Here is a 57,671-nt window from a genome sequence, read left to right on the forward strand (position 1 = left end):
GGTGACCGGGGCCGGGCGCGAGTTGGTCGTCGAGTGCGGGTTGCGTGCGGTGGACATGCCGCGAGAATCCGACACGGAGGAGTTCGACGCGCTGTCGGAAGCCTCGGCCGATCAAGCGGCGTACGTACTGTTCACTGCGGGATCGACCGGGGCGCCCAAGGGTGTGGTGGTGTGCGGTCTGGCGCTGTGCAACCGCCTGGAATGGATGCGCGACACCTATGGCGTCGGCGCCGGTGATCGAATCCTGCAGAAGACTCCGGTTACCGCCGACGTGTCCGGCTGGGAACTGTTGCTGCCGCTGATCGCCGGTGCTCGATGCGTCTTCCTCGCCTCGGAGGAACATCGCGACCCGGTGTCGGTCGCCCAGGCCATCGTCCGGCACCAGATCACCATCTGTCATTTCGTGCCGACCATGCTGCGGGAATTCCTACGCTGGCCGGACGCGGCCCGGTGCACTTCGCTACGGCACGTGTTCTGCAGCGGTGAGCCGCTGCCGGTTCCGGTGGCACGGGAATTCGTGGCGAAACTGCCTGCGGCGCTGCACAATCTGTACGGTCCGGCCGAAGCCGCGCTCGACGTGACCGCATGGACCTGTCCGGACCGGCCGGAGGACATCCGTCAGGTGTATATCGGCCGTCCGATCGATAATTGCGTGCTGAGTGTTCTCGGCGAGGACGGCAGTCCGGTGCGTCCCGGTGACGAGGGTGAGCTGCACATCGGCGGTGTCCCGTTGGCGATGGGGTATTTGAACCGGCCCGATCTCACCATGCGGGTGTTCGTCACGGCCCCTGAAGGCTCGTCGGTACCCAGGCTCTATCGCACCGGTGACCGGGTACGGCTGGTCGACGGCGAGCTGGAGTACCTGGGCCGCGTCGATGACCAGGTGACGATCGACGGCGAGCGAATCGAACCGGGAGAGATCGAACGCCATCTGCTCGCGGATCCCGAAGTCGCCGCCGCAGTGGTGGTTTCGGTCGACGTCGACGACGAGACCACCATGGTCGCCTGGATCCAGCCTGCCGATCCCGAGTGTGCGCCGGAGGGTCTGTTCCGGCGGCTGCGCGCCACCCTCGGCGAGCAGCTGTCTCCGTCGTCGGTACCGAGCCGTTTCGTGCGCACACGCCGAATTCCATTGACCTGCAATGGAAAACAGGACCGCGCCCAGCTACGTCGCCGCGCGATCGAGCAAGTGCGCGCGCGCCCGGCGTGCCAACGCAAACACCGCGGTTATGTGTTGCCGGAGAACTTTTTCCGGAGCGCGGCCAGCTGAGCGTCGGTGACCAGCGAACCGCTGACGGGCTCGGCCTGTCCGGACGATGACTGCAGCCTGCTCTCGGCGGAATAGACCGTCCGGCCGCCGTTGCCGGCGTCAGCCATCATCTTCGCCATCTGGGCGGTGTGCATCTCGTGACGGCGCTCCGCTTCGGCGTAGCGGCTCTCCCACTCTTCGCGCTCCTCATCGAAGCCTTCGCGCCACTCGTTGGTGACGGGATCGACGCCCTCGGGACAGAGGTAGTTGCCCTGATCATCGTAGCTGTCGGCCATACCGTACTTCGACGGGTCGAACTCGGCGTGGTAATCCCGGTTCGCCTGCTTCAGCGACAGCCAGAACCGCCGACTGTCGAAATCGATGGTGATGACCTCGACCATCACATCGTCACCGACCGCGACGACCTGGTTGGGATCGGAGACATGGCGCTCGGCCAACTCGGAGATGTGCATCAGGCCGGTGACGTCCTCGACGGACACGAACGCTCCGAACGGAACCAGCTTGGTGACCTTGCCCGGCACGACCTGACCGATCGCGTGGGTGCGGGCGAACCGACGCCACGAATCTTCCTGAGTCGCCTTGAGCGACAGCGAAACCCGCTCGCGATCCAGATCGACAGCGAGAACTTCGACGGTGATCTTCTGACCGACCTCGACAACCTCCGACGGTTCGTCGATGTGCTTCCACGACAGCTCCGAGATGTGCACCAGACCGTCCCAGCCGCCCAGATCGACGAATGCGCCGTAGTCGGTGAGCGAGGTGACCACACCCTCGAGGACCTGGCCCTGCCGCAGCTCGTACAGGAACTTCGGACACGTCTCGGCCTGGGTTTGCTCCCACTGCGCACGCGGCGGCACGCCCACGGTGCTGTGGTTCTCGTCCGGTTCGATCAGCTCGCCAGCCCGTTTGGCTGACTTGTAAACGCTGGCAAGGGAGTTGCGGGAGGCCACCGTGGCGGGGTGGTCGGTGCCGAGGATGCGCTGGCGATCGGCGAGATTCCGCTCGAACTGCATTACTGCCTCGGCGAGTCGTTTCGTTGACTTGTAGGCGTAGCCGAGGGAGTTGCGGGACGCCAGGGTGGCGGGGTGGTCGGTGCCGAGGACACGTTCGCGATCGGCGAGATTCCGCTCGAACAGCGTTACTGCCTCGGTCAGTCGTTTCGCTGACTTGTAGGCGTAGCCGAGGGAGTTGCGGGACGCCAGCGTATCGGGGTGGTCGGTGCCGAGGATGCGCTCGCGATCGGCGAGATTCTGCTCGAACAGCGATACCGCCTCGGTGAGTCGTTTCGCTGACTTGTAGGTGTTGGCGAGGTTGTGGCGGGAGGAGAGGGTGTCGGGGTGGTCGGTGCCGAGGATGCGTTCGCGATCGGTGAGGTTCTGTTCGTGCAGTGCGATGGCTTCACTGACCCGGCCCGCTAACTGGTAGGCGAAGGCGAGGTTGTGGCGGGAGGCCAGGGTGGCGGGGTGGTCGGTGCCGAGGACACGTTCGCGATCGGTGAGGTTCTGTTCGTGCAGTGCGATGGCTTCACTGACCCGGCCCGCCAATTGGTAGGCGAAGGCGAGGTTGTGGCGAGAGGCCAGGGTGGCGGGGTGGTCAGGGCCGAGGACACGTTCGCGATCAGTGCGGTTCTGTTCGTGCAGTGCGATGGCCTCACCGATCCGGCCAGCCAGTTGGTAGGCGAGGGCGAGGTTGTGGCGGGAGGTCAGCGTGGCGGGGTGGTCGGGGCCGAGGACACGTTGGCGATCGGTGAGGTTCTGTTCGTGCAGTGCGATCGTTTCGGCCAGTCGTCCCGCCAACTGATAGGCGTCGGCAAGGCTGTGCCGGGAGGTCAGGGCATCAGGGTGGTCGGTGCCGAGGACACGTTCGCGATCGGTGAGGTTCTGTTCGTGCAGTGCGATCGCCTCGGTCAACCGTCCCGCCGACCTGTAGGCGTCAGCGAGGTTGTGGCGGGAGGTCAGCGTATCGGGGTGATCGGCGCCGAGGGTGCGTTGGTGGTCTGCGTGGGTGGACTGGGCGAGTTTGATGGCGCGAGTGAAGTCGGTGGCGAAGGTCAGCTGGCGGGTCGCCCAGCGTCGGGATGCCAGGAGCCTGGGCTGAATTTCGTGGATGACCTGTTCGGACAGGCCGCTGTCGACCAAGGTTTCGATGTGATCGACGAGCCGGGCGCCTTCCTCACGACGCTGGAAGGCCTCGGCCTCATCGAACAGAAACGGTTCGATGACTGCCACTGCGGCGGCTGCCTCGGTGGTGCTCTGTAATGCGTGGGCGCGTTCCCGCAGCACCCTGGCCAGCAACCGGTGCATGACCACCACGTCTTCGGTGGCCGACCACGTCAGCAATGATCCCTCCACACACCGCTGCACCGCCGCACCCAACCGGCCGCCATGGTCCGGCAGCATCGCGTAGTCGACACCGTCGGGCGCCAGCATCGCCATCACCCCCAACAGCCACACCACGACCGCGTCGAGTTCCGTATCCCCGGTGGGGGTTTCAGCGGTTTGGATCGACAACAGCAGCGCCTGATCCACCGCCAATGGGTGATCGCTTCCTCGGCTCCGCGGCAACGCCATGGGTAGCGGCTGCGCGGCCAGCAGTTGCCGATAACTGGCATAGGCCAACCGGCGACCGACGATGGTGGCCGCTGCCGCCGACAACGCCAACGGCAGATCTCCCAGATCCACCGCGACCAGCGCGGCACCCACCGGATCGTCCAGTGTGGTTGCTTCGCCCAGGAAACGTACCGACTCCGGGCGGCCGAAACCTTCACCGGCATCGATAATCTCGCCGAGCTGGGAGAACGCGCGGTCCGTGCTGGTCACCACCACACGCGTCTGGTCACCGGTCGGCAGCAGAGTGTCGACGAAGTCGGGGTCGGTGGCGTTATCGAGCACCAGCAACGCCGGCTCCGACCGCTCGGACAGATGATTGCGCAGCCGCTCGGCCGACACTGCGGAATCGCCGTCGGGGTCGGCGACACCGACCCGCGCGGCGATCTCGGACAGGCCTGCGTACAACGTGTCCCGGCTTTCGGCGTTGACCCATCCCACCAATCCCACACCCGCGGCGATGGCGTTGCGGGCGTAAGCGGCGGCGACCTGGGTTTTACCCGCGCCGCGCATCCCGGTCACCACGACCGCCACCTGCGCGTCCGCCATTACCTCCCGTAACTGTGTTACTTGGGCGCGGGCGATGAAATGCTTCGCCGCCCGCGGGATCCGCCCCACCACGACACGTCCCAGCTCGGTGCCACGCTGGATGATGAGTTGGACGTTGTTGATGTCGCGGCCTGCGCTGAGGGCGGTGTTGTTGTCGCCGGAAACCTCTGTCTGCTGGGCAAGCTGAGGCGGCAGGTCCGAGTCCTCGGTGGGTACGGGATCGTTCACGACGTGTGCCTTCGCGAGTTCAGCTGGTCGACAGCGCCGACGGAAGGTGCGTATTCGATACCCAGAACACAGCGATCGGAAATACCGTCGCCGATGCGTTTTTCGGCACGCATCGTTGTCGATCTGACGTATCGATCACTCTCTTGGTGATCGCTACTGAAAACCGAACTCTCGGAATGTTCAGCGTGCGCGGTGCGCCGGTGTCAGAGGCGTTGCTACTCAGCCCTTCCCTGATCAAAGCGTTGCCGATCGGTACGGAAATCGGATTCATCACTACCATCCCACGGCGCTCTCCTTTGAGCTACTCAGCCTAGTGCCTCCCACCGGAATCATGAATAGAAAGACATCTCGAATCGCTACCGTATCGGCCTTCTCCTTGCTCGAGGAATGTCGGTCGTTGGACCGACATTCCTCGAGACGGTTTATCGTTATGCTGCACCAAAGATTTCGCTCTCTTGATTCGAGGTAGGTTCGTGGACGAGATTGTGATGGCCGCTGGAACTGCATTGGCGGCAGCGGCGACCACCGACGGGTGGGCGATGATCAAGGCCGCGGTAGTGGGATGGTGGCAACGGATCCACCCCGAGGAAGCAGCGCAGATCGGCACCGATCTCGAGCAGCTGCGCTCCGAAGTCGCCGAGGCACAAGCGAATAACGACACCGCGACGCAGGACGCCCTGGTCGCGGAGTGGCGGCTGCGACTCAGGCGGCTGGTCAACAGCAACCCCGAGGTGCACTCCGAGCTGCGACGGCTACTCGAGGACGAGATCACGCCGGCGCTCAACGCGCAGGATCAGCAGCACGTGCGGTCGTTGGTGCAGCACACTCGCGTCATCGGCTCCAACAACACCACCTCCGTCGCCGGCCGCGACATCCACCACTACGGAGGTCCGGCGACACCCTCGGCTTCTTGAGGGCGACCGATCGCCCCTTCTGAACGGGTCTTGTTCGCTCGCAATCGAACTCGATGACGACCTGGTAGGTCGGTTCAATAGTGCCGAGCGGGCTGTCGCTGCTGGCCGCGCCGCACCGGCCAGGGCTGGCGTCTGCGTGGAAGAGGTTGGGCTGCACAGCATTCCGGCAGAATCAGGAGGATTTTAACCCTCGCATCGTGAGTTACCGGCGGGTAATCATGTCTTGGACGGATCGATGGGGTCATCGATCCGTCCAAGACATGCCGGGCTCGACTGACCTGCGGCGCGCATCTATTGGGTGTAGGGGGATTGAATTGGTTGTGCGGCAGGAATCCGGGAGCGTTGTATCCGCGGCCGTCGGAAGCCGATCTGTGGTGTTGACCGCGTGTAGCGCGGTCGCCGCGGCGCAAATGGCCACCACTATCTATCTTCCGAGTATGCCCGCACTGGGCGCCGATATCGGGGCCAGCGACTCGACGCTGCAGGTGTCGGTGGCGGTCTTCGTAGTGTTCGCCGCGCTGCCGGTGGTCGCCTGGGGCCGGGCCGCGGAACGGTTCGGGCGGGTGCCCGCGTTCGTGGCGGCCGGACTATGCTTCATCCTCGCCAGCGCGGGCCTTGCGCTGATCACGAACGCGCCGGAACTGCTCGGCCTGCGGGTGGTGCAGGCGATCGGCGCGGGCGGTATCGCCGTCGTCGCGCGGATGATGATCAAGGACCTGTTCTCGGGTGCTGAACTCGCGCGGCAACTTTCGCTGTTGTCTATGGCGTTCGTCGTCGCGCTCGGCGGCGGGCAGGTGGTCGGCGGCGTCATCACCTCGACGGTCGGGTGGCGGTACGGATTCGTGGCGCTGGCCGTCCTCGCCGCGGTGCCCGTCGCGCTCGCCCTGCGCATTTCGCTGCCGCGGCCGGAGTCGAAGTCCCCGGCCAAGGGCACGGTGCGCAGGTTGATCAAAGATCGGGTCTTCGTCGCCAGCGCGGTCGCCGGCGGTATCGGGTTCGCCATCATCGTCATGATCCAGCAGAAGTCGGCGTTCATCTTCGCGGACCGGTTCTCGTTGCAGCCGTGGGTATTCGGCCTCTTCGGCGTCCTGTACGGCGCGGCATACCTGGCCGGTGCGACCTACGTGCGGCGCACCGTCCGGCGCCTCGGTGCGCGCACCATGATGCGACAGGGCGCGTGGATCATGCTGGCCGGCTGCGTGCTCATCACCCTTGTCTGGGTGTTCGATCCGCACCGGGCGATCGCACTTTCGATCTTTCTGGCCGGCTACGTCGCGACCACCTTCGGGCAGGCGACGTTGTTCCCCAACAGCGCCGCGCACGCGGTCAGCCATCTCGTCTCCGGCGCCGCGATCGCGGTCACCTGGTGCGCGCTGATCCAGCAGGGCCTGGCGGGTGTCGCCTCGCTGGCCGGACCATCGCTGACCGGGTTGATCGCCTGGTCCATCGCCATCACCGTGCTCGCCGCAGTGAACGTAGTCGTTGTCGCGGCGCCGGAAAAGCCCGCCACTGCTTCCTGAGTCATCTACAGCCTGATTCATCGATCGACGCGAACGCCAATAAAGGAATAAGGGGAATGGTTACTCATCAATTCGCCAACGTCCGTCGGCAGTTGCAATTGAGCAACTCCTTCTGGGACGACAGCGCAGCTCACGGCCTGGTGGATATCGTCGCCGCGGACATGCGCGACGGGCACGTGCACGACCGGGAAGGCCGCACTATCGTCAACTTTTCGTCGTATTCGTATCTCGGCCTGGACAGCGACCCGCGAATAGTCGCGGGCGCCCACCGTGGACTCGACGAAACCGCGACAATCAATTCCTCCATCTCCCGCATGCGCATTCGGCTCGAGCTCTTGGAAGAGGCCGAGCAACGCCTCTCGCAGACCTTCGGCGCGCAGGCGGTCACGGTGTCGTCCTGTGCGGCCGCGGCCTGGGCGACACTGCCGCTACTGGCCTCCGGTGAGCTCACCGACGGGCACCCGCCGCTGGTCGTGTTCGACAAGAACGCGCATTTCTGTCTGAACGCGATGAAGCCGCTGGTCGCGGATGAAGCCGAGCTGGTCACGATCGCACACAACGATGTCGCCGCCTTGGAAGAGTTGTGCCGCAGGCATTCTCACGTCGCCTATGTCGCCGACGGCGTCTACAGCACAGGCGGGGGAGCGCCGCTGGACGAGCTGTTCCGGCTCCAGGACGAGTACGGGCTGTTCCTGTATTTCGATGAGGCACACGGCATCTCGACCCTGGGCGCCCGGGGCCGCGGATACGTCCTCGGCTCCCACGAAGGCTGGCGGGACCGGACGCTCGTAATCGCCTCGCTCAACAAGGGTTTCGGGGCCAGCGGCGGTGTCATCTTCTTCGGGGCGTTCGGCGACGATGTCCTGAAGAACACGCTGCTGCGCACCAGCGGACCGCTGATGTGGTCACAGCGAATCAACACGGCCGGACTCGGCGCCATCGTCGCGGCCTGCGATCTGCACGACGACGGCACGGTCGATGACCGTCAGATCGCACTGCAGGAACGCATTCGGCTTTTCGACTCGCTGGTCGACACCGACCTGGCCGGCGACGGCCTTCCCATCCGATTCGTCAGCATCGGCCAGGAGGACGGCACCATCGCCGTGGCGCGGGACATGCTCGGCGCGGGCTTCTACACTTCGCCCATCTTCTTCCCGATCATCCGCCGCGGCAGCGCGGGCCTGCGCCTCATGCTGCGGGCCGACCTCGAGCCCGACACGATTCGCCGATTCGCCGACACCCTGAACTCGAGTCTGGCCGCACATCAGGATCGAGCGGAGCTACCGGCATGACCGTCACCGTCGAACACAACGTCGGATTCGAAGCACAACGCAAACTGCTGCGCGACCACAACGCAGGCATCGTCGCGCCGCGCCGCCGAACCGGCGACGCCAAACTGCCGGTTCGGGAACGGGTGAATCGCATCCTCGACCCGGGCACACCGTTCCTGGAGATCGGCCGCCTCGCCGCGCACGACGTGTACGACACCGACCTGCCTGCCGCCGCACTCGTCGTGGGGATCGGCAGCATCCACGGCCGTCCCTGCATGGTGTTCGCCAATGACCCGCACGTCAAAGGCGGCACCTATTACCCGCTCACCATCAAGAAGCAGTTGCGTGGGCAGAAATTGGCTCGCGAATACCGCCTGCCGTGCGTGTATCTCGCCGATTCGGGTGGCATCTATCTCCCCTTGCAGGAGGAGATCTTCCCGGACGAAGAGCACCTGGGAAAGATGTTCCGCAACATCGCGGAGATGTCCGCGCTCGGCCTGCCCCAGATTTCCGCCGTGCTCGGAATCTGCACTGCGGGAGGCGCTTACATCCCCGCGATGAGCGATGAGACCGTCATGGTGAAAGACCTCAGCACGGTCTTCCTCGGCGGCCCGCAGCTGGTGGAAGCCGCCACCGGCATCAAGGTCGACGCGCAAACACTCGGCGGCGCGGACCTGCACGTACGAGAGACCGCCGTCGCGGACCATCTGGCGATGAACGAGGTGGAAGCGTTGGCGATGGTGCGGGATATCGTCGCCCGCACGCCGGGCGACAAGGTGCGTCCACCGGCCTTCGCGGCCCTCGAACCGGCCGACGATCCGGCGCGTCTGCCGGAGCTGATTCCGGCTACCACGAAGAAGGAGATGAACGTTCGCGCGATCCTGCGCTGTGTCGTCGACGCCACCTCGTGGGTGGAGTACCGCAAGGACTACGGCATCACCATGGTGTGCGCGACCGCGCGGATCGCCGGATACGAGGTGGGGATCGTCGCGAATCAGGGCGTGATCTTCCCCGACAGCGCGCTCAAGGCGACGAACTTCATTCAGATCTGCAATCAACGCCGCATCCCATTGCTGTTCGTGCACAACGTGAGTGGCTTCATGGTCGGCGAGCAATACGAGCGTGCGGGCATTGCGAAGCACGGCGCGAAAATGGTCAACGCCGTCTCGTGCGCGACGGTGCCGAAGATCTCGCTGGTGATCGGCGGCAGCTTCGGCGCGGCCAACTTCGCCATGTCGGGACGCTCGATGGGCGGCCAGTTCATGGCCATGTGGCCGAACGCGCGCTCCACCGGCGTCGGCGGTGAGCAGGCGGCTGCGGTGATGGCAATTCTCAAGCGGGACAAGCTCCGTCGTGAGGGGAAGGAGCTCGGCGCGGAAGAGGAGGCGGCGATCAAACAGCCGATCATCGACAGCTTCGAACGCCAGTCGCACCCGGCGTATATCGCCGCACGGATGTGGATCGACGCGGTCGTCGAGCCGGAGGACACCCGCACCTGGCTCGCGCAGTGCCTGTCGCTGGCGCATGAACGCTGGGATAGACCACAGCCGGACGCAGGCACGTTCGGGGTGTTCCGGCTGTGATCGCGACGCTGCTCATCGCGAATCGAGGTGAGGTCGCGGCGCGGATCGCGCGGACCTGCCGCCGCCTCGGCATCGGCTACGTCACCGTGAGTGTCGACGAGGATCGCGAATCGACCTACCACGCCGGTGCGGTGGCAACCGTGCGACTACCCGCGGCGGGCGGCCACCTCGATGCCGCCGCGTTGGTGCGCGCGGCCATCGAAACAGGCTGTGACGCAGTGCATCCCGGTTACGGATTCCTCTCCGAGAACGCCGACTTCGCCCGCGCCGTCCGGTCCGCCGGATTGGTCTTCGTCGGCCCGAGTTCCCGGGTGATCGAGACCATGGCCGACAAGGCCTCCGCACTCACGGTCATGGCCGACGCGGGCGTCCCGGTGCTGCCAGGCACCCGGCAGGCGAGCGGCGACCTCGCGGCCCTGGCCCGCGCGGCCGAGGACATCGGCTACCCGCTCATCGTCAAACCGGCGGGTGGCGGTGGCGGCAAGGGCATGTCGGTGGTGCGCTCCCGTGCCGAACTGCGCGAGTCGCTGGCCTCGGCCACCCGGACCGCGACAGCGGCTTTCGCCGACGGCCGCCTGCATCTGGAACGGTACGTAGAGCACGCGCGCCACATCGAAGTGCAGATCTTCGGCGACGAATTCGGCAGTGTCGTACACCTTTTCGATCGGGACTGCTCATTGCAGCGACGACACCAGAAGGTGATCGAGGAAGCGCCCGCGCCGCGGATCCCGGACGCCATCCGCGCCCGGATATTCGATGCGGCGGTGCGCGGTGCGCAGGCGCTGAATTACGTCGGCGCAGGCACTTTCGAGTTCCTCCTGGTGGGCGAGGAGTTCTTCTTCATCGAGATGAACACGCGGCTACAGGTCGAGCACACAGTTACCGAGGAGATCACCGGTATCGACCTGGTGGACTGGCAGCTGCGGGTCGCCTCGGGTGAGCCGCTGCCCGCGACACAGGAGCAGATCACCTATACCGGTGCCTCCGTTCAGGTCCGGATGTACGCCGAAGATCCGTTCCGGGCGTTCCTACCCTGTCCCGGCGCACTCGAAGTGACGCAATGGCCGAACGTTCGCATCGAGCGCGCATTCGATCGCCACCTGAACGTCACCGGCGGTTTCGACCCGATGATCGCCAAACTCGTCGCCACCGGCACGACCCGCGCCGAGGCGCTCGCCGCCGCCCGGCAGGCCTGCGCGGAGCTGCGCTGGACCGGTATCTCCACGAACCTCGGATTCGTCGGCCACGTCCTCGGTTCGCCGATCCTGGCGGCCGTCGAGCACGACACCTCCTACCTGGACCGCATCGATCCGACCACTGAGTTCGCGGATCCAGACCTGTTGGGCGCCTTCGCAGTTGCCGCCGCACTGACCGCGCCCGATCGCGTTACACCGTGGTCGGTGGGCGCACCGGTCGGCGACCGCGCGTTGCTCGATCCCGCCGATCATGATCTCGGCAGTATCGATTTGACGGTCGACGGGCGGCCGTTCACCGTCCGCGTCAACGGCTACGACGGCGAGGCGGTGCGGGTTCGCGCGGACACCGCCGACCGGGGTGTCGTGTGTGTTCGAACCAGCGACGACACCATGTCGGTCGGCTCGACACCCTGTGTGGTCCGACGCGTCGGCGAGGCGTGGGCCATCCAGGTCGCAGGCGTGTCGAGGGAAGTCCGGTACGCGGAGTACCGGTCGTTCGGCAGTACCGCGACCGACCCCGAGATCCGTTCTCCCATGCCGGGCACCGTCGTTCGGCTCCATGTCGAATCGGGCACGCAGGTGGAGAAAGGCCAGCTGCTCGGCGTGGTCGAGGCCATGAAGATGGAGCACGAGTTGACCGCGACCCATCCCGGAATCGTCACCGTGACCGCCACCGAAGGCGCGGTCGTGACCACTGATCAACCACTATTTCTCATCGAAGATAGGAGCGCCGCACTGTGATGCGGACTCGACGAATAGCAACAGCTCTCCTGATGGCCACAGCGCTGCTGGCGACCGCATGCGGTGGATCGGACACCACGGCGGGCACCTCGGCGCAACCGCGGAGCGGGGGCTCGCTCACCTGGGGTGTGGAGACGGAGCCGACCACGCTCAATCCGCACCTCAACGGTCAGAGCAACACCCGGATGATGTTGCGCAACACCTACGAAACGCTGCTGGCGCGCACCCAGGACGGCGGCTACGTCCCCTGGCTGGCCACCGGCCACGAGGTGTCGCCCGATGGGCTGACCTACACCTTCACCCTGCGCGACGGAGTGAAGTTCACCGACGGCAATCCGCTGACCGCGGCCGCGGTGGTTCGCAACTTCAGCACCATGCAGGACGTGGCCTACTCCGGCGGGTTCTCCGCCGGACCGCTGTCCAACCTCGGCGGGGTGAGCGCGCGCGATGAGCGAACGGTGGTCTTCACATTGAAGAACCCGTACGCGCCGTTCCTCGACTTCGCCGCGGGCTTCGACATCATCTCGCCGGCAGCGTTCGACAAGCCCCAGCTCAAGGCCGGTGGCCCGGAGATCGCGGGCACCGGTCCGTTCATTCTCGATCGCTACGTCAAGGGTCAGGAACTGCACTTCAAGAAGAACCCGGACTACAACTGGGCGCCGCAGAACGCCGCCCATCAGGGTCCCGCCTACCTCGACGAGCTGACCTACCGGTTCCTGCCCGAGTCGTCGGTGCGTACCGGCGCCCTGACCTCCGGGCAGGTCGACCTCATCGAAGGCGTGTCCGGTAACGACGCGTCGCTGTTCGAGGGCGATGCGGACTACACCTACCAGCGCTCGCTGAACAACGGCAGCCCGTACACGCTGTACTGGAATGCCACCTTCGGTCCGGCCACCGACGAGAAAGTCCGGAAGGCGCTGAACGATTCGGTCGACGTCGATGCGGTGTTGAAGTCGATCTATCGCGGCCAGCGCACCCGCGGTTGGGGTATCGCCTCCAGCGTCGACACGCTGTTCTACGACAAGAGCATCGAGGGCGCCTACGGTCCGAACAAGGAAGCCGCCAACCGTCTGCTCGACGAAGCAGGCTGGACGGCAAAGGATTCCGACGGATTCCGGACCAAGAACGGTCAGCGGCTGACCATCGATCTGGTCCAGGCGCAATCCACCGTCCGCGATCAGCGCGAGGTGCTGTTGCAGGCGGTCCAGGCGCAGGCCAAGCAGAACGCGGGCATCGATCTGAAGCTCTCCTACGTCGACCTCGGCACCTATGCCGAACTCCGCAAGAACAACACCTTCGGTTCGATCGCCAACTCCGACACCATCACCGGCGGCATCGATATCGAAAACCATTGGTACCCGTCGAATTCGAAGGGCACCCTCAACTACAGCCGGGCCGGCGACGCCGAACTGTCCGGCTGGCTGCAGGCCGCCGCCGCGACGACCGACAACGCCGAGCGCGCCAAGCAGTACGCGCAGTTGCAGCGATTCGCATTGGTAGACAAGGCGTACGGGCTGCCGCTCTACATTCCGGAGAATCAGATTGCGGCCGCCGCGCACGTGCACGGTGCGGGTTTCCGCCCCTACAAGCAACTTCCGGAGAACTCCTACGACATCTGGGTCGATCGTGGCTGACGTGGTACTCGGGCGAGCCGAACCGGTGTGGTGTCCATGACGCTCGAAATCACCGCACCGCCAACGGTGAAACTAGCTGCCGACACCGCACCCGATGCGCGCTGGTGGATCGCGAAACGGGTGCTGCTGCGGTTGATCTCGGGCGTCGGCGTGCTGTGGGGCGCCGCCACGCTGTCGTTCATCGGCGTGCGGCTCGCGCCGGGTGACACGGTCGACGTGTTGCTCGGCGAGCAGCCGCGCACGCCGGAAGTCGAGGCGGCCATCCGCGCCGAGTGGGGGCTCGACAGCCCCGCGATCGTCCAATACGCCAGATATCTGTGGCACGTGGCGCACGGGGACTTCGGTCGCTCCTACGTTCTGCAACGGCCGGTGTCGGAGGTGATCGGCTCGCAGGCCGGGCCCACGCTGGCGCTCACCGGGGCGGCGCTGCTGGTGGCGGTGGTCTTCGCGGTGGTCGTCGCGACGACCACCGCGCGGCGGCGGCGAGCGCGCGCCATCGCGAATGCGATTGAGCTGGCGTTGATCTCGACGCCCGCGTTCTGGCTCGGCATCGTGCTGCTCTCGGTGTTCAGCTTCCAGTTGAAGATGTTTCCGGTGGCGGCGAACAAGGGACTGCCCGCCCTGGTGCTGCCCGCGGTCGCGCTCGGCCTCTCGCTCGGCGCGGTCGTCTCCCAGGTGCTGCGTGACGGTCTGGAGCGGGTGCTCGACGAGCCGTTCGCGGTGACGGTGCGCGCGTGGTCGGTGAGTGAGACCGAGCTGCGGCTGCGGCACGGGCTGCGCCATGCCGCACTGCCCGCGGTGACCCTGACCGGCTGGCTGGTCGGCGGGCTGCTGGGCGGGGCGGTGATCATCGAGGAGGTCTTCGGCAGGCCGGGCCTGGGCCGGGTGACGGTCGATGCCGTACTGGCACAGGATCTTCCGGTGGTTCTCGCGGTCGCGATCCTGTCGGCGTTCGTCTACGTGGTGATCAGCACGCTGGTCGATCTGCTGTATCTGTGGCTCGACCCGCGACTGCGCGGGGACTCCCGAGGAGGACCACGATGACGACCGTCGGTCTGCCGCGCGCGACCGTCGACCGAATTGTCACGCGGGCAAGGAATTTCGGCGTCACGCCAGGAGCCGCGTTGGCGGCGTCGACGGTTGTCCTGGTCGCCATCGCGGTGATCGCTCCCGCGGTGCTGGCCGGTGACGATCCGCTGGCCGCCGATCCGCTGGCCGCCCAGCTCGCGCCGAGCGCGCAGCACTGGTTCGGCACCGATCATCTGGGGCGTGATGTCTTCACCCGGGTGGTCCACGGCGCACGCTACTCACTGCTCATCGGGGTCACCGCTGTCGCGATCGCGGTCGCGGTCGGCACGGCGCTCGGCCTGCTGTCCGGGTTGGCCCGCGGGCCGGTGGACGAGCTGATCACCCGCTTCCTCGACGTGGTCTCCGCCTTCCCCGATCTATTGCTCGCGCTGGTGCTGATCTCGTTCACCGGGCCAGGAACCACGAACCTGATCTTCGCGCTCGGTATCGCCTCCATTCCACGGTTCGCCAGGGTGGTGCGCGCCCAGACCCTCGTCGTTCAGGAGTCCGGGTACGTCGAGCAGGCCCGCACCTTCGGACTCACCCGGGCCACGCTGGTGCGCCGGCACGTCCTGCCACACGCGGTGGCCCAGGTGCCGATCCTGGCCACCATCGGCCTCGGCACCGCGATCCTCGGTGCGGCGGGTCTGAGCTTCCTGGGGATGGGACCGCAACCCCCGGAACCGGAATGGGGTGCGATGCTCGCCGAGGGGCGCAACTATCTGCGCAACGCCTGGTGGATTTCGGTGCTGCCCGGTGTGGCGGTCACCGCCACCGTCATCGCCGTGAGCTCGCTCGGACGGCACTGGCAACGACACTACGACGGGAGGCCATCATGAGCCTGGTCTCGATCACGAACCTGCGCATCGGGTTTCCGGCGAAGGCGGGCGTTCACGATGTGGTGCACGGCATCGATCTGCGGATCGAGCCGGGTGAAGTCGTCGCGCTCGTCGGCGAGTCGGGTTCCGGAAAGTCGGTGACCGCGCGCGCTCTGCTCGGTCTGTCCGGATCCGGCGCCGCAGTCCACGCGGACAGTTTCGAGCTTTTCGGGCAGGACGCGCGTGCGTATCGCGAGCGGCAGTGGCGTCGGATCCGCGGCTCCGATATCGGGTTCGTCCTGCAGGACGCGCTCGTGTCCCTCGATCCGCTGTGCACGATCGGCGCGACACTGGCGCAGGTGCAACGTGCGCTGACCGATCTGCGCGGACCGGCGCGCACCGCGCGCAGCGTGCGGTTGCTCACCGAGGTGGGCGTGCCCGAACCCGAACGGCGCTTGACCCAGTATCCCCATGAACTGTCCGGGGGATTGCGTCAGCGGGTGCTGATCGCGACGGCGATCGCGGGTGATCCGCGCTTGATCATCGCCGACGAGCCGACCACCGCCCTCGATGTCACTGTGCAGCAACAGATTCTGGAGTTGCTCCGACAGCGCAAAGCCGCGGGTAACGCGCTACTGCTGATCAGCCATGATCTCGCCGTGGTCGCGGAGCTGGCCGATCGGGTGCTGGTCATGAAGGACGGCACGGTCGTCGAGCAGGGGAGTACGCGCGAGGTCCTGACTCGACCGGCGCACAGCTACACGAAACGTTTGCTCGCTGCCGTCCCTTCGGCCGCCTCCCGCGGTACGGCACTGTCGATACCCGACGATCCGTCGGCCGATATCGACGTCCTCGACCGCAGGCCGCTACCGCCTCGCACGGTGGACGAGACTCGAATCGTGTTGTCGGTGCAGGATCTTCGGAAGACGTACGGCACCGGACCGGCCGCCCGCACCGTGGTCGAGGACGTCAACTTCGACCTGTTCGCCGGTGAGACGCTCGGCATCGTCGGGGAGTCGGGCTCCGGCAAGACGACCACAGCACGCCTCGCGTTGCGACTCATCGCGCCGACCTCCGGGCGCATAGTCGTCGACGGCGAACCGTGGAGCGAATATTCCGACAGCGAACTACGCCGCCACCGCGGCACCGCGCAATTGATCGCACAGGACCCGCTGAGCTCCTTCGATCCGCGCTACACCGTCGAACGCATCATCGGCGAAAGCTTGGACACGGTGGGCATTCGAGGCCGCGCACGAGCGAACCGCGTCCGCGAGATGCTCGACGCGGTGCAACTCGGCCGGGAGTTGCTCGATCGTCATCCCCGCACGCTCTCCGGTGGACAACGACAACGCGTCGCCATCGCCCGCGCGATCGCACCCAGGCCGGCCTTGATCGTTGCCGACGAGCCGGTATCCGCCCTCGACGTGTCGGTGCAGGCGCAGATACTCGACTTGCTGGCCGTGCTGCAAGCGCAGTTCGGCACCGCGCTACTGCTCATCTCACACGACCTCGGGGTGGTACACCATGCGGCGGATCGCGTGGTCGTCATGAAAGACGGTCGCATCGTCGAATCCGGTGTGGTCGACGCGATATTCGAGTCGCCGCAACACGATTACACCCGTCGGCTCGTGGCATCGGTTCCTCGGCTGCCCGGCCCGGCGCCTTCCGGTCGGCGGCAATGATCTGACCGCCGCTGAGTTCGTGCCGAAAGTCAGTTGGCGTCTGCCGACTCCAGCAGTCCCGGCACGGTTTTGGTGGTGTTGTGGCGGAAGATGTTGACCGCACCGACGACCTCGTCGGACTCGTCGCGGATCGGGAAGACGTTGACCAGGGCGAGCAGCCGGAAACCATCGGGCTGTTCGCAGATGACGTCGGCGTCGCGGACGGTGCCGCCGTTGTTGATGACCACCGACGGCGGGGCGGCTTCGTGCGGCATGACCTCGCCGGACGGGTAACGCAGGCGGAATGCGCCGCAGTACTTCTCGCTCGTGCCCAGTTCCGGGGTGCGGCCCCAGGCGCCGATGGCGGTCTTGTTGCAGGCGATCAGCGTGCCGTCCTTCTCCAGCACATAGATGCCGACCTCGATGTCGTCCATGGCGGCCTGGTCGCCGAGCAGGCCGCCGGGCACCAGGTGCCCGTCCTCGAGCTTGCCGTGAAACGTGAGATCGTCCAGTTCACCAGCGGTGATTTTTTGACTAATGCTCATTTCGCTTCCCTTTTACTCGGAATAGCTGCGTTCGATAAAGGAAATCCGGGTGCGTCACTCAGCCGAATAGAGGTTAGGTCCGCACCTCTCGCACCTCAGGTAATTGTACCGAAATTGCTGGCCGGACAGTCTGTTTCACGAGGACCAACCAGCACCGGAACGGTGCGGCAACAAGGTGAGCGGTGCCGCGCGGCCGACCCGTGGTTGCCTGTGGGTGCGCAGGATCATGGGGTACGACTGCACATTGCACCTGGTGGACGAGGACGCGATCCGGGAGCAGTTCGTGCCGAGGCTGCTCGGGCGTTCCGCCGAGCAGACAGCGTTGGATCGGGTGCATCCGGGAGCTGCGCACCTGTGGCGGCAGGTGCTCGAGTTGCTGCTCGGAGCAGACGGGCCGGCCGCGGCGGAGGCTGTGTCCGTTGCGGCGGTCATGTTCAGCGCTTCGAGGCCTGGCCGCCACGTTCAGCGTTGCAGCGCAACGAGTTCTGGGTAGCGGCGGCACGATCGCCCACCGGCGGCCGGTTCGCGCAGTCCACCGTCGACACACAGGCGCGCCCGCGTGCGTTCGGGCCGATCCTGGTGGACGGCGCCGCGGCTGCCGACTGAAGTCAGCGCGGATGGGGCGCTGCAGGACGTCTTAACGTTGATTTGCGGAATGCCCTGGGCAGCCCCGGATCTCGGTCGCGGTGCCGCACTCCATGGCGCGGATCTCAGGTGTACGTCTGATCGTTTCGCTTCGAGCTCGGATCGGTTTGCGGTACAACAGGAGAGTCGCAACGGCGCGGCTGTGGGAGTGAAATCGATTGAATGAGAGGCGTTTCGGAAATGGATCCAATTCTCGGACAGATTGCACTTCTCGCCTTCGGGTGGACCCCGCAGGGATGGGCTTCGTGTGAGGGCCAGATCCTCCAGATCGGCGACTATCAAGCGCTGTTCAGCTTGATCGGAACCACCTACGGCGGCGACGGAAAATCGACATTCGCTCTGCCCAACCTCAAAGCGCAGGCCGAGGCCTTCGGCGGGGCACAGTTTGTGATCGCTGTCGAAGGCATCTATCCCAGTCGGCCCTAGGCCCCGATCTCGGGCGAAATCTGCACTTGTGGCTCGTTGGAGCTGGCAGGCCAGAACACCTTTGGCCGCGTAAGCATTTGCGTGGCCGAAGGTGATCCAATGCCCGACATCGCATAGTCGGTATTTCCGAGCACTACCGAAGGCCACGACTGCCCGGGATGATCTCGGCCCGTTGATCTTCCGCTGACCGCCGCGAGGCCGCTCCGAACCGCGCGGGTCGCGGCATGTGAGTGTGGTGACGACCTGCCTGACGGCGGACCCTCGGGGCGCAAAATGTGTCGATCGGTCCGTGACTTCCGCGGTGATCGACGCGGTTGCGCGATCAGAACACGGCGATGGGATTGACCATGACGCCGGTCAAGCCATGGATGCGCGGCGGGCCGACGGTGAGCAGGAAGCTGTAGCGCTCGAGCTCAGCGCACAGCGCCGCAAGGTCGTCGAGCTGTGATCCGTCGATCAGCGGCATCGCCATTCGGCCCAGTGCGACGCCGTGCAGCGCGGATGGTCCATCAGGGTCGAGTGCCGGGTAGGCGTCGCCCCTGTCGCCCGTGTAGAGGGCGACCCCGCGACGGTGCATCCAGCGCACCGCGTCGAGGCTGATTCCCGGAGTCGGCCTATCTGCGATCAGCGGGTCGGCAGGCCAGCCGAACCGCACCGCCAACGCATCACCCGACCCCACCTCGACGCCTTGCCGCTGTTCGGCGTCTTCGAAGTCGCGCGATGTCACCGCGTGTCCGGCCGGGAGTGGCTCTTCGACAGCCAGATCGAGCAAAACCCCTCGCGTCACGATTCCGGCGGCGAAGGCCGTTGTCGAGGCGAAGGTAACGCCTGCGGCTGTCACGATCTGGTCCCTCGGACGACCGGGGTAGACCTCGTTGCCGGTCGACCAGTGCGCCAGCGCGTCGATGTGCGTCGACTTCGCGTGATGGTTCGTGACCAGCATCAGGTCGGCCGCGACGCCTACCCCGGTGTGCGACATCATCTGCTGCACGGGAGAGATTTCCACCGTCGTGGGCGCGAACGGACTGCTGATCATCGGGTTGGGCATGATCGGCTGGGCCAGCGACGCCCATCGACCGGTCCGCACCTCGGCGGCGGCCTTCGCGCGCACGTCGTCGGTGATGAGGTTGAGTGTGCCGAGTTCGTCGTCGGATCCCCATCGGCCCCAGTTATCGGGCAGGTCAAGGTCATTCGGATCGGCCATGTGGTTGGGCCCCTCTCATCACGATCCACCAGGACGAGGTCGTCCGCTGTCGCGGCGCGCCACCCTGCAAGACAGGCGGCTCCGCGCGGCAAGATCGACAGTACTTCATCGAGCACGACCAGGATCGCGGCGGACGATCCGGCCGGACAACATGTTTGGCAGGATCGCGACTTTGGCCAAAATCGTGTCACCTGGCCTGGCCGCCGGAGATCGCGTACGCCATACTCTCGGTCTCCAGTGCCGAATCCTCCTGCATCACAGGCGCGGAGCTCGTTGTTGACAGCGGTGTGACCGGACAATTATTCGCAACGTCGAGGTGATCGAGTCGGCGCGGCGATGCTCATGCCCACGTGGTGACAGCGCGCACGATGCCCGCGCGGCATCTGCCCTACCGATCCATCACCCAAGAGATGCTGGTGGCCAGCCAATCAGACGCCCGGCCACCGTCCGCTCGAAACGCCCGCCCCGCGGCCAGGCCACGAATCAACTGATTCGGGTGATCCGCAGCACCGGGATCAGTCGCCGTGTCTTGGCCTCGAACTCGGCGAAACCCGGTTGGACGGTTATGGCCTTCGCGAGCAGCCGGGTCCGCTCTTCACCCTCGGTGGGCGTCGCTTCGGCCCGGTAGCTGTCGGCACCGACCTCGACGGTGAGTTCCGGGTTGGCGACGAGGTTGTGATACCAGGCCGGATTCCGGTCGGAACCGGCGGCGGAGGCGATGACGAAAATGTCGCCACCGTCGGTGAAGTACACGACAGGGCTGATGCGCGTCAGGCCGGTCCGGGCGCCGACGGTGGTCAGCAATGCCAGCTCGAACGTGGCGAATCGGCCGCCGACCCGGCCGCGGTTGGCACGGAACTCGGCGATGACTTCAGGGTTGTACTCGAACATTCCGTTCCGATCGTCGATTCGGATGTTGTTGCGGACAACGAGGATCACATAATCGCCATTGCCGCGCGTCGGGATGCCCTGTCGGTCAACCGATCTGGGCACTTGACCAACGCCCTCGCGGCGGCATTTCAGGACGTTGTGGGCGCGGCATGCGAGCTCAGCTCTTGATGGTTTCTGCGATCCGAAGGGCGGCTTGGCCGGGTGTCATGAGCGCGCTTTGCTGGTGCAGTGCAACCGTCGGCCTTGTAGGCTCCTGCTGTGAGCGTAGGTGGGGCGGGATCGACTGTGTCAGCAGGGCGGAAGAAGCGCTATTCACAAATCATGTGGGTTGCAACGCTGGTCGTCATCGGCCTGTACTTGGCTGCGTCGACCAGATTGGTTGGCAGCGGAGACTTGAACGATCATGTGGCGACTCGCCTGAGTGCCTTCGCGATGATCGGCACTGCCCTGGTGTGGTTTCTTTCGATTTTCGGGCAGGAACCGGCTGAGACACGTGGCCCGCGGAAACGCTGGACAAAGCGTCGCGTAGTTGTCCGTCTTGCCATCGCCTGCCCGCTCCTGGCCGGGGCTATTTGGTCGATGATCAGCTCAGGCACGCTCATGGGTCAGCTGATGTGCCAAACGACCGCCATCGTCGTCTTGCTCATCCTCGCATGGAGCTCGACCGCGCCTCAGCGGCAATGATGCATTGTCCTTCGGCAATGATGCATTGTCCTTCGACGTGGTCCGAGATGCTCTCGGGCCGTTGATCTTCGGGCTGGTCGCGCGGCCGTTTCGGACCACACGGCATTGGGCAATATCGGATGTTCTGCGCGGCAGTCGATCTCGCCGCGCAGAACGCGCGATATGCGGCAGAAGCGGACGTTCTGCGGGTCAGTCGATCTCGACTTGCCGATCGCTCGCTCAACTGTCTGTGCTGCTGGCTTCGCGCCCGTTCCGTCGAACTGGCGGACGTAGAAGAAAGATTGACCGAAGACATACGGATGGATGTTTGGGAGTATGTCGTGGGCGGTTCTACGGTCGACACAATCCCGGCGGCGTAATGGCGGCAGTGCCAGCCGCGCAACGAGATTAGTGCACCGCGACGGGAAGCAGGCAGGTTGATATGAGTGAAGAGCCAACAACCATCGAACTCGACGACGCTGTCTTTTCCGGACCGCCCAAGACCTTGGCCGGTGGACTGGTCAAAGCTGTGCGGCCACGCCAGTGGGTGAAGAACGTCTTGGTGCTGGCCGCGCCGCTGGCCGCAGGCACGATTTCGGGTACTGACACCTTCGTCTTGTCCGACCTGACCCGCGTCCTGCATATCGGTATCGCGTTCGTGGTGTTCTGTCTGGCGGCCTCGGGGATCTATCTGGTCAACGACGCGCTCGATGTGGAGGCAGACCGAGCGCATCCGACCAAACGTTTCCGGCCGATCGCCGCCGGTGTCGTGCCGGTGAATCTGGCGTACGCGCTGTCGGTGGTACTCCTGGGCGCCTCGATCCTGATCTCGTTCGCGGCCACGTGGCAGCTGGCAGTGGTGATGGCGGTGTACATCGGTATCCAGCTCGCCTACTGCTTCGGGCTCAAGCATCAAGCGGTGCTCGACATCTGCATCGTGTCGTCGGGCTTCGTATTGCGCACGGTCGCTGGTGGTGTGGCGGCGAACATTCATCTGTCCCAATGGTTCCTGTTGATCGCGGCCTCCGGCTCGCTGTTCATGGCCGCGGGCAAGCGCTATGCCGAGTTGAGGATCGCGCTCGACACCGGTGCCAAGATTCGCAAGTCGCTGCAGTACTACACGCCTACCTATCTGCGTTTCATATGGACCTTGTCCGGTACTGCGGTCGTGGTCTTCTACGGGCTGTGGGCGTTCGAGCCCGATCACCAGGACAACCCATGGTTCGCAATCTCGATGATTCCCTTCACGATCAGCCTCCTGCGTTACGCGGTCGACGTCGATGGCGGCCAGGCCGGTGAACCCGAAGAGATCGTGTTGGGCGACCGAATTCTGCAGCTCTTAGCCGCAGCGTGTCTCGCAGCAGCCGGGATGGCCGTCTACCTCAGCTGAGCAGACATCCGCGCCTCAACCCGACCGCGATCGGCCCCGCGGTCTGGCCTTCACGCACGACGTGAAATCGGCAGTTTCGGCGTTGAACCCAGCCTCGGATCGGTACCGCTGGTCTATCTTCCGCAGAGCCGCACTGGCCGGTTCGATCAGCGCGCAACGCGGCTATTACAGGACGTCGCGATACGGGCTTCCCCGTCGCCGCCGGTATCCGTCTTTCAGAACCGCACACGTTCCTCGAGCAGAAGCGCGCCACGACGATCCCGTTCCCGAGGCAGAAGCGCCCGAGTGCCGTCGTGGCAGCGAACGATGATGCCGATGCCGTTGTCCACGCGTTAGCCTTCGTCCGCCTGAACCCATTGCGGGCTGTTGCCTTGGTCCGCGCTGTCGGTCGAATAGGCCAGTTCGCGTTGCGCATCGAGCTGGGCCAGGCGGTCGGTGAGGGTCTTGGTGATGTGGTTGCTGCTGTGACAGAAGCCAGCATAGACGGATGGGATGCAGGACATCTTTGGTCGCTTCGCGAATGTAGAGGACTGCAGTCGAGTTGCTTCCATAAGTCGTCATCAGATCAGGTGCTACTACGGATGCTGGGTGCGAAGGCTGCGACGAGGACTGCCCCACCGGCCATCACTCCGCCGAGCAGATAGGTTGCATTGGCGAAGCCGTAGATGAAGGCGCCGGTAGTGGAATCGGCGATCGGCTGTGCGGCTGGGCCGGTTTGTCCCGCGAAATCCAGAGCGGCGGCGGCTGAACGGGCAGCCGGTTCGCGTGCTTGGGTCGGCATCTGATGCAGGATCGGCCCGATTCTAGCGCTATAGCCAGCAGCTAGAACGCTGCCCGCTACCGCGATACCGATCGCTGCGCCAAGTTCGCGAGTAACGTCATTGACAGCTGCTCCCACACCTTGTTTCCCGGCGGGGGTCTCGGCGACGATTGCTGCCGTAGCCGGCGCCATCCCGAGCCCAAGCCCTACCCCCATAGTCAACAACGACCACATCAAATTGAAATAGTCGGCCTGACTGCTCAATCGACCGCAGATAAACAAGCCGACGGCAAAAACGATCAGCCCCGAAACCGTTACCGCGCGTAGTCCGAATCGCTCGGCGAGCTTCGGAGATATCAGCGAAACCACTATTAGTGGGGCAGTAATCGGCGTCAGGGCGAATGCCGATCGCATCGCGCTGTAGCCGAACACAATAGGGAGATACTGGATCAGCAATGTTACTACACCAAAAGCGCCGAGAAATACTGTTGTGATGGTTACGGCTCCGCTGCCGAAACCGCGAACAGTGAACAGGCGAACGTCCAGTAATGGCTGCTGTACTCTCAGTTCGATTCGGATGAATGCCGCGAGTGCAGCGACGCCGACTACGCCCAAGGCAATAACGACCGGACTCTGCCATCCGCGCGAAGGGGCTTCCATGAGGGCCAACACGACAAGCGCGACACCGGTTGCCGACGATATCGATCCGAGTGCATCCACAGGTGGCTGGGGCAGAGATCGGAGCGGTTCGCGGGCTGTGTAATATTCGCGGGACACGGGTATCGTCAACGCCAACCCGAATAGAATGCTACTACCGATTGTCAGAATAACAAAGATGTATGGCCACGGCAGCCAGGTTAGCAGTAATGCTGTTCCGGCAATTCCTAACATGCCGCCCGCGCCGGCTATACCCGCCCATATGCCGACGGCTCGTCCGATCTGCGATTCCGGAAACTCTGAGGTCATCAGGGATAACGTGGGCGGCATGACCAGTGCCGCACCGGCACCAGCAGCGGCACGGGAACAAATCAATAACTCCGGACTGCGGAACAGCAATGGTGCAGCCGAGCTGAGAGTCAATACGAACAGCCCTACCAAGAGCGCTGTGCGACGACCGTAACGGTCTCCGAACGCGCCACCTGGTAGTACTAAACATGCCAGAGTCAGCGTATAGCTATTGACCACCCAAGTCAGCTGAATCTGGTTGGCTCCGGTTGTGACAGCGACGCTTTCCAACGCTGGATACAGCGCAGCCATCGATGCCACTACGAGCATCAAAGCCGAACAGGACACGGCGACTATTTGCCACTGAGGCGAAGGCCATCGACCTGCACCACGCGTGCTGGTTTGGTCGGGACGTCTGCGGGGGCGCGGGGACATCATCTTCCGCCCCGGTTTCCTGGGGTCATCGCTGGCCGGGCATCACCCGAAGTAGAGGATCGGCCAGTGTCCGGTGGCCTGCTTCGCCACGTATCGTTGAGGTGGGCTACCCGGGGGCGTAAACCATACTTGTCCGGACCTTTTGCGATCGGCGTGACGAATTTTATTTCGATTCCGTCCATTCGATATCTGCGCGTTTTACACGACCAATATGCCAAAGCGGAAAAATGCCATCGAAGCCCTGCCGCATAGTGGTGCATTATTCGTTTGTCGCTGGGTGAAGCGTCTGAAAGCTCCACCAGATCGCAGAGGTTATCGAAATCGTCTACTGCTACCAGCGCCATGTCCGTTACCTCGTACAAGGCATCCTGTACCGACATTCCTTTCTCTAGCCACAGATACCGCATCGCGCAATCGCAGCTGCCGGAAAGCATTTCTTTCGGAAGCGACATGACATCGTTGTGGAGAAGTGCGAAGTCGCGCAGAGTGGTGTTCATTTCGACGATTATTGGATGCTTTTGCAAGCTCGGACCGGGATAAGAGCCACTTATCATGGCGGATAGGTTTGCATAAAAATCGGCACCGATATCTGCTCGCCTTTCTCTGATATAGTCCCGGAGGGAGAGATCCCGCTTTTCTATATCCTGTTGAGATTCCGAACAGATGGAGCCGCCGAACATTCTTACCGAATCTATGAATTGCACAAGCTGATCGTTGGAGAACCCTTGATCTCGCATGCGTTCGATGAGTTCGGGAATTGACCTGAGTCTTACGTTGTGCAAACATTCGTCGGGCACGCGTTTGGGTTCGATGCTGTAATAACTGGACAGCATTTCGTGGAGTGCCGTAGCCTCTGTGGGCTTATGAGCCAAGTACTTCTGATCGTCTCGAACATCGTCATAGACGGTAATCCAGAGATTGGCGTCGCAGATCAGTCTAAGTAAATCTGGGGGAGCAGTCGGATATGCCCAGGCGGCATATTCGTTGGTTTCGTTGAAGCGAAGCTTTCCGTCCATATATGAAGATACCTGCAATCTTTCCCGGGCCCACTGATAACTCTCCTCTGATATGGAATCTGCATGAAAGTTTCGGGCCAATGGGTATGGCCGTGGTCGTTCCCACAGCTTTAGCTGCGGGATTATCAAGCTATTCAATGGAGTGCCGTCCCACAGAATCGTCGAAGAGAGATCCTTGGTTTCCATAGATCCTGCACTCCGTTCTTCTTTGGTTTCAATTCGACGTAGTACGAGGGGTCGTATCGATCTGGATGTCACTCATCGTGCGGAGGGGCGCAATCGAGACGTCTCAACTCGGACCTGCGGGCGCTACGCCGGATCTGTTAGTTTGAGCGCCTGGTCGATGAGGGTAGACACGATCAGTGCCTCCGGAACGATTGCCACAACTTCCCCGCGAACAAAGATCTGTCCTTTACCGTTGCCGCTGGATACGCCGATATCCGCAGCACGGGCTTCGCCGGGGCCATTGACGACGCACCCCATCACGGCAACGCGAATGGGGAAAGGGAAGTCTTGGAATGCGGCTTCGACCTGAGTCGTGAGCTTGTACAAGTCGACCTGCAGACGGCCGCACCCGGGACAGGATACGATTTCGAGTTTGCGTTGGCGGAGGCCGAGTGATTCGAGTATGCCGATCCCGACTTTGACTTCCTCCACCGGTGGCGCTGACAGCGAAACCCGGATGGTGTCGCCGATTCCTTCATCGAGGAGAATCCCAAAGGCAACGGCGGATTTGATAGTGCCCTGCATCAGTGGCCCAGCTTCAGTAACTCCCAGGTGGAGCGGGTAGTCACAGCGTGCGGCGAGTTCGCGGTAGGCCGCGACCATGACCGCGGGGTCATGGTGTTTAACACTGATTTTGATGTCGGTGAACCCGTGTTCTTCGAACAACGAACATTCCCATAGCGCCGACTTGACCAGTGCCTGCGGGGTTGTTATACCGTCGTCGGTGAGCAGTCTGGGGTCGAGTGATCCGGCGTTGACTCCGATGCGTATGGGCACGCGTGCGGCGTTGGCTCGACGGGCGATTTCGGCAACTTGGTCGTCAAACTGTTTGATGTTGCCGGGGTTCACTCGTACTGCGGCGCAGCCGGCGTCGATGGCTTGGAAGACGTAGCGGGGTTGGAAGTGGATGTCGGCCACAACGGGGATCGGAGATTTGGCGACGATGCTGGGCAACGCGTCGGCGTCGTCACGGGAAGGGACGGCGACGCGGACGATTTCGCACCCTGCGGCGGTGAGTTCGGCGATCTGTTGCAGTGTCGCGTCGATGTCGGCGGTGTTGGTGGTGCACATGGACTGGACCGACACCGGCGCCAGGCCACCGACGGGGACCGAGCCGACCATCAATTGCCGGGATCGACGGCGCGGGTTCGACGGGCGGCCGGTCACTCCCGGACGGTTGCTGAGAAGAGCAGGGCTGCCAAGGTCTGTTGCGCTCATTGAGTGCTCCTGATCGGGCTGTCGGCTCGAGCCGTCGTCAACAAATTTGCCGCGATGCGCGAGATGTTCTCGGGCGCAATGCCGCACTGTTCGAGCAGTTCGTCACGATCCCCATGGGGCAGGAACTGCCGTGCTATTCCGATCGGACGGATAGTGGTGGTGATGCCGAGCTGAGCAGAGTCGTGGAGGAGGTTGGCACCCAGTCCGCCGGAGAGCGAGGAGTCCTCGACGGTGACGACAGCGTTGTGCCGGGCGACCATGTGAATCAGTGCCGGCGTGATGGGATCGACCCACCTCGGATCGATCACGGTGACACCGTAGCCGTCGTCCTCGAGCATGGCAGCGGCTCTCAGACACGCGGCGGCAGTTGTTCCGGCGGATATGATCAACGCATCGAGGGCACGGCCGTTGCTACGGCGCAGGATGTCGAGGCCGTCCATCCGAGACACATACGGGATGTCTTGGCCTACGGTGGCTTTGGGCAGTCGCACTGCAGTTGGGCCGGGGTGATGAACGGCTTCGTTGAGCAGTTCGCGCAGGCGTGCGGGATCGCGGGGCGCTGCCGTTCGGATGCCGGGGACCATCGAGAGCAGCCCGGTGTCCCACATGCCATGGTGTGAGGGCCCATCCGGTCCGGTGATGCCCGCACGGTCGAGAACGAAGGTCACCGGTAATCGGTGCAGGGCAACGTCCATGAGAATTTGGTCGAAGGCCCGGTTGAGGAAGGTGGAATAGACCGCGACGACGGGATGGAGTCCGCCCATGGCTAATCCGGCAGCCGAGCACACGGCGTGCTGTTCGGCAATACCCACGTCGAAGAACCGGTCGGGGTATGCATTGGCGAAGTGGGTCAGGCCAACCGGCTGGCGCATTGATGCGGTGATGCACACGATATCGTCGCGCTCCGCAGCGATACGGACGATCTCGTCGCCGAACACCGAGGTCCAGGACTGGCCTGCGGGTTTGACCGGTTTACCGAGGTGGGGGTCGAGCACGCCGATGGCGTGCATGCGGTCGGCGGTGTCGGTCTCAGCAGGTCTGTAACCGCGCCCTTTCTCTGTGACGACATGCACAACGGCAGTGCGTCTGAGCGCGGACGCGGCACGTAGGGCGTGTTCCACCGCGCCGGTGTCGTGACCGTCAATCGGCCCGATGTAGGAGAGCCCGAGCTGTTCGAATAGTGAACACCGGCGGGCTCCGAGCCTGAGATCCTTCAGATGGTGGGCGATTCCACCGAAGGTGGCGTCGTAGGAACGGCCATTGTCGTTGAGCACCACTATGATTCGACGCTGCGCGCGTGCCGCGAGATTGTTCCAGCCTTCCCATGCCAACCCACCGGTCAGGGCTCCGTCGCCGATCACAGCCACCACAGTTCTGTCGGTACTACCGTTGAGTACGAACGCATCCGACAGACCGCCGGCGTAGGACAGCGCGGTCGAAGCATGTGAGTTCTCCACCCAGTCATGGCCGGATTCAATGCGACTGGGATATCCGGACAGGCCGCCGCTCTGGCGCAACCTTGGGAAAAGGCTTGCTCGCCCGGTCAGCATCTTGTGCACGTAGCTTTGATGTCCGACGTCGAAGATGATCGGGTCGCGTGGTGAATCGAAGACACGATGTAGTGCGACACTGAGTTCGACAATGCCCAGGTTCACCCCGAGATGCCCACCCGTCGAACACACGCGCTTGATGAGGAAATCTCGTATCTGTGAACACAACTCGGGGATGTCCGCACGGGGAATCATTCGCAGATTTTCAGGGGTATCTGCGGCTGCGATCAGGGGCCAGGTCTCGTCGATACTCACTGTGCTGCACTTTCTGATGTCGGGTCCACGTGTCTGGTTCTTGCTTGCCAGGGCAGCGCGAATTGCATGGTTTCGGAGGTGACGCTCTGCTCGAGTACCGTGACTGCACCGTGTTCGGTGAGATGGGCCACGACCTGGTCGACAAGCCGCGCGGGTGCGGACGCGCCAGCTGAGATGCCAACGGTGGCTGCGCCTTCCAACCATCGTGAGTCGATGCAGGTGACATCGTCGATCAGATACGCGGGTACCCCGCGGCGCCGGACCGCCTCCACCATCCGCACCGAGTTCGACGAGTTCGGCGACCCGACAACCAGCACCACATCGGACTGTACGGCCACTGCCTGCACGGCATTTTGACGATTGGTTGTCGCGTAACAGATATCGCTGTGCCCCGGCCCGACCGCGTCGGGGAATCGTGTTCGCAGCGCAGCGATGATGTCGGCGGTTTCGTCGACTGCAAGTGTGGTCTGGGTCAGGTACACCACGTTGGCCGGATCAGGAACCGCGAGTTCGGCCACGTCCTGCACCGTTTGCACAAGTTTCGTGTGCTCGGGTGCCTCTCCGAGCGTGCCTTCGGTTTCCTCGTGTCCGGCGTGGCCGATGAAGATGATGGTCTTGCCTTGCGCTGCGTAGCGTTTGGCTTCGGAGTGCACCTTCGTCACCAGCGGACAGGTGGCGTCGATGACGCGTAGCCCGCGGCTCGCGGCGTCGGCACGGACCTGCGGCGATACTCCGTGTGCGGAGAAGACCACAACTGCGCCGTGCGGAACCTCATCGAGTTCTTCGACGAAGACGACCCCACGATGACACAGCTCCCTGACGACGTGGGTGTTGTGCACGATCTGTTTTCGCACGTAGATCGGCGGGCCGTAATCGGCAAGGACAGACTCGACCGTGTTTATGGCGCGCTCCACGCCGGCGCACAGTGACCGGGGTGAGGCCAACAGCAACTTCAGTTCGGCGCTCATCTCAATACTCCCGTCGAGTGATGAGATCAGCCAGTGTGCGCAGATCGGCGGCCGCTTCCGGCCGAGGGTGCGCCTGCCTGAGCAGCCGCCCTGCCTCTGAACAGCTTTCACGTGCGGTGTTTTCGGCCCACTGCTTGCTACCCGAGAGTTCGATCAATCGCGCCAGATGCGCTGGTTCGGACGGTTCGAGAGGGGCAGGGTCGGCGTATCGTCTCTGCAGCTCGGCTCCAGCGGGTGTTCCCGAGTTCATCGCCGCGACCACCGGAAGGGACTTCTTGCGCCGGACCAGATCGCTGTACACAGGTTTGCCCGTCCGCTGTGGATCCCCCCAGATTCCCAGTAGGTCATCGACCAGCTGGAATGCCATACCGAGTTGAAAGCCGTACGCGTGCATCAGGGCTGCTTGGTCTGTGCTGGTTCCTGCGGCCCGCGCACCCAATTCGCACGCCGCACTCAATAGCGCGGACGTCTTGCCTTCGACCATGTGCACGCAATCGCTCAACGCCACTGTTGTCTGCGTTTCGAACGAGAGATCTTCGGTTTGGCCCTCGCACAGTGCGCACAGCGCGCGGGTGAGAATCCGAGCGTCGTCAATGTCCTTGGAAGCCAACAGATCCGTGGCGGCGGTCAGGAACATGTCGCCGGTCAGAATCGCCGGTCCCAGACCGAACTGCGCCCACGCCGCGGCGCGGTGTCTTCGCGTGCGGTCGCCGTCCATCACGTCGTCGTGTAGCAAGGAGAAGTCGTGAACCATTTCTATCGCGACCGCAGCGGCGATGGCTCGTTCCATTGCATCGCCGGGTCCACCGTCGGTCATGGCGGCCGCGGTCGTCAGAACCAGAGCAGGGCGAAACGCCTTGCCGCCGAGCTGGGTCGGGTTACCCGCCGCGTCCCACCAGCCGATGTGATAGCCGCCGATCCGCGCTATCGAAGGAGGCAAGGCGCTTACTACCGCGCGGTATGCCGGTTCGAACACCGCGCGACAGTCCCCGAGAATCTGTGCGGCTGTACGTGTTTGACTTGCGTGAGCGATAGGTGCCATCTCGGTCGATTCCTTCGGCATCTCATGGGTGTACGACTGATCGCGTCATCGACTTCTCGGCTGCAGCGGCTGCTCCAGCCGGGGGTCAGACACGGACTCCGCGAGACCTCCTGGCCGCGTCCGCCAAGGCGGCGGCAGTGGTGAGCTTGATCCGCGGCCGACCCACGCTCTGCCCGGTCGACCGCTCGACAGCGTCGATCGCCAACCACTGCTCCTTGCCGATCCGTTCGGGCCGCCGCAGAGACAGCACCGTCGACAACTCGGCACTATCGATCGGCGGAGCCCCCAGGATTCCGGCCAGGTAGTCCTCAGCGAGGCAATCCACAGTTTGGCGAGCATCAGCCCTGTTCGTGCCGATCGAACCATGCGGACCCCGCTTGGCCCAGCCCACCACATACACCCCCGGTAGAGCCCGTCCGTCCGCACCGACCGCGCGCCCGCCGACATTCTCGATCGCACGTCGATAGCGATCGAACGGTACGCCCGCGACCGGGGCACGGTCGAAACCAACGGCGTGTAGCACCAGCGATGTGTCGAGTCGCTCGCGCTTTTCGCTCGGCACCGCGCCCAATTCCTCATCGAGTGCGCGGACAGCGTTGCGCTCAACGATCACAGCCTCTGTGCGGTCCGAACCCTCGATGGCAATCGGCGACACCAGATAGCGAAGAACGATTCGCCGATTACCCGGCCGCAGCGACGCTTTTGCGTACTGTTCGGCGACCCGCACCTTCAAGCGTACCCACGGCTCGACCTCGACGCTGTCGAGAATCGCCTTGCTCGCGAGGTCCAGACCCAACTCCGCCTGGTCGATCACAATATCCACTCCAGAAACCGCACCCAGCGCGAGGAATTCTGGAGCCGTATATGCCGCATGGACAGGGCCCCGCCTGCCCAGGACGACGATTTCGCGAATATTGCTCCGACGCAACGCCTCCAATGCATGGTCGGCTATATCAGTGGTCGCGAGCTCAGTCGGATCAGTGGCCAGAATCCTCGCGATATCCAGTGCGACATTGCCATTACCGATGATTACCGCCCGCTGTCCGGACAGGTCGAAGACCCGGTCGGAGTGCTCGGGATTACCGTTGTACCAGCCGAAAAACTCAATCGCCGCGTGACTACCAGCAAGCTCCTCGCCGGCGATTCCCGCTTTTCGTCCGATCGGGGCACCTACTGCGTAAACGACGGCATGATGGTTGGCTAACAGCTCATCATGAGAGATGTGCTCTCCCACGGTGATGTTCGCGGCTAGCTCGAAATCCCTACAATCGAGTAAAGTCGCGAACATGTCGGTGATTCGCTGAGTTTCAGTGTGGTCGGGCGCTATCCCGGATCGCGCCAGCCCCCAAGGAACCGGCAAACGCTCGAACATCGTCACCCGCGCACCCCTGTCCAGCAGATCCCTGGCCGTGTAGCAGCCGGCAGGACCCGACCCGACAATCGCAACGTGCAGCTTCCGCGCGTCCTTCGTGGCAAATGGCATGACCACCGGCACGACGCTGCCGAGGTCCGAGGCCAGCGGATGTTGTTGGAAATAGGCGGCATTCAGCTCAGCCATCGGAATTTGCGACGGCGACAAGTCGTCATCCGCGCGAATCGCGTCGACTGGACACACCGGCACGCATGCCCCGCAATCGATACAGGCATCCGGATCGATGTAGAGCATCTCCGCGCTGACGAATTCCGGATCGCCAGGACGCGGCCGAATGCAATCCACCGGACATTCGATGACGCAGGTGGCGTCGCTACAACACTGTTGAGTGATCACGTGAGGCATCGGATCACCACACCGTCGAGGTTGTCGTCGATAGGAATATGCAAAGGTGGATTAGCTGATCCATCGCTGCTCCTCGCTAAAAGAAAAACTCCTTGAACATATATAGCGGCATCGCCGCAGGTGTGATCCTGGCCAACTTGCCGCAGCCGGTAAACCGGGTGGCCGGAAATCGTTGAGCAGAGTGTCATCGACTACGGAAAGAATCGTGAAACAGGCGCGATATTGTCTCGAACATTCATGTATGCCGCAGAACATCCTTGCTCGCCGGATTGGGGGCGATGGGCTGGCCCGTTATCGAGATGGGAGCCGCCACAGGGGATTTCACAACCTAACTCTTGATGTCTATTCAGAATAGAACTAGCGAGCCCGGTGCGGGTACGGACAATCCGAGGACAGAATCCTGTCCTCGGGATAGGGCGGTAGGACGTAACATGAATTGCCAATCTGCGGGTACGCGTCGGCGACCATTGAGACCGACGATCGTCCTGCTGCACACCTCGACCTCAGGGTTGTGGGCCGTGACAGCCGACGGCTTAACGCAGGTGGCTATTTATCCGGGCATCAGTGACCAGACGAGTGTCGCCGGGAGTGACGCTGAAGCGGGCCAGGACACTGCCCTCATCATTGCCGCTATCGCCCGGCGGGCCCTCGGCAGCAGCTCCACGGAGGCCACCGTATGTCCCGACACCAGCGCTGCGGAGGGGGGACTCGAACTGAGGCGCCGACCGCTGAGTTTGACGAGGACACATCATTTCTGGAACAGACGGTAAAGGGGTAAAGCTCAGTCCGAGTCACATACGCGAATTCCGTCAGTCCCCTGCGTCGACTACGGCTTAGGTGCGCCCGGCCTCTGGAAGCTTCGGCCAGAGCCGGGGCATGAGATAACCCTGACCTCGATGCGTCCCCAATAGAACCGGGTTAGTGTTCGCATGTGTTCGCAGAATCGGACGTGACCGGCCATCTGCTTCGGGAGTTGCGAGTGGTGGCCGGCGTCGGCCTGCGGCAGATGTCTGGGAAGACCCACTACAGCCCCAGCTACCTCTCCGAGATCGAGAACGGCAAGCGACCTGTTCCTGCGGCAGTGGTCGCGGCGTACCGCGAAGTGCTCGGTAGCGATCCAACGTTGGACGTGGACCGCCTCACCGCGACGATGGCCGATCCGTCATCAGCGGGAGGCTCAGCGCTAGAAGACATCTCGGTGATCCTCGAACGGACCCGGCGTCTCGAAGACCAGATCGGGACAGCCCTGGTCATCCCGGCGGTTCGCGGAATGGACGGCGCAGCAAGGTCTTTGGTGTCTGCTGGCGGAGCCGCTTTGGCCTCTGAGGTTGCTACCTATCGGGGGTGGCTCGAACACGTCGGGGACAACTTCGTACTTGCCGACAAGGCACTCACCGATGCGGTGCAACTCGCCGAAGAATCTGGGGATGCTTCCCTGATCGAACATGCCTTGTCGTTCCTCGCGTATACGGCCTGGCATCGCGGGGACACGGCACGGGCGCTCGACGTGACCGACGCCGCGATCCGGGTACCGAGAGCACACCCGGTGCTCGGTGCCTATGACCGCTATCAGCAGGCCGAATTGCTTGCAGCAGAAGGTGATCGCACCGGGGCCGTCCGAGCGCTCCACAAGGCAGATAAGGCGGCGGAATCCACCGATGAGCTTGACCTGCCTCGACATGGGTATTGGTACATAGAGGGGTTCTGGGCCGTACAACGTGGCGTCGTGCTGTCATTGCTCGGCCGCGAGTCAGAAGCCGTAAGAGAGGCCACAGCCGGGGTCGTTGCCCTACCTCCGGAATTCCAGCACTCCGAATGGCTTGGCATCATGCTCCGCCGGATAGCCCCGGATATGCACTGTTCGGACGGGATGTAAAACTCGACAATCGAGTACTCCGCGCTGCCTACTCCTCATAGTTAGTGGCCGGTGGTTCGGGCGGGCGATGTGTTCGCTGGCTCTCCCACGGTGACAGCCGGATGGTGACGTCATCCAGCTGGTCAGTCAGCTGTCGAGTCGACCCACCGCCTTGGCGGCTGCGGTCCGCACCCGGGGATCTGGATCGTCGAGTAGCCGGTCGAGTACCGCGCGTTGGGTGTGGAGGCCGAGGGTCGCGATCAAGTGCGCCGTGGCCGATCGGACCTTGGGGTCGAAATCTTGTGCCGAACGTTCGATGGTGTGCGGGAAGGCCCATTCGCGCCGGTGGCCGAGCAGTCGGATGAAGGCGCGGCGCAGTCCGGGGTCGGCGTCTCGTGCGGCATGGTCGGGGAATCGCAGCGGTCCGGTCATGGCGGCGAGGGCACGGCCGGCCGCACTGCGGACCCGCTGTGCACCGGTACTGAAGAGCAACCACAGGGTCGGCTCGGCGCGCGGATCGGCGATACGGCCCAGCGCCCGTGCGGCAGCCACGGCATGCCGCGTGTCGCACAGCCGGATCAGTGCCGCGAGGGCACGCTGGTCGCCGTGCCGCACCAGGATTCGGGCGGCCCGGTCACGGACTATCGGGTCGCTATCGTCCATGGCGACGATCGCGGCCTGCACCGCCGCTGTGGTGTCGATCCGGGTGAGTGCGCGCAGGCTGTGATCGCGGGCGTCGGTTGGCCCGTCGGTGGCCGTCTTCGTCAGCGTCTCGATCGCTGCGGCGGAACCGATCCTGCCCAGGGCGTCGATCCCGGGCGTCCAATCCGGGTGGGCGCGCAGTCGCAGGCAGATCGCGGGTTCGGCCGCTGTCGCGCGGAGTTTGCCGAGCGCATACGGTGCCTCGTACCACCATTCGGGCTCATCGAGATTCGCGATGAGAGCCGGAATGTGCGCCGCGCCGTAGGTCGCCAGCCATTGCGGATCCTCGCGCCACGGCGGGTCGAGCGGCGACAGGAAGCGGTCGCGCAGGGCCTCCTCGGCAGCGGGTCCGCCGATTGTGCGCAGCCTGCGCGCGGCCGCGAGGCGGCACCAGCGCCAGTGCGGCTCGGAGCGCCGCAATATCTGTCCGAGAACGGCGACCTCGGCGGGCTTCGCGCCGGCCGGTGGCAACCCGGTGATCGCGGCCGCCACCACCCCGGGGCGCTCGTCGGCGAGCCGGATTCGGAGGCGGTCGGCATCGGTGGTCGCTCTTGTCGCAACCATCGCCTCCCAATGGTCTTGCGAATCCCACCATTTGGCGGCGAGTCCGGCGGCATGCGACGCACTGCTGGCGGCGTAGATGGCGCCGCGGATCGCCGCATGGCAGCAGTGGCGAAGTTCGGTCTGGTAGCCAGTGAGCAGCTGGTCGAGAATCCGCGGATCTCGTTGAGCCGCAACCTGTCCGGCGAACTCGTGCCAATGCTCGGCCGGGTCGGTCGGTGCGCTCGCAAGTGCCGGGGCGGGCGCGTCCGGCAACGGCGGCAGTCCCAGCTTCTCGCCGAGCAGTCGGTGGGCGTCACGCCAGTGCCGATATCGAAAGGGTGCGGCGCTGGCCAACTCCGTCAACTCCACAAAACGGATCACCGCTGCTGCACGCCGGACGGAGATCCTCTCGATGTATTCGAGCGGTAGCTCCTCGGGCCGCTGTTGCAGTATTTCCACAATTTCGACCACGCTGGGTGGGACCCCCCAACGCAGCAACTGTGCCGCAGGAACTCCGGCGGTCGGGGCCGCCGACAACCAGGCCGCCCACCTGACCGTGGTCCCGCCAGTTCGGCTGATTGCGCAGGCTCCGTTGGCAACTCGCTCGACGTACGCCAACAACAGTTGTTCGTCGTACCACAGCCAGCCCTCGTAGACGCGCGCCGCGATGCGCCGTATTCCCCTGTCGTCCACAAGTTCCCATTCAACCCGATTTCGCGGAATGCGCGGCGTTATGGGTGTGGTGAGGTGCGGCCGAAGCAGGCCGCACCTCACCTGAGAAGGGTCAGGCGTGGGTGTACTCGGCCGCGACGTCGACGATCCAGGTGACGCCGAAGCGGTCGGCCAGCATCCCGAAGGCGGGCGCCCACTGGGCGGGGCCGAACGGCTCGATCACGGTCGCGTCCTTGGCCAGGCCCGCCCACACCGGGGTGACCTCGTCGACGCTCGCGCCGCGGACGGAGAGGAAGAACCGCTCCTCGGTGATCGTGGTGCCGTTCTCGCGGCGCGTGGTGGGCACGGACGGCACGGTGGGTGCGTCCTGGCCGGGCACGTCGTAGGCCATCACCCGGAAGCCGTTGTCGGCGACGACCTGGCCGAACACCACGTTCGTCGCGCCGGGCAGTTCGGCGGGCATCCCGAAGTCGGAATAGGTGGCGATGGTGAGCTGCCCGCCGAACACCGACTGGTAGAACTCGAGGGCTTCGCGGGCCTGGCCGTGGAAGTTCAGATGGGCGACAGCGTTGAGCGACATAGTGTTTCGGTCCTTTGCGCGTGGGTTCGTGGCCGGAGGCCTCCGGCGACAAATCCCACGGTGTCACTAGTACCGGTCAGGGAACGTCCGCTACTCGTGGCAGCCTGGAGACATGCCACTCGCTTCGTCCACGACCACCTCCAGCAGACTGCTGTCGCTCCTGTCCCTGCTGCAGGCCCGTCGCGACTGGCCGGGCGGCCTGCTCGCCCAGCGGTTGGGGGTCAGCGACCGGACGGTGCGCCGCGACGTCGACCGGCTCCGCGAGCTCGGTTACCCCGTCCAAGCGGTCAAAGGACCCGATGGCGGATACCGGCTCGAAGCGGGCCATAACGTGCCGCCGTTGCTGTTCGACGAGGACCAGGCGGTCGCGCTCGCGGTGGCGTTGCGGATCGCCGTCGGGACGGGCGCGGGCATCGAGGAGGCGGCCGCGCGGGCGCTGGCCACCGTGCGGCAGGTCTTGCCGACCCGGTTGCGGCAGCGCGTCGACGCACTGGAAATCAGCGCGGCCGGACGCGGTGCCGAGCCGCAGGTCGACACCGGTGTCCTGCTCACACTGAGCGCCGCCGTCCGCGCGGGGGAGGAACTGCGGTTCGACTACCGTTCGCCGGGACGTCCCGAAGACACCGAGCGACCGCCCCGCCGGGTTCAGCCACACCACCTCGTGGTCCGGACCGGACGCTGGTATCTGGTCGGCTGGGATCCCGAACGCGCGGACTGGCGGATCTACCGCGCCGACCGGATGACGCCGCGTGTGCCGAACGGACCGCGATTCCCGCCGCGCGAAGTGCCGGGCGGCGACGTGGCCGTTTTCCTCTCGGCCCAGTTCAAGGGTTCCGAGGCCGCGGACGCCTGGCCCTGCCGTGGCGAGGTAATCCTCGATTTGCCTGCGGCACAGGTGGTTCCGTTCGCGGGCGACGGCGTCGTCGAGGAACTTGCCACCGGCCGGACCAGGTTGACTACCGGGTCCTGGTCGTGGGCCGCTCTCGCCGCGGCGTTGGCCCGCTTCGATACCGAGATCGAGGTGATCGCACCGCCGGAACTGCGCGCGGCGTTCGCCGAACTATCCCGCCGTGCTAGCCGCGCGGCGGGAATCGAATAGGGCGCTGGCATTCACCAGATTGCGAATTCGAAGGGACTCGCAGAGCATTTTTGTCTACGGGTAACCGGCTCGATATCGGGTACGGTAAGCCCAATTGTGTTGGCATTCAACGCGCTCTGGTCGAACCTATTTCCAGGTGCGGTATCGATGTGTGGTAAATCGATACCGCACGTCATCTGGCGGTGCTTACTTCGTCTGGCCTAACCCGAGATTCGGGAGCAGCGTGAAGGCGCCGGGCGCGCTGGGTTCGGCGGGCTGGGGTGCTTGCGTCGCCTTGCCGGATCCGATCACGGTCGTCGTGAAGATCGGCGCCGGGGATGGGTAGCACGAGACCGGAACGTTCACTGCGAAGGGGCCTGCCTGCGCGTTGACGGTCATTGTCAGGCCCGGATCGGTGTAGCTGGTGCCGGCCAGCGTGGTCGTGATCGAGCCGGAGTTGCCGGCCGTCACGTTCACGCCGATCGTGGGCAATGTGAACGTCGAACCACCGGTGAGCCGGTTGGTCACCTTGATCGCGGCATGGCCGCCGCTGGTGTCGATCGTGGCATTGACGGTGCCGCCGGTCAGGGACGAGGAAACGTAGGTGGAGTTGGTCGGGAACGGAGCGATCAGTGTCAGATCCCGAACGTAATTAATCTTGTATCCCCCTTGATTACTGGGAATCTGCCCCTGGCCGGAGGTCAGCGTGATGGCGACCGCGGAACCGGGCGGCGTCGTAGCCGGTGCCGAGCCGCTGACCTGCATGGTCATCGTTGATTCTTGTGGGGCGCCGATCGGCGGCCGCGCCTGACACTTGAAATTGACGGTCACCGGGTCCGCCGAGGCAGGCCCGGCCAGTAGCGCAGCGGGCGCAAGTGCCAGCGAGACAAGAGCCGAGATCGTGGATATACGAACAAATGTTGCCGAATGCGATTTCATCGCCGTTCCTCAGAATCTTTTCGGGCGCACGAACGACCGCAATCAGCCGTACGTGACAGCGAGCAGTGAAGTAACAAACCAACCATCCGAAATTCGGATGCTTCTGATTCGGTACAACGATTATGTGCATGATGCACAGCGCAGATAAAGTAGACTGACTGGGGATTTGACTGGGGAACTGCTTGCGGTATTGACGCGAATTCCGGTGGCGCGCAGGCAGACCGGAGGAGGTCCGGTTCTTGCGTCATGCGCACCGACAACGCGAGGCTGAGGAGGCAGAGTGCGGAACTGGAGCCAGCTCGTCACAACCACGGCTGAATTGCAAGAACGCGCGGCCACGCTGAGCGGCGCACCCTGGCGGTCGGCACCACCGAACCCACCGGCGACCGATGCGGATATCGCCGCCGCCGAGCAACGACTGGGCGTCTTTTTCGACGATGCCTACCGTGATCTACTGCGTACCTGCGACGGCTGGCCGGTATTCGGCAGCAGTCACTTCTACGGCACCGGCGATCTCGGTGCGGGCGAGCTGTGGGTCACCAACACCGACGCCATCGCCGAATACTTCGCCAGCGAAGGTCGTGCGGCCGCCAAGGCTCCCGACGGCCATGCCTTCGTCCTGATCGCGCACTCCAACGCCTCGTCGCGCTTCATCGTCGCGGCGTTCCCCACTTCGGCTCGGGAACCTTCCAGCCGGTGCTATGACTGCCAGTCCGGCGAAGACACGCCCTTCGACAACATTTATGCCTGGGCCGAGAGGGAGGCTCGAGGTATCGCCATCGGCTTGAACAGCTGATCGCGAGCGCTTCTGCTACCGATGAACCGAACGCAGGGCTGGGATGACGGTGCGGCCCAGTTCTGCAAGTGCGGTAAGGGGATTGGGGCCGAGTGGCGGGCCGAAGGAGATGTGGTGGGCGCCGAGCTGGTGTAGTTGGAGGCAACCCTCGATCACCTCGTCGGGGGACCCGACGACGGCCAAGCTCATCATGCGGTCATCGATGAATTCCACGGCCTTTCCGAGATCCCCTGCGCGAGCGTATCTTCCGGCCGCGTGGAAGTCGGAAGGTTGTAAACTGGCCGGGGCCAGGTGATCTGGGGAGAAGGACTGGCCGTAATAGGCGAGTTTCTCGGCGAGTGCCCGACGCGCGGCATCGCGCTCGCCGACGGATACCCAGATGCACGCCGGTAGATCGAACGCCTCGACGTCACGGTCGGCGTCGCGCAGGCCGGCGTGGATATCGTCGCTGATCTTGCCGAACATATCCGGGCGGGGGAGCAGGGGGAGCGCGCCGTCGGCGATTTGGCCGGACAGTCGCCGCATCTGTGGTCCCGTCGCGCCGATGTACACGGGTACCGGGCTGGTCAGCGGGAAGCGGAGCGCGGACGACTCGCCCCACCAGTCCGGCAAATCGTCTTCCGATATGTCGGAGTGCCCGAGCAGTGCCCGCAGAGCCGTTACCGACTGCCGCACTGTTGTCATCGGTCGACGTCGCTCCAGACCGGCCCAGCCGAGAAAGTCGGTCGCCCCGGCGGCCACCCCGAGGGCGAATCTGCCGCCGGAGACCTCCTGGGCGGTGGCTGCGACCATCGCGATCTCGGTGGTGTGCACCGTGTACGGATTCATGATGCCGACGCCGAGTTGGATGCGCTCGGTACGCACGGCGAGAGCGCCGAGCAGCACGGGAGCGGAGCGCAGCAGCAGATCGTGCGATATCCAGAGTTGGTCCACGCCTGCGGTTTCGGCGGCCGAAGCCAGCTGCAGGAGTTCTTCGTAGGACAGGTCGTTGTTGACGCGAATCGATGTCTTCATCTCTGTGCTTTCCGAAAGTCGTGGGCGGGCAATGCTTCTCGCGCACGGGCGTGCCGAACGAGGTATGCGGCACCGAGGCAGCCCAGCGCGGCAATGATCAGCGCCCGCCCGAAGCCGGTCGCCGACGGGCCGAACATGCCGAGCACGGCAACGCCGAGCACGCTGCCGATCTGCCGGGCCATCGTCAGCAGCGCCGATGCCGCCCCGGCGTGGCCGGTGGCGGTGACGCGGAGCAGATCCGCGGTCGCCGACGTGATCGCGATGTCGATGCCGAGACCGACGAAGAACGACGCCCCGACGATCAGCCCCAGCGCGGGCGACCACACGCCGACCGCCATGGCGAGGAATGCGCCCGCGATGACCAGCAAGCCGGTCAGCATGGCGGTGTTGTTCGACGATCGTCGTGCGATCCAACTGCCGCACGTCGAACCGAACACCGCCCCGACGGCCTCCACCGTGATCACGAAACTGGTTCGCAGGGGCGATAATTCAGCGACCCGCTGGAGAAATCCGGCGATCAGAAAGAGCTGCCCGTAGAAACCGAAGTTGACCACGAACGCCACCAGTGCGGTTGCGCGCGCCTCCGGATGACGCAGCAGGGACAGCTGCAGTGCGGGGTTGGGGTAACGACGTTCGACCGCGATGAAGCCCACCGCGAGCAGTACGCCGACCGCTACGAGCACCGGCCCGGCGGCCGAGTCCGGCGCCGCTCCCCACTCGATCACCCCCGCCACGAACGCCGTCAGCGCCGCCAGGAACACACCTTGGCCCAGCAGATTCAAACGGTTGCGCACGATGGGCGTCTCGCGGAGAAACCGCCTGGACAGCATCAGCGTGCCGAAGGCCAGAATCAGGTTGGCCCAGAACAGACTTCGCCATCCGAAGGCGGAAACGAGCACACCACTGCACACCAGTCCCGCCACCGCAGCGGTACTGCCGACCGTCGCCCAGATGACGACCGCGCGAGCCCGACGGCGATCGTCCACATAACCGGCTTTGAGCAACGACAGGGAACCGGGCATCACCGCCGCCGCACCGACCCCCTGCAGCGCCCGGCCGACGATGAGCAGTCCCGCCGAGTCGGCGACCGCACACAGCGCCGACCCCACGGCGATCAACCCGGCCCCGTTCAGATACATCCGCCGCGCACCCCACCGGTCGGCGAGTGCGCCGCCGGTGAGCAGCAATGCCGTGAAGGCCAGGACGTAGCAGTCGACGATCCACGGCGCCAGCCCGGCACCGATACCGAGCTGCTCCTGCAGCTGCGGCAACCCCACCGTGACGATGGTGTTGTCGAAGGTGACCAGGGCGAAGCCGAGGCACAGCGCGACCAGCGGCCAAACCGACGGTTCGTGCGCTGGGCGGTCAGCGCAGGGCATCGCCTCGCGACCGGACGAAACGGCGCGGGGGAAGAGCATCGCCGGCTCGTCCCGCAAAGTCACAGATCCTTCGCCGCCGCCGAGGTGAGGTGATGAGCCCCGACGAGCTGCCGCCCGCGAGCGGCGACCAACGCGTGGCGGGAGATCACCACCGCGTCGCGCCAGCAGCCCTCCAGCCCGTTGCGCCGGTGGATCGCCGCCGAGCCTGCGGCATCGAACAATTCGCGGCACACCTGCTCCGCGGTATCGACCATCTGACAGCAGGCCGAGCGCAGCAGCGCCACCTGCTCGGTGGGAACCTCGCCGACCGTAGCGTCGGACCAGGCAACCTGTGTCGCACTGTCGAGGAACGCCGCCGCGGCCTGCACTCGTCCGTGCGCCCGGCCATACGCCGCCTGCGCGACGGGCTGCTGGGCCAGCGGTCCGGACCCGTAGCGAGTGCGGGTGGCATCGGCCAGTTCCGCGAAGGCGGCGAGCGCGCGGTCGGCGGTGGCCCGCGCGACCTCCGCGATGCAACCGGCCAGCAGAGCGTAGAGCGGGTATCGGAAGATCGGTGTATCGATGACCGGCGGCCCGGTCAGGTCGATGCCGTGCGCGAGCGGCACCTCGGTGTCGCAGCTGAGAGTGTAGGACGCGCTACCGCGCAAACCCAATGCGTCCCAATCGTTCTCGATGTTCAACGCCGTGGACGGGACGAGCCACCAGCGGGGGACCGAGACCCCGTCGGGTCCGGTCATGGGCGCCGCCAGCGCCGCCAGGGTCATCGACGGCGCACCCGTGACCAGCGGCCAGCAGCCCTGTAGCCGGACCCGCTCGCCGTGCCGGACGGCGGTGCCGACGGGCACCGAGGAACCGCCGACCACCAGACGGCGGTCGGCGAAGTCCTGCGTCACGGACGGGTCGAGGCGGGACAGAAACGCCCCGGCCGGACCGTGGATCGCCGCCACCCACCCGGCGGCCGGATCGGCGGCGGATATCTCGCGCACCGCCGCCAGCAGTTGTGGCGCCGACCATTCCAGGCCGCCGAACTGTCTCGGCAGCGTGGCCCGCGGCAGTGCGGACTCCACCAGCTCCTGCCACACCTCCGGATGCAACGTCCCGTGCCGCTCGCCATACTCTCGGTGCGCCTGCGCGGCCTGGCATAGCTCCGCCACCGCCACGGTTCCGGCATCGACGGGAGGTGTACTGAATGTGGTCATCACGCACTCCATCGCGAAAAAGCCGGTGCCACCTGGGCGGACAGCACCCGACCTGGTTCTCGACCGGCACTCGATATGCCGTCATTTAACGGTACATACCGTTGTTCGACGGCACGTAATTTGGGAGTAAGTTCGCGGCATGAGTCGATAACTCGAAGCACGGCTTGCGTCGACCGGCGCAGCTGAGGCAGCGGGCGTCGTTGGTGCGCAAGGCCTTCGGTCTGTGCCGGAGCACGCGGCAGCCGACCTCAGCTGTCGGTGAGCCGGAATGGGAGCATCATGTCGTGGTCCTCATGGTCGAGGATGTGGCAGTGCCAGACGTATCCCCGCAGCGTCGGTCCGTCCGCGGCATTGTGGCGCCCATGCATCGCGTGATCGACGGGTGCGCGGAACGGCAGATCGGGGTCGAAGCCGAGCTCCTCGATTGTGGGCCAGTACACCAGGATTCGCGTGATGTGGTCCGTCGGCGCGAGCACGGTGTCTTTCCAACCGGACTCCCACGACTCCGGTGCTTGCTGAGGCGCGGTGACGAAGCGGTCGGCGGAGGGATTCCAGCGGGTACCGAACTTCGGGATCGGAAGATGCGCCGCCAGATAGCCGCCGGCCCAGAACGGTTGCCTGCCCAGAACGCGAAACTTGGCCAGGTGCAGGTGAATCGGATGTTCGATGACGGTGGTATTGACCAGGTCCCATCGTTCGACGGTGCCGGGCCGGATCTTTTCCACATCGTCGGTGGTGAAGGGGAGGTTGTTCAGGCTAAGCATGCCGGGCAGCACCGCTCCGGGGCGTGCGGTGTCGAGGTGGGTCAGCAGGGTCATCGTCCGAACACGTTCCGGCTCAGCGAGTTTCGGCAGTCTTGGCGGTAGTCCGGTGTCGCCGCGTAATCGAGTCGGTACCGGCCCGTAGTGGCCCCTACTCGCGCCCGCGGTGAATCGGATGATGGTGGGTAGCGCCGGAATCAAGAAGATCGCGTTGCCGATCGCATTGGGTTCGTCGTTGCACAGTTCGACAGACTCGCCTGCCGAGAACTCGCTGAAATCGACCAGGATGTCGGCTCTTTCACCGGCGCCCAGCCTTATCGAGGCCGTCCGCACCGGCGCGTCCAGCAGTCCCTGATCGGTGCCGATCACGAAGAACGGCATGTTGTTGGAGAACCTGAACCGATAGGTGCGACCGTTGGAGCCTTGCACGATCCGGAACCGGTAGCGGCCGCGCGCGACTGTCATTGTCGGCCAGGCGATGCCGTTGACGCAGGCCACGTCACCGAAGGTGGCTGATTGGTTATAGCCTTGCGGCAGTAGGAATGTCGAGCGTGCTTGGAGCGAGCCATCGGCGTTGAAGGTGCGATCCTGAATCAGCAGCGGTACCTCGAACTCCCCGGCGGGTAAGCCGAGCGGGTTGTCGGCTCGGCCGGTATCCCATTGATCGCGGACCAGATACGGTCCGGCCAGGCCCGCGTAGACGTTGAGCCGGGTGATTCCCATGGTGTGATCGTGATACCACAGCGTTGCGGCTTCCTGGCGATTGTCGTAGGTGTTGTGCTGGGTTCCGCCCTTGCGCCAGTTCGCCATTGGATGGCCATCGGAGGCGGGTGCGGTGGGCGCCCCGTGTAGGTGCACCGTCATTCGCGGGTCGGCTCGGTCGTATTCCGTCGCGTGTTGCATGGTGGTGTCGATGTCGTCGGCGAGCGGGTGTGGACCGATGCTGTGGTGAATGGTCAACTCGGACTTCTCGCCGGACCGCGCTTCGAGGACCGGACCGAGGTGATTCTGGTCGTAACCCAGCGTCTGTGAGGGCGGCAGGTCCCGATGGAATCGATGCGCGCCCGACCGTGCTGTCAGCGTGCCGTCGGCGGATCGGACCTCCGGAATGGGCAACGGGTCGAGGAACGGGCGGATCGGCGGTGAGTGGAATCCCGTCGGGTTCACCGGCGGTGCCGGCAGGTCCGGGATGGGGATCGGCGCGGGTGGAATGGGAAATACCGGCGGTTCGGCGAGAGCGACGCGGGCGGGTCGACCCACCATCGCCCCTGCGGTGGCCATACTCGCAACCATCCACAACATCGCCCTGCGAGTGACCATTCGACGCCCCTTCAAGCCGCAAAGCTGATGGTTGTCGCTGGGTAGCGTACCTGCCGTCGGTGGGCTTTCCGGGGCTCGACGCGAGTGTTCGGCGAGTGCACCGGTGGCGAGACAGATTGCGGCGCAAACCACCGGCCGGTGATGAATTAGGGTAGGCAATCCGTATTGATTGCAACCGAAGGTCACCGAAACACATGGATCGCGCCCGCAACCGGACGCTCCCGCTCGCAATGGGGCTGGTGCTGCTACTCGCAGTGCTCGCGTTCGCGGTGCTGCTGAGCATCGCCGTCGGCTCGCGCGCGTTGACGTTCCCGACCGTGGTGGACGCCCTGTTCCACTACAACCCCGCCGACGTCGATCACGCCGTCGTGCGCGATCTGCGGCTGCCGCGCACGATGATCGGCGTGCTGGTCGGCATCGCGCTGGGACTGGCCGGATCGATCATCCAGGGCGCGACGCGAAACCCGCTCGCCGACCCGGGACTGCTCGGGGTCAACGCGGGCGCGGCCTTGTTCGTCGTGCTCGGGATCAGTGTGCTCGGTCTGAGCTCGGTGACCAGTTACGTGTGGTTCGGCTTCGCGGGCGCCGCGGTGGCGGGCGCGGTCGTGTACTTCGTCAGCTCGCTCGGCCGCGACGGCGCCACCCCGATGAAACTCGCGCTCGCCGGAGCCGCGGTGACCGCCGCCTTGCAGTCGGTGACCAGTGGGCTGCTGCTCACCGACACCACCACCTTCGATCAATACCGCTTCTGGCAGGTCGGGTCGCTCGCCGAGCGCGACCTGCCGACCATCGGCCAGGCGCTGCCATTCCTCGCGGCCGGCATGGTGCTCGCGCTGCTGTCGGCACGCATGTTGAACGCGCTGGCGCTCGGCGCGGACGTGGCCCGCGCACTGGGCCAGAATGTGCCGGTCGCCCGCGGGATCGCCGCGCTCGCGGTGGTCATCCTGTGCGGCGCGGCCACGGCTATCGCCGGCCCCATCGCCTTCGTCGGCCTGATGATCCCGCACGCGGCCAGATTGATCACCGGCCCCGACCACCGTTGGCTCCTGCCGTACGCCGCGGTGCTGGCCTCGATCCTGCTGCTGGTCGCGGATGTGGTCGGCCGCGTCATCGCCCGACCCGCCGAGGTGCAGGTCGGTGTAGTAACCGCCGTCATCGGCGGGCCGCTGCTCATCATCCTGGTCCGCCGCCGCAAGTTGGTAGAGGCATGAGCGAGGTTCAGCGAGCGAATCGAAAGCACAGCATCACGGAGGCGACCTCTGTCGATGCGGCCGCACTGGCCGCCGTTGCCCACGCCCGACGCAGTGGCAGCACTCGCGCACGCGTGGTGACGCTCGCCCTGTTCCTGACGCTGCTGCTGGTTTTCGCGCTGTCGCTCACCGTCGGCTCGTATTCGGTTCCGCTGAGCGAAGTTCCGGGGATTCTGCTCGGTGGCGGCGGTGGGCAGGACAAGTTCGTGATCACCCAGCTGCGGTTGCCGCGCGCGGTCGCGGCCACACTGGTCGGTGTCGCATTCGGCATGGGCGGCACGCTGTTTCAGCGATTGCTTCGAAACCCGCTGGCCAGTCCCGATGTGATCGGAGTTTCCCAGGGTGCGAGCGCGGCCGCCGTCGCCGGTCTGATCGTCTTCGGACTGTCCGGCACGGCGTTGTCGCTGGCCGCTTTCGTCGGCGCGGTCGGCACCGGCGCGGTGATCTACGGCCTCGCGCGGCGGGGCGGGGTGAACGGTTTTCGCCTGGTGCTGGTCGGTGTCGGTGTCGGCGCGGTGTTGACCAGCGTGGTGTCGTACCTCATGACGTGGGCGGATGTCGCGCTCGCCCAACAGGCTTTGGTCTGGATGATCGGAAACCTCAACGGCCGCAGCTGGGTTCAGGTATTGCCGCTGGCGATCGCGCTCGCGGTGCTGATACCCGCCGCCGCGCTGCTCGCTCCCGCGCTCAACGGCTTGCAGCTCGGTGACGACGTCGCGGCCGGCCTCGGCCTGCGGGTGGAGCTCACCCGGCTGCTGTTGCTGCTGATCGCCACCGCGAGTGTGGCTTTCGCGACGGCGGTGGCCGGTCCCATCGTGTTCGTCGCCTTCGTCGCGAACCCGATCGCCACCCGGCTGACCGGCGGCGGTCGGACGGCATTGATCCCGGCCGCGCTCACCGGCGCGCTGGTCGTGCTGATCGCCGATTTCGTCGCACAGCATCTGCTCGGCACCTCGCTGCCGGTCGGGGTGGTAACCGGCGCGGTCGGCGCGCCGTATCTGCTGTGGCTGCTCGCCGCGGCCAACCGCGCCGGGCGAATCTGAACGGGCTGGGCGTGTCTGAAAGGGAAAGCGTGACACCAACTCTGCACACCGAGCACCTGCGGCTCGGCTATGGACCGGTGACGATCGTGCACGACCTCACCGTGCGCATCCCCGAGGGCCGGGTGACGATGATCGTCGGCACCAACGCGTGCGGGAAATCGACCTTGCTGCGCGGCCTGGCGCGCCTGCTCGCACCCGCGCACGGCGGGGTTTACCTAGGCGGCGAGCCGATTTCGTCGTTGCGGAGCAAGGACGTCGCGCGGGTGCTCGGCCTGCTGCCACAGTCCCCGGTCGCGCCCGAAGGCATCACGGTCGCGGACCTGGTCGGTCGCGGTCGCTACCCGCATCAGGGCATGTTTCGCCGATGGACACCCGAGGACGACGCGGCGGTAGCGCGCGCCCTGCAGGTCACCGACACCGTCGAGCTGGCGTCGCGCTCGGTCGACGAACTCTCCGGCGGCCAGCGCCAGCGGGTGTGGATCGCCATGGCGCTGGCCCAGCGCACCCCGATCATGCTGCTGGACGAGCCGACCACCTTCCTCGACATCGCCCATCAGGTCGAGGTGCTCGATCTGCTCGCGGACCTCAACAAGACCGACGGCACCACGGTGGTGATCGTGATGCACGACCTCAATCTGGCCGCCCGCTACGGCGATCACCTCATCGCCATGAAAGCCGGCCGCATCGCCCGCGAGGGCGCGCCCTCGGACATCCTCACCGCGGAATTGGTCGAGGACGTCTTCGGCCTGCCGTCCCAGATCATCCCGGACCCTGTGTCCGGCACCCCGATGGTCGTGCCGATCGGCCGGCATCGCTCCGGCCGGGCCGCCGCGCCCGCTACCCGGTCTTAGAAAGGAATCACTCAATGGCCCGATGGACGAAGGCGGTGGTCGCGGTGGCCGCCGCCGCGCTGCTCGCCGCATGCGGAACCGATCCCGCTACCACCCCCGCGAGCGCGGGCGATACCGGCCACGGTGACAAGAATGTCGCCACCGGCGGGGCCCAGTTCGCCACCGCCGATACCGAGACCGCCAAGCTCAAGGCCGATGTCGGGCCCGGGGTTTTTCCGCGCACGGTCACCCAGGCGATGGGAGCGACTCGCATCGAGAAAAAGCCCACGCGGGTAATCGTTCTCGACTCCGGCGAGCTGGATGATGTTCTGGCACTGGGGGTTACGCCGGTCGGCATGGCCACGACGGCCGGACAGCAGGGGGTGCCGTCGTATCTGGCCGACCGGGTGCAGAACATTGCGACGGTCGGTCCGACCAACACGCTCGACCTCGAGAAGATCGCCGCGCTGAAACCAGATCTGATCCTGGGCAGCAAGTTACGCGCCAACGATCTGTACCCGCAGTTGTCGGCCATCGCACCGACCGTATTCTCCATCCGGCCGGGTTTCCCGTGGAAAGAGAACTTCCTGCTGGTCGGCGCCGCACTCGGCGCGGAGGAGCAGGCCACGAAGCTGCTCAACGACTATCAGGCCAAGGCAAATCAGGTGAAGGCCAAAATGCCTGGCGCGCCGACGATTTCGCTCGTGCGCTTCATGAGCGGCAACATCCGCCTGTACGGCAACAAGTCCTTCATCGGCGTCATCCTCACCGACGTCGGCCTGCCGCGACCGGCGAACCAGAACGTGGACGAGCTGGCAGTGCAGGTCTCGAAGGAGAACATCGACCAGGCCGCCGCCGACTGGATCTTCTACTCGAGTTACGGCGCGGACGTCTCACCGGACCAGAAAGCGGTGACCTCGGGCCCGGTCTGGCGGAACTCGGCCGCGGTCAAGGCCGGGCACGCGATCGCGGTCGACGACGAGGTGTGGTTCCTCGGTCTCGGTCCGATCGGCGCGATGCGGGTGCTCGACGACCTCGGCAAGATCCTGGTCTGAGCGTGCCGGTCGAGGCCGAATCGCAGCGCGAGTGGGTCCCAATTCGGGGCCATCTTGGCTGCGCCTGGCCTCGGATCGGAGCAGGCGGGGTAAACCGGACGGTATGGGCGAGTCAACAGGTCTGGAGACCCCGCCGAGGGTGGTCGGTCGCTCGGCGGAATTCTGGGGATATGTGATGTGGGGGTCGGCGGGGCTCGTGATCGCGGTGCCCGAGCTGGCATCGGCGACCGGTGTGGCCGGCTGGCCGACCATTTCCGCGACCATCGGTCACCTCGAGACCCAGCACGACTGGGTGCGGGTGTTGGTTGTCTTCGTCATCGCGGTGGTCGGGTATTACGCCATCCCGCAGTTGTTGGTGAACCCGGCGATGCCGCCGAGCGTCTTGGCAGGCAAGCCGGTGACTGCCGGTGGTCGGGTAACGCGCACTGAGGGCGGTACGCGGTTTGCCGGTCTCGGAGGATACCTCGTGCTGGCCGCGGTGGCCTACCTCGGCGCGGTCGCCTTCGCGGTAGCCCACCGGGCGGTGAATCCGGACTCCTACCTCGGCGCGTACGTTCTCTACGGCACCATCGCGCTGTTGTGGGTCGTCGTCCCCAGCCTGCTGGCGCTGTTCGCCAGCCGAGATGTCCCGTTTCCCACGCTGTTTCGCACGATCGGCTACCTCGAGCGCCGGGCGCACCCGGTCGCCGCAGTGCTGACAGGCTTACTGGTTGTCCTGCTTATTCACCTGGCCTTGTATCCGTGGCCCCGCGTCCTGGCCTGACCTTCTCGACGGGAAACGTCGGTTCGGCGAGGCGGGCACGCCACCCTGCGACCAGCGCGTTATCGGTTTCGTCGGAAGCGTTCCTGTAGTTGCGGGTCGTTCTCCCACCACAAGGCTGACGTAACCGGTTGCGCGTCAGCAGGATTCGTATCGGGCTGCCCGCTGTCGAGCTCGGCGTCGACGTGTGCGGCGCTGCGGCGTTCATCGACCCGGAACGCCCGCATCAGCACGAACAGGAACGGCAAGCCGAGCACGTCGGCGAGGATCCAGAGCAGTCCGGCGCCGATCGTCTGATCGGTGGCCCGCGACGGACCCCAGGTGCGCCCGAGGCCGGTGTAGTAGTCGGCCGCGATCGTCGGCCCCAGCCAGACGACCACGCCGAGCACGCCATCGCCGAGCGTCTCCGCGACCGTGATCAGCAGCGAGATGCCCTGCGAATAACGGCGTGGCACCGGATCGACTTGGACGCGGGAGTAGAAGTACCCGAATCCGACCGCGACCAGGACCAGCCGGGTCAGCAGATCGACCGATTCGTTTTCCAGCGCATGGCGATACCACGGCGTCAGATACAACAGCCACGGTGTTGCGAGCATCGCGATAGACGTTGTCGCCGGATAGGTCGCGATCCGCGCCGCCTTGCTCGCCAAGATGGAGTCGATGCGTTGCCGCCTGGCCGGCGAACCACCCTCGCGCAGCACCGTCACCGGCTTGCCGAGCGCCAACCCGAACGGCACGACGATCAACAACAGCACCACCTGCAGGGCTCGCACCCAGAACAGCGTGTCCGCGTATACCCCGACGAAGCTCATCGTCGCCAGCACCCACATCCCGAGGCCGACACCTAGAAAGCAACACACCCGAGAGCTACCCACTGCGGTGCCCGAGCGAGCCGCGGCGGCGTTACCGCGCAGGTAGACACCGCCGAGCACCGCCACCACAAGCGTGGTCGACCAATCCCATTGCCAGGAATCGAGCGCGGTGAAGAGCGTCAACGGAGTCTGTGCAAGAGCCACAGACGGAGTATCCCCCTGGCCCACCGCCTACCAGCGACGGGCATGGGTCGAACGAGTTTCAGCCCCACACGCCGCTGTCGACGACCCAGATGCCCTGGTCGCCGCGCGTTGCCGTTGGTTGAGGTGCAAGGCGATTCCGCTGCCGTCGGGACCGGTGAGGAAAACGACCGTCGGGCCGCCGGTCCCGGCCTGGCTGTCGGACCACCCGACACCCCGACCGCGATGTTCGGCAGACCGCTGCCCTGTGCCGACCTGCGCTGTCCACGCGCCAACCCGATGACGCGCACGACATCCTCCAACGAATCCACGTTCAGTGGCACAGGGGGGTGACATCGCCCGAGAGGGCCCCGCCATCGTGTGCCACTGAATCCGGATTCGCCCTGCCGGGCTACTGGGAATCGACCTGGGTGCGGATCCAGTCGAGGTTTGCGCGCATGCCGTTTGCCCATTCCTCCAGTCGTCGGGCGACGATCCGCCCTTCGAGTTCCGGTGACGCGGTGATGGCGGGAGTCAATCCTGATGGGGCGGGGCCCATGCGGGCCCATTGCCGCACGATCACGCCGTCGCGGGCCGGGTCTATCTCGAAAGCCCAGGTGGCGCTGGTGGCGTCGGCAGGGCCGAGTACTCGCCAGACCCAGCGGCGCTGGGGTTCGACTTCGACGACTTCGCAGACGGTTTCCCAGGACCCGAACGCGGAGTGCTCATTTCGACCGCGGAACCGTGCGCCCGGCTCGACCCGGTCCGCGGCTCCCTCCCACGCGACCGACGCCAGTTCGGCGGAGCACCGTACCGGCAGCTCGATGTCGGTGACCAGGGCCCACGCGGTCTCGGCGTCGCAGGAAATCCGTTCCGCCACTTCGATAGTGGGACAGTCTCGATAGCGCATCCGCACCCTTCCCTTCGGCTTCGATCCGAACTCTCTATACGCTATTGCCACTATGGCCCAGGAGGCAGTATGCGTATCGGTGTTCTGATCGAGCCACGGCTGCCCGGCGCGGTGGAGTTCGCAGTCGCGGCGGAGCAGGCCGGGGCTTCGTCGCTGTGGGTCGCCGAAGTGTGGAGCTATGACGCGCTCACCGGACTGGCCTATCTTGCCGCCAAGACCTCGTCGATCCGGTTGGGCACGTTCGTAGTTCAGCTCGGCTCGCGCACGCCCGCACTGTTGGCGACCTCGGCCCTGAGCCTGCAGGAGCTGTCCGGCGGACGATTCGACCTCGGCATCGGCGTTTCCGGGCCGCGCGTGATGGAGGGGTGGCATGGCGTCCGGTTCCGCCGTCCGGTGCAGACCACCCGCGAGACGATCGAGATCATCCGGACGGTGAGTCGCGGCGAACGCCTCGAACATCCCGGCGAGATCTATCCGCTGCCCCTGCCGGACGGACCCGGGCGCGCGTTGCAACCCATGGTGCGCCCGGCGCACGTCCCGATCTACAACGCGGCGATGGGTCCGCGAAACCTGCGACTGACCGGCGAACTGGCCGACGGCTGGCTCGGCAATGCGTTCATCCCCGAGGCGGCCGAGGTTTTCCTGGATCCGTTGCGCGAGGGCGCAATTCAGGCCGGTCGCGACCTGTCCGAACTCGACCTGGTCGCGCCGGTCGCCGTCGAGATCACCGACGACGACCAGGCGGCGGCCGCGGCTATCGACAAACACGCCGAGGGCTATGCCTTCACCATCGGCGCGATGGGCGAAGGCGGACGGAACTTCTACAACGACGCCTTTACCCGCCTCGGTTTCGGAACCGCCGTCGAGCAGGTCGCCCAGCTGTGGCAGTCCGGCGACAAAGCTGCCGCGCGCCGCGCAGTACCCCGTGAACTGGGCGAACTGACCAACCTCATCGGCACTCCCACGCGGATCGCCGAGCGACTGACAAACTATCGCGCCGCTGGGATAACCAGCCTGCTGGTCAAACTCGACGGCGACTACGAACATCAGCTGTCGACGTTGCGTCGACTGATCGCCATCGAATCCGGCGTTTGAGACCGCGCGGGTAGCCCTACCGTGACGCAGAGCCCACCGTCGGCGCGAGCGGTGAGGGTAAGGGTTCCGGCGTGAGCTCGAGTGATGCTGTTGACGATTGCCAAGCCGAGACCGATGCCCGCGTGGTGGGTGCGGATGCGTTCGGTGCCGCGCTGAAACGGCTCGACCAGCGTGGAAACCAATGGCGGGGTGAGTATTTCACCGGTGTTCTCGACCGTCAGCACAACAGTATCGGGGTAAACCCTGGTCGTGACCCACGCGGCGCCCCGTTCCGGCAGGTTGTGCACGATCGCGTTGTGCACGAGGTTCATCGTCAGCTGCAGCAGCAGTGCGTGTGATCCGATGGTGCGGGTCAGGTCGCCGGACGTCTGAAGGGTGACGCCATGTTTTTCCGCGAGGGGCAGCAGCGTCTCCGTGGCTTCTTCCGCGAGCAGGGACAGGTCGACCTGCTCCCGGGTGAACGACCGTTGGTCGGCGCGGCTGAGCAGGAGCAATGCTTCGGTGAGGTCGATCGCTCGCGTGTTGACCGCATGCAGGCGCTCGACCAACTCGTCCGCGTCGCGGTCGCGATCGGTGCGGGCCACATCGAGGAGCGTCTGCGTAATCGCCAGCGGGGTGCGCAGTTCGTGTGAGGCGTTGGCGGCGAACCGCCGCTGCTCGGCGACGTGTGCCTCCAGTCGGGCAAGCATGGTGTCGAAGACGTCGGCGAGTTCGCGGAACTCGTCGCTGCGGCCGGGCAGCCGGATCCGGTGGGAGAGTGAGCCATTCGCGGCCATGCGGGTGGCGGCCGTGATGCGGGTCAGCGGGGTGAGCATCCATCCGGCGAGCAGCCAGCCGCCTACCAGACCGAACGTCAGCAGAAATGCCATCACGACGGTGACGAACGGAACGAAGGCGCGCAGCAGGGCGGAGCGATCGATCCAAAAGCTACCGTCGGTGCTGATGAGACCGTCGGGCAGAAACCACAGGTAGAAGACGCACACGGCGACGAACAGCAAGACACCGACGACCATGATGAAGCCGGCATAGCTGAGGGTGAGTTTGAGGCGAACACTCAATCCCGGCTGCCTATCCACGATCGTCTCCGGTGTCTATCCGGTACCCGACGCCGGCCACGGTCGCGATGATCGCGGGTTCGCCCAGCCGTTTGCGCAGTGCCGAGACGGTGATGCGCACGGCGTTGGTGAACGGGTCCGCGTGCTCATCCCACGCCCGTTCCAGTAGCTCTTCGGCGCTGACGACACCACCTTCGGCCGCGACAAGGACTTCGAGCACGGCGAACTGCTTCCGGGTCAACGCGACGTACCGGCCGTCACGAAAGACCTCGCGGCGGAACGGATCCAGTCGCAGTCCGGCGATCTCCCGCACGGGCGGTCGATTGTGGGCGCGCCTGCGGTCGAGCGCTCTGAGCCTCAGCACGAGTTCGCGGAGTTCGAACGGCTTCGTGAGGTAGTCGTCGGCACCGAGCCCGAACCCGGTCACCTTGTCGTCGAGCCGATCGGCCGCGGTGAGCATCAGGATCGGCATGCCGCTGCCGGACGCGACGATGCGTTGCGCGATCTCATCGCCGGACGGCCCAGGGATATCGCGGTCGAGAACGGCGATGTCGTAGGCGTTGACGCTCAACAGCTCCAGCGCGGTGTCACCGTCACCGGCGAGGTCGGCGGCGATCGCGTCCAAACGCAGACCATCCCGGATGGCTTCGGCAAGATAGGGCTCGTCCTCGACGATCAATACACGCATAGACGCTCGATTCTCCCAGGCGGGGGATATCGCAGGCATATCGAAAACCACATACGCGCCGGCAACACCACGCTGCCTTCACTGAAGGCATGAACCACAGCGAAGTACGAACGGCGACTCGCCGATTACCCATCCTCGCAGCCGTGGTCGTCGTCAGTACGGCGGCCGTCGGTGTCCTCGCGTGGACCATCGGCATTCCGCCAGGTGACCACGAGACACTGTCCGCGGCCACCGTCGCCGGTGGCGCCGTGCCCGGCGGCGTGTCGGTCTTCGACGACAAACATCCGTCTGTGATCAATCTCGACCACGATTTGCTCGATGCCCTGCGCCGAGCCGCCACCGACGCCGCGGACGACGGGATCGCGTTCGTCGTCAACAGTGGCTGGCGCTCACCGGAATACCAGGAACGACTACTACGCGACGCGGTCTCGAAGTACGGCTCGGAAAAGGAAGCTGCCCGATGGGTAGCCACCCCCACCACGTCTGCTCATGTGTCAGGGGAGGCGGTCGACGTCGGGCCCGCCGAGGCCGCGGCGTGGTTGTCCATGCGCGGCACCGAGTATGGGCTGTGCCAGATCTATGCCAACGAACCCTGGCACTACGAACTGCGCCCCGACGTCAACGAAATTGGTTGCCCGCCAATGTATGTCGACCCTACCCAGGATCCGAGGATGCAGCAGTGATCACGGATGCGCCCATCACTGCCGCGCAGGTGGGTCGAAATCTGCTGGCGCAGATCGCATTCCGATTCTGTGTCGTCTATTTCGGCCTCTTCTGTCTGCTCCTCACCTACATCCCGTTCACGCTGCTCGGCCTCCTCGACCGTTGGCTCCGCAGATACCACGGGCCGTGGAATATGTCCCTGACGGACCCGGTCACCGGTTGGGTGGGCCGCACGCTCTTCGGGATCGACGCGGTGCAGCACAATGACTCCGGCGCAGGCGATCAGGCGGCCGCCTGGGTGCTGATGTTCTGCATCCTGGTTGTCGCAGTGGTCGCCACCGCGGCGTGGACGGCCTTCGACCGTCGTAGCTCCCATCCCCGCCTGCTGGCTTGGTTCACGCTGTTCCTGCGTGCGTGTCTGGGTGGGCAGCTGCTGTCGTTCGGGTTCGCCAAGCTGATCCCCACCCAGATGCCCGGCCCCACACTGGCACAGCTGTTGCAGCCGTATGGCGAGCTGAGCCCGGCATCGGTGCTGTGGTTGCAGATCGGCAGCTCTCATCCGTACGAAATGGCGCTCGGCGCAGTGGAAGTCGTCGCCGGGCTGCTGCTGTTCGTGCCACGGACCGCGCTGCTCGGCGCCGCATTGAGCCTGGCGAGTATGGCTCAAGTCTTCCTGACGAACATGACGTTCGACATACCGGAGAAGCTGCTCGCCTCGCACCTGCTGCTGATCAGCCTGGTCCTGCTCGCTCCGTACCTCGGCCGATTGGTCAATGTGTTTGTGCTGCAACGCGAGTGCGCGCCGCTGACCCAACCCGCGCTGTTCGCCGACGATCGGAAGAATCGCATCGCGCTGTGGATTCAGGTGGCCCTCGGCATCTGGGTCGCGTTCGGCTGCGGCTTTGACCGCTGGGTGGTCTGGCAAGACCAATACGGTCCCAGCAGCCCGAAGTCCGAGCTGTACGGAATCTGGGACGTGCGGGATTTCGTCCTCGACGGGCAGCCGATGCCGCCGTTGACGACCGACGAGAATCGTTGGCAGCGGCTAGTTTTCGATGACCCAGGGGCGGCAACCTATCAACGGATGAACGGTGAACTGGTGCCCGCGCGCGCCGACTTCCACCCCGACGGACAGCTGGAACTCGTCACGACGACGGACTCGATCGTCGAGAAGGCCGGTCGCCGGCCACCATTCGCGACACTGTCTACCGAGCGACCCACCCCAGACCGGTTGGTATTACGTGGGACTCTGCAGGGCCACCCGGTTGTGATCATCTTGGAACGCGTAGATCTGAACAGCTTTACTTTGCGCAGCCGCGGATTCCACTGGGTGCAGGACTATCCCTACTTCCGGTAGCCGGGCGTGTCGCCCAGAGCGAGTCGGCGCTCGCGTCAACGAACTTTGCGGATACCGGGACTCGATCCCGAGTCGCGTGGATCATGAAGTGGTGCCGGGCATTTCGTAAGCGCCGACACGC

48 protein-coding genes and 2 pseudogenes (1 of these 50 running past the window's edge) are annotated in these 57,671 nt (G+C 65.0%); 25 read left to right on the forward strand and 25 right to left on the reverse strand.

What is annotated here, in order from left to right:
* A protein-coding gene (locus tag ABZ942_RS27905) for an amino acid adenylation domain-containing protein (RefSeq protein WP_357386986.1) crosses the window boundary here: on the forward strand, positions 1-1,270 show its 3' portion. 383 nt of this gene lie to the left of the window's left edge; 1,270 of the gene's 1,653 nt are visible here — the last part of the coding sequence; its start codon lies off the left edge, out of view; the stop codon is at positions 1,268-1,270.
* On the opposite strand, the pseudogene ABZ942_RS27910 reads toward ABZ942_RS27905, so the two are convergent.
* The 3 genes and pseudogenes from ABZ942_RS27910 to ABZ942_RS27920 form a co-directional block, all read right to left on the reverse strand.
* A pseudogene (locus ABZ942_RS27910) lies at positions 1,228-2,166 on the reverse strand (S1 RNA-binding domain-containing protein); the annotation flags it as partial. The gene ABZ942_RS27905 and the pseudogene ABZ942_RS27910 overlap by 43 nt on opposite strands.
* Positions 2,167-2,238: 72 nt before the next feature.
* Positions 2,239-4,425, reverse strand: a pseudogene (locus ABZ942_RS27915) (tetratricopeptide repeat protein); the annotation flags it as partial.
* A 247-nt stretch (positions 4,426-4,672) separates the two neighbouring features.
* Positions 4,673-4,933 carry a hypothetical protein gene (locus ABZ942_RS27920; RefSeq protein WP_357386988.1) on the reverse strand — a complete coding sequence of 87 codons (261 nt, stop codon included), beginning with the start codon at positions 4,931-4,933 and terminating at the stop codon, positions 4,673-4,675.
* Positions 4,934-5,126: 193 nt separating this feature from the next.
* On the opposite strand from ABZ942_RS27920, the gene ABZ942_RS27925 reads away from it, so the two are divergent.
* The 9 genes from ABZ942_RS27925 (at position 5,127) to ABZ942_RS27965 (ending at position 17,080) form a co-directional block, all read left to right on the forward strand.
* Positions 5,127-5,567 carry a hypothetical protein gene (locus ABZ942_RS27925; protein ID WP_357386990.1) on the forward strand — a complete coding sequence of 147 codons (441 nt, stop codon included), beginning with the start codon at positions 5,127-5,129 and terminating at the stop codon, positions 5,565-5,567.
* Between the two features lie 260 nt (positions 5,568-5,827).
* Positions 5,828-7,087: an MFS transporter gene (locus ABZ942_RS27930; RefSeq protein ID WP_357386992.1), complete on the forward strand. Its 1,260-nt coding sequence runs from the start codon at positions 5,828-5,830 to the stop codon at positions 7,085-7,087.
* A 56-nt stretch (positions 7,088-7,143) separates the two neighbouring features.
* Positions 7,144-8,379, forward strand: a complete 1,236-nt coding sequence (locus tag ABZ942_RS27935) for an aminotransferase class I/II-fold pyridoxal phosphate-dependent enzyme (protein WP_357386993.1) — start codon at positions 7,144-7,146, stop codon at positions 8,377-8,379.
* Positions 8,376-9,941, forward strand: a complete 1,566-nt coding sequence (locus tag ABZ942_RS27940) for a carboxyl transferase domain-containing protein (protein WP_357386996.1) — start codon at positions 8,376-8,378, stop codon at positions 9,939-9,941. Before ABZ942_RS27935 ends, ABZ942_RS27940 begins: the two co-directional genes overlap by 4 nt.
* The gene (locus tag ABZ942_RS27945) at positions 9,938-11,878 is read left to right on the forward strand and encodes a biotin carboxylase N-terminal domain-containing protein (protein ID WP_357386998.1); all 1,941 of its coding nucleotides are present in this window, start codon (positions 9,938-9,940) and stop codon (positions 11,876-11,878) included. The genes ABZ942_RS27940 and ABZ942_RS27945 overlap by 4 nt, the downstream gene beginning before the upstream one ends.
* Positions 11,879-11,910: 32 nt before the next feature.
* Positions 11,911-13,512, forward strand: a complete 1,602-nt coding sequence (locus tag ABZ942_RS27950; RefSeq protein WP_357387000.1) for an ABC transporter substrate-binding protein — start codon at positions 11,911-11,913, stop codon at positions 13,510-13,512.
* Positions 13,513-13,548: 36 nt separating this feature from the next.
* Positions 13,549-14,556, forward strand: a complete 1,008-nt coding sequence (locus ABZ942_RS27955; RefSeq protein WP_357387002.1) for an ABC transporter permease — start codon at positions 13,549-13,551, stop codon at positions 14,554-14,556.
* Complete coding sequence (locus ABZ942_RS27960; RefSeq protein WP_357387004.1) at positions 14,553-15,419, forward strand: ABC transporter permease; 867 nt, start codon at positions 14,553-14,555, stop codon at positions 15,417-15,419. The genes ABZ942_RS27955 and ABZ942_RS27960 overlap by 4 nt, the downstream gene beginning before the upstream one ends.
* On the forward strand, positions 15,416-17,080 hold the full coding sequence (locus ABZ942_RS27965) for an ABC transporter ATP-binding protein (protein ID WP_357387006.1): 1,665 nt from the start codon (positions 15,416-15,418) through the stop codon (positions 17,078-17,080). Before ABZ942_RS27960 ends, ABZ942_RS27965 begins: the two co-directional genes overlap by 4 nt.
* Positions 17,081-17,109: 29 nt before the next feature.
* Here ABZ942_RS27965 and ABZ942_RS27970 read toward each other — a convergent pair whose 3' ends face one another.
* Positions 17,110-17,604, reverse strand: coding sequence for a PAS domain-containing protein (locus tag ABZ942_RS27970; RefSeq protein ID WP_357387008.1), 495 nt, complete (start codon positions 17,602-17,604; stop codon positions 17,110-17,112).
* A gap of 468 nt (positions 17,605-18,072) precedes the next feature.
* Here ABZ942_RS27970 and ABZ942_RS27975 point away from each other — a divergent pair, with 468 nt between their 5' ends.
* A complete protein-coding gene (locus ABZ942_RS27975) occupies positions 18,073-18,210 on the forward strand; it encodes a hypothetical protein (RefSeq protein WP_357387010.1) in 138 nt (45 codons plus the stop codon).
* Between the two features lie 219 nt (positions 18,211-18,429).
* Positions 18,430-18,675: a tail fiber protein gene (locus ABZ942_RS27980; RefSeq protein ID WP_357387012.1), complete on the forward strand. Its 246-nt coding sequence runs from the start codon at positions 18,430-18,432 to the stop codon at positions 18,673-18,675.
* Positions 18,676-18,997: 322 nt separating this feature from the next.
* On the opposite strand, the gene ABZ942_RS27985 is transcribed toward ABZ942_RS27980, so the two are convergent.
* A complete protein-coding gene (locus ABZ942_RS27985; RefSeq protein ID WP_357387014.1) occupies positions 18,998-19,879 on the reverse strand; it encodes a cyclase family protein in 882 nt (293 codons plus the stop codon).
* A 483-nt stretch (positions 19,880-20,362) separates the two neighbouring features.
* The gene (locus ABZ942_RS27990; RefSeq protein WP_357387016.1) at positions 20,363-20,872 is read right to left on the reverse strand and encodes a nitroreductase/quinone reductase family protein; all 510 of its coding nucleotides are present in this window, start codon (positions 20,870-20,872) and stop codon (positions 20,363-20,365) included.
* 156 nt (positions 20,873-21,028) lie between these two features.
* Between ABZ942_RS27990 and ABZ942_RS27995 the strand changes: the two genes are divergently transcribed.
* Together ABZ942_RS27995 and ABZ942_RS28000 are read left to right on the forward strand one after the other, a co-directional pair.
* A complete protein-coding gene (locus ABZ942_RS27995) occupies positions 21,029-21,454 on the forward strand; it encodes a hypothetical protein (protein WP_357387018.1) in 426 nt (141 codons plus the stop codon).
* Positions 21,455-21,875: 421 nt separating this feature from the next.
* A complete protein-coding gene (locus ABZ942_RS28000) occupies positions 21,876-22,823 on the forward strand; it encodes a decaprenyl-phosphate phosphoribosyltransferase (RefSeq protein WP_357387020.1) in 948 nt (315 codons plus the stop codon).
* Positions 22,824-23,155: 332 nt separating this feature from the next.
* On the opposite strand, the gene ABZ942_RS28005 is transcribed toward ABZ942_RS28000, so the two are convergent.
* The 8 genes from ABZ942_RS28005 to ABZ942_RS28040 all read right to left on the reverse strand — a co-directional run bounded on the left by ABZ942_RS28005 (position 23,156) and on the right by ABZ942_RS28040 (position 33,014).
* Entirely contained in the window at positions 23,156-23,326 is a 171-nt protein-coding gene (locus ABZ942_RS28005; RefSeq protein ID WP_357387021.1) for a hypothetical protein, read from the reverse strand.
* Between the two features lie 62 nt (positions 23,327-23,388).
* Complete coding sequence (locus ABZ942_RS28010; protein ID WP_357387925.1) at positions 23,389-24,858, reverse strand: MFS transporter; 1,470 nt, start codon at positions 24,856-24,858, stop codon at positions 23,389-23,391.
* 104 nt (positions 24,859-24,962) lie between these two features.
* Positions 24,963-26,165 carry a hypothetical protein gene (locus ABZ942_RS28015; RefSeq protein WP_357387023.1) on the reverse strand — a complete coding sequence of 401 codons (1,203 nt, stop codon included), beginning with the start codon at positions 26,163-26,165 and terminating at the stop codon, positions 24,963-24,965.
* 123 nt (positions 26,166-26,288) lie between these two features.
* Positions 26,289-27,326 (reverse strand): flavodoxin-dependent (E)-4-hydroxy-3-methylbut-2-enyl-diphosphate synthase, encoded by a 1,038-nt coding sequence (gene ispG / locus ABZ942_RS28020; RefSeq protein WP_357387927.1) that lies wholly within the window; start codon positions 27,324-27,326, stop codon positions 26,289-26,291.
* A 92-nt stretch (positions 27,327-27,418) separates the two neighbouring features.
* The gene (locus tag ABZ942_RS28025; protein WP_357387025.1) at positions 27,419-29,227 is read right to left on the reverse strand and encodes a 1-deoxy-D-xylulose-5-phosphate synthase; all 1,809 of its coding nucleotides are present in this window, start codon (positions 29,225-29,227) and stop codon (positions 27,419-27,421) included.
* Positions 29,224-30,195 (reverse strand): 4-hydroxy-3-methylbut-2-enyl diphosphate reductase, encoded by a 972-nt coding sequence (ispH, locus tag ABZ942_RS28030; protein ID WP_357387027.1) that lies wholly within the window; start codon positions 30,193-30,195, stop codon positions 29,224-29,226. The genes ABZ942_RS28025 and ispH overlap by 4 nt, the downstream gene beginning before the upstream one ends.
* A gap of 1 nt (position 30,196) precedes the next feature.
* The gene (locus tag ABZ942_RS28035; protein WP_357387029.1) at positions 30,197-31,171 is read right to left on the reverse strand and encodes a polyprenyl synthetase family protein; all 975 of its coding nucleotides are present in this window, start codon (positions 31,169-31,171) and stop codon (positions 30,197-30,199) included.
* 151 nt (positions 31,172-31,322) lie between these two features.
* Positions 31,323-33,014 carry a 4Fe-4S binding protein gene (locus tag ABZ942_RS28040; protein ID WP_357387031.1) on the reverse strand — a complete coding sequence of 564 codons (1,692 nt, stop codon included), beginning with the start codon at positions 33,012-33,014 and terminating at the stop codon, positions 31,323-31,325.
* 931 nt (positions 33,015-33,945) lie between these two features.
* Here ABZ942_RS28040 and ABZ942_RS28045 point away from each other — a divergent pair.
* Positions 33,946-34,890, forward strand: coding sequence for a helix-turn-helix transcriptional regulator (locus tag ABZ942_RS28045; protein ID WP_357387033.1), 945 nt, complete (start codon positions 33,946-33,948; stop codon positions 34,888-34,890).
* Positions 34,891-35,016: 126 nt separating this feature from the next.
* On the opposite strand, the gene ABZ942_RS28050 is transcribed toward ABZ942_RS28045, so the two are convergent.
* Together ABZ942_RS28050 and ABZ942_RS28055 are read right to left on the reverse strand one after the other, a co-directional pair.
* Entirely contained in the window at positions 35,017-36,807 is a 1,791-nt protein-coding gene (locus tag ABZ942_RS28050; RefSeq protein ID WP_357387035.1) for a HEAT repeat domain-containing protein, read from the reverse strand.
* A 91-nt stretch (positions 36,808-36,898) separates the two neighbouring features.
* Positions 36,899-37,366, reverse strand: a complete 468-nt coding sequence (locus tag ABZ942_RS28055; protein ID WP_357387037.1) for a VOC family protein — start codon at positions 37,364-37,366, stop codon at positions 36,899-36,901.
* A gap of 112 nt (positions 37,367-37,478) precedes the next feature.
* Here ABZ942_RS28055 and ABZ942_RS28060 point away from each other — a divergent pair, with 112 nt between their 5' ends.
* The gene (locus ABZ942_RS28060) at positions 37,479-38,465 is read left to right on the forward strand and encodes a WYL domain-containing protein (protein ID WP_357387039.1); all 987 of its coding nucleotides are present in this window, start codon (positions 37,479-37,481) and stop codon (positions 38,463-38,465) included.
* 186 nt (positions 38,466-38,651) lie between these two features.
* Here ABZ942_RS28060 and ABZ942_RS28065 read toward each other — a convergent pair whose 3' ends face one another.
* Complete coding sequence (locus ABZ942_RS28065; protein WP_357387041.1) at positions 38,652-39,215, reverse strand: hypothetical protein; 564 nt, start codon at positions 39,213-39,215, stop codon at positions 38,652-38,654.
* A gap of 448 nt (positions 39,216-39,663) precedes the next feature.
* Between ABZ942_RS28065 and ABZ942_RS28070 the strand changes: the two genes are divergently transcribed.
* Positions 39,664-40,179 (forward strand): SMI1/KNR4 family protein, encoded by a 516-nt coding sequence (locus tag ABZ942_RS28070; RefSeq protein ID WP_357387043.1) that lies wholly within the window; start codon positions 39,664-39,666, stop codon positions 40,177-40,179.
* A gap of 15 nt (positions 40,180-40,194) precedes the next feature.
* On the opposite strand, the gene ABZ942_RS28075 is transcribed toward ABZ942_RS28070, so the two are convergent.
* The 4 genes from ABZ942_RS28075 to ABZ942_RS28090 all read right to left on the reverse strand — a co-directional run bounded on the left by ABZ942_RS28075 (position 40,195) and on the right by ABZ942_RS28090 (position 45,813).
* Complete coding sequence (locus ABZ942_RS28075; protein ID WP_357387045.1) at positions 40,195-41,193, reverse strand: LLM class flavin-dependent oxidoreductase; 999 nt, start codon at positions 41,191-41,193, stop codon at positions 40,195-40,197.
* Positions 41,190-42,635, reverse strand: a complete 1,446-nt coding sequence (locus ABZ942_RS28080) for an MFS transporter (RefSeq protein WP_357387047.1) — start codon at positions 42,633-42,635, stop codon at positions 41,190-41,192. The genes ABZ942_RS28075 and ABZ942_RS28080 overlap by 4 nt, the downstream gene beginning before the upstream one ends.
* A complete protein-coding gene (locus tag ABZ942_RS28085; protein WP_357387049.1) occupies positions 42,632-43,771 on the reverse strand; it encodes an acyl-CoA dehydrogenase family protein in 1,140 nt (379 codons plus the stop codon). Before ABZ942_RS28085 ends, ABZ942_RS28080 begins: the two co-directional genes overlap by 4 nt.
* A gap of 248 nt (positions 43,772-44,019) precedes the next feature.
* Positions 44,020-45,813 (reverse strand): multicopper oxidase domain-containing protein, encoded by a 1,794-nt coding sequence (locus tag ABZ942_RS28090; protein ID WP_357387051.1) that lies wholly within the window; start codon positions 45,811-45,813, stop codon positions 44,020-44,022.
* 233 nt (positions 45,814-46,046) lie between these two features.
* Here ABZ942_RS28090 and ABZ942_RS28095 point away from each other — a divergent pair, with 233 nt between their 5' ends.
* The 5 genes from ABZ942_RS28095 (at position 46,047) to ABZ942_RS28115 (ending at position 50,793) form a co-directional block, all read left to right on the forward strand.
* Positions 46,047-47,063 carry an iron chelate uptake ABC transporter family permease subunit gene (locus ABZ942_RS28095; RefSeq protein ID WP_357387053.1) on the forward strand — a complete coding sequence of 339 codons (1,017 nt, stop codon included), beginning with the start codon at positions 46,047-46,049 and terminating at the stop codon, positions 47,061-47,063.
* Entirely contained in the window at positions 47,060-48,145 is a 1,086-nt protein-coding gene (locus tag ABZ942_RS28100) for an iron chelate uptake ABC transporter family permease subunit (RefSeq protein WP_357387055.1), read from the forward strand. The genes ABZ942_RS28095 and ABZ942_RS28100 overlap by 4 nt, the downstream gene beginning before the upstream one ends.
* 29 nt (positions 48,146-48,174) lie before the next feature.
* Positions 48,175-48,996 carry an ABC transporter ATP-binding protein gene (locus ABZ942_RS28105; RefSeq protein ID WP_357387057.1) on the forward strand — a complete coding sequence of 274 codons (822 nt, stop codon included), beginning with the start codon at positions 48,175-48,177 and terminating at the stop codon, positions 48,994-48,996.
* 14 nt (positions 48,997-49,010) lie between these two features.
* A complete protein-coding gene (locus tag ABZ942_RS28110) occupies positions 49,011-50,030 on the forward strand; it encodes an iron-siderophore ABC transporter substrate-binding protein (protein WP_357387059.1) in 1,020 nt (339 codons plus the stop codon).
* Positions 50,031-50,133: 103 nt separating this feature from the next.
* Entirely contained in the window at positions 50,134-50,793 is a 660-nt protein-coding gene (locus tag ABZ942_RS28115; protein ID WP_357387061.1) for a hypothetical protein, read from the forward strand.
* 59 nt (positions 50,794-50,852) lie between these two features.
* On the opposite strand, the gene ABZ942_RS28120 is transcribed toward ABZ942_RS28115, so the two are convergent.
* Both ABZ942_RS28120 and ABZ942_RS28125 read right to left on the reverse strand, forming a co-directional pair.
* The gene (locus tag ABZ942_RS28120; protein ID WP_357387063.1) at positions 50,853-51,806 is read right to left on the reverse strand and encodes a cytochrome c oxidase assembly protein; all 954 of its coding nucleotides are present in this window, start codon (positions 51,804-51,806) and stop codon (positions 50,853-50,855) included.
* A gap of 388 nt (positions 51,807-52,194) precedes the next feature.
* Complete coding sequence (locus ABZ942_RS28125) at positions 52,195-52,662, reverse strand: SRPBCC family protein (protein WP_357387065.1); 468 nt, start codon at positions 52,660-52,662, stop codon at positions 52,195-52,197.
* A gap of 99 nt (positions 52,663-52,761) precedes the next feature.
* On the opposite strand from ABZ942_RS28125, the gene ABZ942_RS28130 reads away from it, so the two are divergent.
* Positions 52,762-53,787, forward strand: coding sequence for an LLM class flavin-dependent oxidoreductase (locus tag ABZ942_RS28130; protein ID WP_357387068.1), 1,026 nt, complete (start codon positions 52,762-52,764; stop codon positions 53,785-53,787).
* On the opposite strand, the gene ABZ942_RS28135 is transcribed toward ABZ942_RS28130, so the two are convergent.
* Together ABZ942_RS28135 and vanR-Sc are read right to left on the reverse strand one after the other, a co-directional pair.
* Positions 53,739-54,863, reverse strand: a complete 1,125-nt coding sequence (locus ABZ942_RS28135) for a HAMP domain-containing sensor histidine kinase (protein WP_357387069.1) — start codon at positions 54,861-54,863, stop codon at positions 53,739-53,741. The two genes, ABZ942_RS28130 and ABZ942_RS28135, sit on opposite strands and share 49 nt — an antisense overlap.
* Positions 54,856-55,530, reverse strand: coding sequence for a VanSc-type vancomycin resistance response regulator transcription factor VanR (gene vanR-Sc, locus ABZ942_RS28140; protein ID WP_357387071.1), 675 nt, complete (start codon positions 55,528-55,530; stop codon positions 54,856-54,858). Before vanR-Sc ends, ABZ942_RS28135 begins: the two co-directional genes overlap by 8 nt.
* Positions 55,531-55,619: 89 nt before the next feature.
* On the opposite strand from vanR-Sc, the gene ABZ942_RS28145 reads away from it, so the two are divergent.
* The gene (locus ABZ942_RS28145; RefSeq protein WP_357387073.1) at positions 55,620-56,213 is read left to right on the forward strand and encodes a M15 family metallopeptidase; all 594 of its coding nucleotides are present in this window, start codon (positions 55,620-55,622) and stop codon (positions 56,211-56,213) included.
* A 14-nt stretch (positions 56,214-56,227) separates the two neighbouring features.
* The gene (locus tag ABZ942_RS28150) at positions 56,228-57,550 is read left to right on the forward strand and encodes a DoxX family protein (RefSeq protein WP_357387929.1); all 1,323 of its coding nucleotides are present in this window, start codon (positions 56,228-56,230) and stop codon (positions 57,548-57,550) included.
* Positions 57,551-57,671 lie beyond the last annotated feature (121 nt).

Source organism: Nocardia sp. NPDC046473, assembly GCF_040645995.1.
In the GTDB taxonomy this organism is placed as follows: Bacteria; Actinomycetota; Actinomycetes; order Mycobacteriales; family Mycobacteriaceae; genus Nocardia.

Bases quoted from the DNA above. Each gene is read 5' to 3' on its own strand.
- ABZ942_RS27970 (WP_357387008.1), bottom strand. From the start codon at position 17,604: ATGAGCATTAGTCAAAAAATCACCGCTGGTGAACTGGACGATCTCACG.
- ABZ942_RS28145 (WP_357387073.1), top strand. From the start codon at position 55,620: ATGAACCACAGCGAAGTACGAACGGCGACTCGCCGATTACCCATCCTC.
- ABZ942_RS27920 (WP_357386988.1), bottom strand. From the start codon at position 4,933: ATGGTAGTGATGAATCCGATTTCCGTACCGATCGGCAACGCTTTGATC.
- vanR-Sc (WP_357387071.1), bottom strand. From the start codon at position 55,530: ATGCGTGTATTGATCGTCGAGGACGAGCCCTATCTTGCCGAAGCCATC.
- ABZ942_RS28010 (WP_357387925.1), bottom strand. From the start codon at position 24,858: ATGCTCGTAGTGGCATCGATGGCTGCGCTGTATCCAGCGTTGGAAAGC.
- ABZ942_RS28085 (WP_357387049.1), bottom strand. From the start codon at position 43,771: ATGACCACATTCAGTACACCTCCCGTCGATGCCGGAACCGTGGCGGTG.
- ABZ942_RS27965 (WP_357387006.1), top strand. From the start codon at position 15,416: ATGAGCCTGGTCTCGATCACGAACCTGCGCATCGGGTTTCCGGCGAAG.
- ABZ942_RS28000 (WP_357387020.1), top strand. From the start codon at position 21,876: ATGAGTGAAGAGCCAACAACCATCGAACTCGACGACGCTGTCTTTTCC.
- ABZ942_RS28110 (WP_357387059.1), top strand. From the start codon at position 49,011: ATGGCCCGATGGACGAAGGCGGTGGTCGCGGTGGCCGCCGCCGCGCTG.
- ABZ942_RS27960 (WP_357387004.1), top strand. From the start codon at position 14,553: ATGACGACCGTCGGTCTGCCGCGCGCGACCGTCGACCGAATTGTCACG.
- ABZ942_RS28090 (WP_357387051.1), bottom strand. From the start codon at position 45,813: ATGGCCACCGCAGGGGCGATGGTGGGTCGACCCGCCCGCGTCGCTCTC.
- ABZ942_RS28015 (WP_357387023.1), bottom strand. From the start codon at position 26,165: ATGGAAACCAAGGATCTCTCTTCGACGATTCTGTGGGACGGCACTCCA.
- ABZ942_RS27985 (WP_357387014.1), bottom strand. From the start codon at position 19,879: ATGGCCGATCCGAATGACCTTGACCTGCCCGATAACTGGGGCCGATGG.
- ABZ942_RS28100 (WP_357387055.1), top strand. From the start codon at position 47,060: ATGAGCGAGGTTCAGCGAGCGAATCGAAAGCACAGCATCACGGAGGCG.
- ABZ942_RS28095 (WP_357387053.1), top strand. From the start codon at position 46,047: ATGGATCGCGCCCGCAACCGGACGCTCCCGCTCGCAATGGGGCTGGTG.
- ABZ942_RS28130 (WP_357387068.1), top strand. From the start codon at position 52,762: ATGCGTATCGGTGTTCTGATCGAGCCACGGCTGCCCGGCGCGGTGGAG.
- ABZ942_RS27935 (WP_357386993.1), top strand. From the start codon at position 7,144: ATGGTTACTCATCAATTCGCCAACGTCCGTCGGCAGTTGCAATTGAGC.
- ABZ942_RS28005 (WP_357387021.1), bottom strand. From the start codon at position 23,326: ATGTCCTGCATCCCATCCGTCTATGCTGGCTTCTGTCACAGCAGCAAC.
- ABZ942_RS27980 (WP_357387012.1), top strand. From the start codon at position 18,430: ATGGATCCAATTCTCGGACAGATTGCACTTCTCGCCTTCGGGTGGACC.
- ABZ942_RS28060 (WP_357387039.1), top strand. From the start codon at position 37,479: ATGCCACTCGCTTCGTCCACGACCACCTCCAGCAGACTGCTGTCGCTC.
- ABZ942_RS28115 (WP_357387061.1), top strand. From the start codon at position 50,134: ATGGGCGAGTCAACAGGTCTGGAGACCCCGCCGAGGGTGGTCGGTCGC.
- ABZ942_RS27950 (WP_357387000.1), top strand. From the start codon at position 11,911: ATGGCCACAGCGCTGCTGGCGACCGCATGCGGTGGATCGGACACCACG.
- ABZ942_RS27930 (WP_357386992.1), top strand. From the start codon at position 5,828: ATGCCGGGCTCGACTGACCTGCGGCGCGCATCTATTGGGTGTAGGGGG.
- ABZ942_RS27955 (WP_357387002.1), top strand. From the start codon at position 13,549: ATGACGCTCGAAATCACCGCACCGCCAACGGTGAAACTAGCTGCCGAC.
- ispG (WP_357387927.1), bottom strand. From the start codon at position 27,326: ATGGTCGGCTCGGTCCCCGTCGGTGGCCTGGCGCCGGTGTCGGTCCAG.
- ispH (WP_357387027.1), bottom strand. From the start codon at position 30,195: ATGAGCGCCGAACTGAAGTTGCTGTTGGCCTCACCCCGGTCACTGTGC.
- ABZ942_RS28075 (WP_357387045.1), bottom strand. From the start codon at position 41,193: ATGAAGACATCGATTCGCGTCAACAACGACCTGTCCTACGAAGAACTC.
- ABZ942_RS28055 (WP_357387037.1), bottom strand. From the start codon at position 37,366: ATGTCGCTCAACGCTGTCGCCCATCTGAACTTCCACGGCCAGGCCCGC.
- ABZ942_RS28040 (WP_357387031.1), bottom strand. From the start codon at position 33,014: ATGCCTCACGTGATCACTCAACAGTGTTGTAGCGACGCCACCTGCGTC.
- ABZ942_RS27940 (WP_357386996.1), top strand. From the start codon at position 8,376: ATGACCGTCACCGTCGAACACAACGTCGGATTCGAAGCACAACGCAAA.
- ABZ942_RS28065 (WP_357387041.1), bottom strand. From the start codon at position 39,215: ATGACCATGCAGGTCAGCGGCTCGGCACCGGCTACGACGCCGCCCGGT.